Source organism: Cereibacter azotoformans, from assembly GCF_021391315.1.
Taxonomy (GTDB): Bacteria; Pseudomonadota; Alphaproteobacteria; order Rhodobacterales; family Rhodobacteraceae; genus Cereibacter_A; species Cereibacter_A azotoformans.
In genome coordinates, this window is sequence record NZ_CP090022.1 from 558,098 (window position 1) to 615,768 (window position 57,671).

At 66.6% G+C, this 57,671-nt stretch carries 48 protein-coding genes and 5 pseudogenes (1 of these 53 cut by a window edge); 26 read left to right on the forward strand and 27 right to left on the reverse strand.

All coding sequences use genetic code 11. From position 1 onward, the window contains the following. Nucleotides 1-213: 213 nt before the first annotated feature. The 5 genes from LV780_RS17810 to LV780_RS17830 form a co-directional block, all read right to left on the reverse strand. Nucleotides 214-942, reverse strand: a complete 729-nt coding sequence (locus LV780_RS17810) for an SDR family oxidoreductase (RefSeq protein ID WP_108221222.1) — start codon at nt 940-942, stop codon at nt 214-216. 13 nt (nt 943-955) lie between these two features. Next, nucleotides 956-1,720: an SDR family NAD(P)-dependent oxidoreductase gene (locus LV780_RS17815; RefSeq protein WP_108221221.1), complete on the reverse strand. Its 765-nt coding sequence runs from the start codon at nt 1,718-1,720 to the stop codon at nt 956-958. Nucleotides 1,721-1,723: 3 nt separating this feature from the next. Next, nucleotides 1,724-3,004, reverse strand: coding sequence for a D-tagatose-bisphosphate aldolase, class II, non-catalytic subunit (locus LV780_RS17820; protein ID WP_108221220.1), 1,281 nt, complete (start codon nt 3,002-3,004; stop codon nt 1,724-1,726). Beyond that, nucleotides 2,998-3,978 (reverse strand): tagatose kinase, encoded by a 981-nt coding sequence (locus LV780_RS17825; RefSeq protein ID WP_108221219.1) that lies wholly within the window; start codon nt 3,976-3,978, stop codon nt 2,998-3,000. Before LV780_RS17825 ends, LV780_RS17820 begins: the two co-directional genes overlap by 7 nt. A 90-nt stretch (nt 3,979-4,068) precedes the next feature. After that, complete coding sequence (locus LV780_RS17830; protein ID WP_233864027.1) at nt 4,069-5,022, reverse strand: sugar-binding transcriptional regulator; 954 nt, start codon at nt 5,020-5,022, stop codon at nt 4,069-4,071. A gap of 209 nt (nt 5,023-5,231) precedes the next feature. Between LV780_RS17830 and LV780_RS17835 the strand changes: the two genes are divergently transcribed. From LV780_RS17835 to LV780_RS17865, 7 genes are all read left to right on the forward strand, one after another. Continuing rightward, nucleotides 5,232-6,686: an extracellular solute-binding protein gene (locus LV780_RS17835; protein WP_108221218.1), complete on the forward strand. Its 1,455-nt coding sequence runs from the start codon at nt 5,232-5,234 to the stop codon at nt 6,684-6,686. A 98-nt stretch (nt 6,687-6,784) separates the two neighbouring features. After that, nucleotides 6,785-7,663: a carbohydrate ABC transporter permease gene (locus tag LV780_RS17840; protein ID WP_044249264.1), complete on the forward strand. Its 879-nt coding sequence runs from the start codon at nt 6,785-6,787 to the stop codon at nt 7,661-7,663. Nucleotides 7,664-7,667: 4 nt separating this feature from the next. Further along, on the forward strand, nt 7,668-8,504 hold the full coding sequence (locus LV780_RS17845; RefSeq protein ID WP_011910496.1) for a carbohydrate ABC transporter permease: 837 nt from the start codon (nt 7,668-7,670) through the stop codon (nt 8,502-8,504). A gap of 3 nt (nt 8,505-8,507) precedes the next feature. After that, the gene (locus LV780_RS17850) at nt 8,508-8,759 is read left to right on the forward strand and encodes a DUF2160 family membrane protein (RefSeq protein WP_011910495.1); all 252 of its coding nucleotides are present in this window, start codon (nt 8,508-8,510) and stop codon (nt 8,757-8,759) included. A gap of 4 nt (nt 8,760-8,763) precedes the next feature. Then, nucleotides 8,764-9,816 (forward strand): NAD(P)-dependent alcohol dehydrogenase, encoded by a 1,053-nt coding sequence (locus LV780_RS17855; RefSeq protein ID WP_108221217.1) that lies wholly within the window; start codon nt 8,764-8,766, stop codon nt 9,814-9,816. A gap of 12 nt (nt 9,817-9,828) precedes the next feature. Then, a complete protein-coding gene (locus tag LV780_RS17860; RefSeq protein ID WP_108221216.1) occupies nt 9,829-10,893 on the forward strand; it encodes an ABC transporter ATP-binding protein in 1,065 nt (354 codons plus the stop codon). 19 nt (nt 10,894-10,912) lie between these two features. Continuing rightward, entirely contained in the window at nt 10,913-11,596 is a 684-nt protein-coding gene (locus tag LV780_RS17865; RefSeq protein ID WP_108221215.1) for an HAD family hydrolase, read from the forward strand. A gap of 1 nt (nt 11,597) precedes the next feature. On the opposite strand, the gene LV780_RS17870 is transcribed toward LV780_RS17865, so the two are convergent. Continuing rightward, nucleotides 11,598-12,800, reverse strand: a complete 1,203-nt coding sequence (locus LV780_RS17870) for an MFS transporter (protein ID WP_101339802.1) — start codon at nt 12,798-12,800, stop codon at nt 11,598-11,600. Nucleotides 12,801-13,094: 294 nt separating this feature from the next. Between LV780_RS17870 and LV780_RS17875 the strand changes: the two genes are divergently transcribed. Then, on the forward strand, nt 13,095-15,485 hold the full coding sequence (locus LV780_RS17875) for a putative bifunctional diguanylate cyclase/phosphodiesterase (RefSeq protein WP_108221214.1): 2,391 nt from the start codon (nt 13,095-13,097) through the stop codon (nt 15,483-15,485). A gap of 9 nt (nt 15,486-15,494) precedes the next feature. Here the strand turns inward: LV780_RS17875 and LV780_RS17880 are convergent, their stop codons facing one another. Continuing rightward, the gene (locus LV780_RS17880; RefSeq protein ID WP_108221213.1) at nt 15,495-17,297 is read right to left on the reverse strand and encodes a flavin-containing monooxygenase; all 1,803 of its coding nucleotides are present in this window, start codon (nt 17,295-17,297) and stop codon (nt 15,495-15,497) included. A gap of 237 nt (nt 17,298-17,534) precedes the next feature. Between LV780_RS17880 and LV780_RS17885 the strand changes: the two genes are divergently transcribed. Further along, complete coding sequence (locus LV780_RS17885; RefSeq protein WP_108221212.1) at nt 17,535-19,355, forward strand: sigma-54-dependent Fis family transcriptional regulator; 1,821 nt, start codon at nt 17,535-17,537, stop codon at nt 19,353-19,355. Between the two features lie 4 nt (nt 19,356-19,359). Here LV780_RS17885 and LV780_RS17890 read toward each other — a convergent pair whose 3' ends face one another. Next, the gene (locus LV780_RS17890) at nt 19,360-20,226 is read right to left on the reverse strand and encodes a LysR family transcriptional regulator (RefSeq protein WP_108221211.1); all 867 of its coding nucleotides are present in this window, start codon (nt 20,224-20,226) and stop codon (nt 19,360-19,362) included. Between the two features lie 87 nt (nt 20,227-20,313). Between LV780_RS17890 and LV780_RS17895 the strand changes: the two genes are divergently transcribed. Further along, nucleotides 20,314-21,300, forward strand: coding sequence for a bile acid:sodium symporter family protein (locus tag LV780_RS17895; protein WP_011910486.1), 987 nt, complete (start codon nt 20,314-20,316; stop codon nt 21,298-21,300). 4 nt (nt 21,301-21,304) lie between these two features. On the opposite strand, the gene LV780_RS17900 is transcribed toward LV780_RS17895, so the two are convergent. Then, nucleotides 21,305-21,997, reverse strand: coding sequence for a GntR family transcriptional regulator (locus LV780_RS17900; protein ID WP_011910485.1), 693 nt, complete (start codon nt 21,995-21,997; stop codon nt 21,305-21,307). 104 nt (nt 21,998-22,101) lie between these two features. On the opposite strand from LV780_RS17900, the gene dctP reads away from it, so the two are divergent. The 6 genes and pseudogenes from dctP to LV780_RS17930 form a co-directional block, all read left to right on the forward strand. Then, nucleotides 22,102-23,082, forward strand: coding sequence for a TRAP transporter substrate-binding protein DctP (gene dctP / locus LV780_RS17905; RefSeq protein ID WP_108221210.1), 981 nt, complete (start codon nt 22,102-22,104; stop codon nt 23,080-23,082). Between the two features lie 69 nt (nt 23,083-23,151). Continuing rightward, the gene (locus tag LV780_RS17910; protein ID WP_011910483.1) at nt 23,152-23,700 is read left to right on the forward strand and encodes a TRAP transporter small permease; all 549 of its coding nucleotides are present in this window, start codon (nt 23,152-23,154) and stop codon (nt 23,698-23,700) included. Continuing rightward, the gene (locus LV780_RS17915; RefSeq protein WP_011910482.1) at nt 23,700-25,013 is read left to right on the forward strand and encodes a TRAP transporter large permease; all 1,314 of its coding nucleotides are present in this window, start codon (nt 23,700-23,702) and stop codon (nt 25,011-25,013) included. The genes LV780_RS17910 and LV780_RS17915 overlap by 1 nt, the downstream gene beginning before the upstream one ends. A gap of 10 nt (nt 25,014-25,023) precedes the next feature. Further along, entirely contained in the window at nt 25,024-26,331 is a 1,308-nt protein-coding gene (locus tag LV780_RS17920) for a malonyl-CoA decarboxylase domain-containing protein (RefSeq protein ID WP_181318503.1), read from the forward strand. Next, entirely contained in the window at nt 26,328-27,839 is a 1,512-nt protein-coding gene (locus LV780_RS17925; protein ID WP_108221209.1) for a malonate--CoA ligase, read from the forward strand. Before LV780_RS17920 ends, LV780_RS17925 begins: the two co-directional genes overlap by 4 nt. Nucleotides 27,840-28,461: 622 nt before the next feature. Next, nucleotides 28,462-29,196: pseudogene (locus LV780_RS17930) on the forward strand (transposase); the annotation flags it as partial. A gap of 290 nt (nt 29,197-29,486) precedes the next feature. Here the strand turns inward: LV780_RS17930 and LV780_RS22190 are convergent. Together LV780_RS22190 and LV780_RS22100 are read right to left on the reverse strand one after the other, a co-directional pair. Further along, nucleotides 29,487-29,747: pseudogene (locus tag LV780_RS22190) on the reverse strand (ATP-binding protein); the annotation flags it as partial. A gap of 266 nt (nt 29,748-30,013) precedes the next feature. Beyond that, on the reverse strand, nt 30,014-30,373 hold the full coding sequence (locus LV780_RS22100) for a hypothetical protein (protein ID WP_407647919.1): 360 nt from the start codon (nt 30,371-30,373) through the stop codon (nt 30,014-30,016). Nucleotides 30,374-30,889: 516 nt separating this feature from the next. On the opposite strand from LV780_RS22100, the gene LV780_RS17945 reads away from it, so the two are divergent. Together LV780_RS17945 and LV780_RS17950 are read left to right on the forward strand one after the other, a co-directional pair. Further along, a complete protein-coding gene (locus LV780_RS17945) occupies nt 30,890-31,084 on the forward strand; it encodes a hypothetical protein (protein ID WP_146172366.1) in 195 nt (64 codons plus the stop codon). Continuing rightward, nucleotides 31,074-33,146, forward strand: coding sequence for a recombinase family protein (locus tag LV780_RS17950; protein ID WP_108222794.1), 2,073 nt, complete (start codon nt 31,074-31,076; stop codon nt 33,144-33,146). The genes LV780_RS17945 and LV780_RS17950 overlap by 11 nt, the downstream gene beginning before the upstream one ends. A gap of 20 nt (nt 33,147-33,166) precedes the next feature. Here LV780_RS17950 and LV780_RS17955 read toward each other — a convergent pair. The 8 genes and pseudogenes from LV780_RS17955 to LV780_RS17990 form a co-directional block, all read right to left on the reverse strand. Then, a pseudogene (locus LV780_RS17955) lies at nt 33,167-33,763 on the reverse strand (IS3 family transposase); the annotation flags it as partial. A 404-nt stretch (nt 33,764-34,167) separates the two neighbouring features. Next, nucleotides 34,168-34,752, reverse strand: coding sequence for a transposase (locus tag LV780_RS17960; RefSeq protein WP_117345095.1), 585 nt, complete (start codon nt 34,750-34,752; stop codon nt 34,168-34,170). A 31-nt stretch (nt 34,753-34,783) separates the two neighbouring features. Continuing rightward, the gene (locus tag LV780_RS17965; RefSeq protein WP_108222761.1) at nt 34,784-35,584 is read right to left on the reverse strand and encodes a phosphodiesterase; all 801 of its coding nucleotides are present in this window, start codon (nt 35,582-35,584) and stop codon (nt 34,784-34,786) included. Nucleotides 35,585-35,651: 67 nt separating this feature from the next. After that, on the reverse strand, nt 35,652-36,935 hold the full coding sequence (locus tag LV780_RS17970) for an ABC transporter substrate-binding protein (RefSeq protein ID WP_108222762.1): 1,284 nt from the start codon (nt 36,933-36,935) through the stop codon (nt 35,652-35,654). 21 nt (nt 36,936-36,956) lie between these two features. Continuing rightward, nucleotides 36,957-37,769 carry a carbohydrate ABC transporter permease gene (locus LV780_RS17975; RefSeq protein WP_108222763.1) on the reverse strand — a complete coding sequence of 271 codons (813 nt, stop codon included), beginning with the start codon at nt 37,767-37,769 and terminating at the stop codon, nt 36,957-36,959. After that, nucleotides 37,769-38,674, reverse strand: coding sequence for a carbohydrate ABC transporter permease (locus LV780_RS17980; protein ID WP_011910469.1), 906 nt, complete (start codon nt 38,672-38,674; stop codon nt 37,769-37,771). The genes LV780_RS17975 and LV780_RS17980 overlap by 1 nt, the downstream gene beginning before the upstream one ends. Further along, nucleotides 38,671-39,798, reverse strand: coding sequence for an ABC transporter ATP-binding protein (locus LV780_RS17985; protein ID WP_108222764.1), 1,128 nt, complete (start codon nt 39,796-39,798; stop codon nt 38,671-38,673). The genes LV780_RS17980 and LV780_RS17985 overlap by 4 nt, the downstream gene beginning before the upstream one ends. A 188-nt stretch (nt 39,799-39,986) precedes the next feature. After that, nucleotides 39,987-40,337 (reverse strand): hypothetical protein, encoded by a 351-nt coding sequence (locus LV780_RS17990; protein ID WP_044249521.1) that lies wholly within the window; start codon nt 40,335-40,337, stop codon nt 39,987-39,989. Nucleotides 40,338-40,608: 271 nt separating this feature from the next. On the opposite strand from LV780_RS17990, the gene LV780_RS17995 reads away from it, so the two are divergent. From LV780_RS17995 to LV780_RS18025, 8 genes and pseudogenes are all read left to right on the forward strand, one after another. Continuing rightward, nucleotides 40,609-41,103 (forward strand): cupin domain-containing protein, encoded by a 495-nt coding sequence (locus tag LV780_RS17995; RefSeq protein WP_108222765.1) that lies wholly within the window; start codon nt 40,609-40,611, stop codon nt 41,101-41,103. Continuing rightward, nucleotides 41,100-41,564, forward strand: coding sequence for a nucleoside deaminase (locus LV780_RS18000; protein WP_108222766.1), 465 nt, complete (start codon nt 41,100-41,102; stop codon nt 41,562-41,564). The genes LV780_RS17995 and LV780_RS18000 overlap by 4 nt, the downstream gene beginning before the upstream one ends. Before the next feature lie 288 nt (nt 41,565-41,852). Continuing rightward, nucleotides 41,853-42,793: pseudogene (locus LV780_RS18005) on the forward strand (ISL3 family transposase); the annotation flags it as partial. A gap of 63 nt (nt 42,794-42,856) precedes the next feature. Next, a complete protein-coding gene (locus LV780_RS22110; RefSeq protein WP_181969650.1) occupies nt 42,857-44,062 on the forward strand; it encodes a DUF4200 domain-containing protein in 1,206 nt (401 codons plus the stop codon). Beyond that, nucleotides 43,975-44,442 (forward strand): M48 family metallopeptidase, encoded by a 468-nt coding sequence (locus LV780_RS22115; protein WP_108222802.1) that lies wholly within the window; start codon nt 43,975-43,977, stop codon nt 44,440-44,442. Before LV780_RS22110 ends, LV780_RS22115 begins: the two co-directional genes overlap by 88 nt. Nucleotides 44,443-44,825: 383 nt before the next feature. Continuing rightward, nucleotides 44,826-46,045 (forward strand): annotated as a pseudogene (locus LV780_RS18015) (IS1182 family transposase); the annotation flags it as partial. A 158-nt stretch (nt 46,046-46,203) separates the two neighbouring features. Beyond that, nucleotides 46,204-47,850 carry an IS1634 family transposase gene (locus LV780_RS18020; RefSeq protein ID WP_117344998.1) on the forward strand — a complete coding sequence of 549 codons (1,647 nt, stop codon included), beginning with the start codon at nt 46,204-46,206 and terminating at the stop codon, nt 47,848-47,850. Nucleotides 47,851-48,091: 241 nt separating this feature from the next. Then, nucleotides 48,092-49,179 (forward strand): IS3 family transposase gene (locus tag LV780_RS18025; RefSeq protein WP_117345046.1). Its coding sequence is split into 2 segments (ribosomal slippage): nt 48,092-48,353 and nt 48,353-49,179, totalling 1,089 coding nucleotides; the frame shifts between segments, so codons are not numbered across the junction. Nucleotides 49,180-49,182: 3 nt separating this feature from the next. Here the strand turns inward: LV780_RS18025 and LV780_RS18030 are convergent. The 8 genes from LV780_RS18030 to LV780_RS18065 all read right to left on the reverse strand — a co-directional run. Further along, the gene (locus tag LV780_RS18030) at nt 49,183-49,536 is read right to left on the reverse strand and encodes a type I restriction-modification system subunit M N-terminal domain-containing protein (protein ID WP_233864028.1); all 354 of its coding nucleotides are present in this window, start codon (nt 49,534-49,536) and stop codon (nt 49,183-49,185) included. Nucleotides 49,537-49,574: 38 nt separating this feature from the next. After that, nucleotides 49,575-51,290: a type I restriction-modification system subunit M/S gene (locus LV780_RS18035; RefSeq protein WP_108222716.1), complete on the reverse strand. Its 1,716-nt coding sequence runs from the start codon at nt 51,288-51,290 to the stop codon at nt 49,575-49,577. A 15-nt stretch (nt 51,291-51,305) separates the two neighbouring features. Beyond that, complete coding sequence (locus LV780_RS18040; protein ID WP_108222715.1) at nt 51,306-51,617, reverse strand: DUF4258 domain-containing protein; 312 nt, start codon at nt 51,615-51,617, stop codon at nt 51,306-51,308. A gap of 399 nt (nt 51,618-52,016) precedes the next feature. Then, on the reverse strand, nt 52,017-52,397 hold the full coding sequence (locus tag LV780_RS18045) for a hypothetical protein (RefSeq protein ID WP_117345093.1): 381 nt from the start codon (nt 52,395-52,397) through the stop codon (nt 52,017-52,019). Between the two features lie 31 nt (nt 52,398-52,428). Continuing rightward, nucleotides 52,429-52,758 carry a hypothetical protein gene (locus tag LV780_RS18050; protein WP_117345092.1) on the reverse strand — a complete coding sequence of 110 codons (330 nt, stop codon included), beginning with the start codon at nt 52,756-52,758 and terminating at the stop codon, nt 52,429-52,431. A gap of 237 nt (nt 52,759-52,995) precedes the next feature. Continuing rightward, nucleotides 52,996-54,852 (reverse strand): TniQ family protein, encoded by a 1,857-nt coding sequence (locus tag LV780_RS18055; RefSeq protein ID WP_117345091.1) that lies wholly within the window; start codon nt 54,850-54,852, stop codon nt 52,996-52,998. After that, nucleotides 54,849-55,841: a TniB family NTP-binding protein gene (locus LV780_RS18060; protein WP_117345090.1), complete on the reverse strand. Its 993-nt coding sequence runs from the start codon at nt 55,839-55,841 to the stop codon at nt 54,849-54,851. The genes LV780_RS18055 and LV780_RS18060 overlap by 4 nt, the downstream gene beginning before the upstream one ends. 3 nt (nt 55,842-55,844) lie before the next feature. Then, nucleotides 55,845-57,671 carry the 3' portion of a Mu transposase C-terminal domain-containing protein gene (locus LV780_RS18065; RefSeq protein ID WP_233864034.1) on the reverse strand. It continues 423 nt past the right edge of the window, so 1,827 of the gene's 2,250 nt are visible here — the last part of the coding sequence; the start codon falls outside the window, past its right edge; it ends in the stop codon at nt 55,845-55,847.

Consider the following 57,671-nt stretch of genomic DNA (forward strand, 5'->3'; position numbering starts at 1 on the left):
TCTCTACGAAAGTCGGGCATCCCCTTCCTTTCCGGCTCGGACGCGCATGACCGCATGTCGCGCGGGACGCGATGTCGCGGCCGCCCGCGCGGTGGGCAGGCGTTTCCGGCGCCAAGGAACCTCGGGTTGCAGCGGTCGAACGCCGCGCAAGGCGGCGGCGAGATCTGGCTCGCCGCCGCAGGGCCGGGCCAGCCGGCGAGGCCGGGGCATTCGTCAGATGTCGAAGTTCGAGGGCAGCACGATCATGTCGCGGATCGTGACGTTGCGCGGCCGGCTGAGCATGTAGAGGACGGCATCGGCCACCTCGGCGGGCTCGATCAGCGCGCCGTTCTCCTTGGCCTTGCGCAGGTTCTCCTCGGGCCAGTCCGCCAGCAGCGCCGAGATCACCGGCCCCGGCGAGACCTGGCCCACGCGGATGCCGTGCTTCAGCAGCTGCCGCCGCGTGGTCTGGACGAAGCAGGTGATCGCCCATTTCGAGGCGGAATAGACCGGCTCCCACGGGATCGCCGAATTGCCCGCGACCGAACAGGTCACGAGAATGTCGCCCGAGCCGCGCGCGCTCATGTGCGGGATCACGGCATGGACGTTCTTCATCACCGCGTTGACGTTCAGGTTCAGCATCCGGTCGATGGCGGCGGGGCTGGTCTCGGAGAGGTCGCCGCCGATGTAGCTGCCGGCGTTGCAATGGAGGATGTCGATCCGGCCGGTCTTTTCCAGGATCTCGGGCACCATCGCGTCGCAGCTTTCGGGGTCGAGCAGGTCGGTCACCTGCGCAACGCAGGCCGGGCCCAGCCGCGCGCCCATCGCCTCCAGCGCCGCGCGGTCGCGGTCCACCGCCACCACGGTCGCGCCCTCGGCCAGCAGCGCCTCCACCGTGGCCAGCCCGATGCCCGAGGCGCCGCCGGTGATGACGGCCACCTTGCCGTCGAATCGTCCGCTCATCTTCAGTCCTTTCTCAGTGGGTGATGTAGCCGCCGTCCGCCACCAGGGTGGCGCCGGTGACGTAGGAGGCGGCGTCCGAGGCGAGGAACAGCACGCAGGTCGCCATCTCCTCGGGCTCGCCGAAGCGGCCCATCGGGGTGTTCTCGGTCCAGACGCGGTTCATGTCTTCGTTGGCGATGCCCTTGGCGGTCATGTCGGAGACCACATAGCCGGGGGCCAGCGCATTCACGCGGATGCCGCGGTGCGCATATTCGTAGGCCATGACCGTGGTCATCTGGTGCACCGCCGCCTTCGAGGCGTTGTAGGCCACCTGCAGTTGCGGCTTGTTCGCCACGAACCCCGAGATCGAGCCGATGTTCACGATCGAGCCCGCGCCCTGCGCCAGCATTGGCCGCACCGCGGCGCGGGCGATGCGGAAGGGTGCAATGAGGTTCGTCTCCATGATCCGGGCGAGGCGCGTGTCGTCGAACTCGTGGAAGTCGCCGCCGTCGGCGACACCCGCGTTGTTCACCAGCACATCGAGCCGGCCGAAGCGGTCGAGCGTGGCCTGCACCAGCGCATCCGGCACCGCCGGGTCGGTCACGTCGCCCGCCACCCAGGCGAAGCGGTCGGGATCCGCGGCGACGAGCGCGCGCACGGCCTCGGTTTCGGTGCGGGCGGTCAGCATGATGCGCGCACCGGCCTCGGCGAAAAGCTTTGCGATCGCAAGCCCGATGCCGCGGCTTCCGCCGGTGACGAGCGCGACCTTGCCATCGAGGCGGAACGTGTCGAGGGACATGGCTTATCCTTTCCTTTCATCGGGGTGACAGGCGGCGTGATAGATGGCGAGGCTGGCGGTCACCCGCTCGATCAGCAGCGCCTCGGGGTCGAGCGGTCGATCGGCGTGATCTTCCGCGGCGGGCAGGAACTGGCGCCAGAGCGGCAGGGGCACCCGCCGGCCCGCAAGCGCGGCCGTCAGCGCATCGACCGCCTGCCGGGCCTCGGGATCGGGCCAGTAGTAGCGGATGCGGTCCGACAGCGAATAGTGCCGCAGCAGATGCTGGTCGGCCGCGCTTCCCGGATAGTGGCGCTGCCAGTCGGCGGGGCGGTCGCGCATCACCCGTTCCATCGTGGCGGCAAGCGGGCGGGTGCCGTAGCCGGGGACCAGTTCCGTTGCGATCAGATCAAGCGCATAGAGCGCCTCGCGCAGGACGAAGGTCAGCTCGGGCCCCACCTTGAGGATCGGGAAGCCGTCCTCGACCAGCGCGGCCAGCGGGCCTGGCCCCTGATAATCGGTGGAATGGGCCTCGAACACGAGGCCCGGCTCCTCCGCAAGCACCGCCGTCAGCGGGCGGGCGCGGGTGCGGTCGTAGAGGGCCACGTTCCGGTTGCCGAACTCGACCCCCGGCTGGACGACGAAGGCGAGCACCCTGTCGAAGGCGTCCTCCAACCCCTCCTGCGCAAAGGTCTCGTGGTGGATCGCGATGGTGGCGCGGGCGGCGTCGGGGGCGGTCGGCGCGACGCTGTCGAGCGCATGATCGGCGCCACCGGGAGGCGGAACCTCGGTCCCGAGGATGAAGCGCGGCGGCGCAAGGCCGTGGCTGCGGGCGGTCTCGTCGGCGATGCGGGCGAGACGGGCGGCGCGTCGGGCGGTCGTGGCATCCTCCAGCGCGGCCGGTTCGCCCGCACAGCCCATCGAGGTGTCGAGATGGATCTTGGAAAAGCCGGCCGCGACATAGGCCGCCACCATGCGGCCCGCCTCGGCCATCGCCGCCTCCGCGGGCAGGGCGCGCCAGGGGTTGGGCCCGAGATGGTCGCCCCCCAGCAGCAGCTGGCCCGGCGGGCAGCCCTCCTCGGCCGAGATCCGCCGCACCAGCGCGGCAAAGTCGGCCGGCGTCATGCCGGTGTAGCCGCCTTGATGGTTGACCTGATTGCAGGTCGCCTCGATCAGCACCGGGGCGCCGGTCCGGAGCCCGTGGCGGAGCGCCGCGCGCAGGACCAAGGGATGCGCCGAACAGACCGAGGCCATGCCGCGCGGCCGACCCTCGCGGCGCAGGCGCGCAAGATCCTCGAGCGTCAGCATGGGCGCCTCGGGGTATTGGCGATGAAGGTGTCCAGTTCGGAGCGGGTGCCGGCGCCCTCCATCGGGCCGCGGCGGGTGACATTGCGGGCCCCGGCGGCGCAGGCATAGGTCAGCGCCTCGGCCACGGGCAGGCCAAGCCGGCGGCAGGCGACATAGGCGCCGCCGAAACAGTCGCCCGCGCCGGTCGGATCGACCTCGTCCACCGCGAAGGCCGGCGCATTGACCGGGGCGGCGCCCGCAGCGACGACGCTCGCTCCGCCGGCGCCGCGCTTCAGCGCGACCTCGCGGACGCCGAGCGCGAACAGCCGCTCGAGCGCCGCGGCCTCGCCCGCAACGCCGGCCGCACGTTCCAGCTCGTCGCCCGAGGGCAGCAGCAGGTCGGCCATGGCCACCAGTGCCGCGAAGGTCCGCGCGGTGGCGGCATCCTGCGCCAGTTCCTTGCGGAGGTTCGGATCGACCGAGAGGCTCCCGCCGCGCGCCTTCACGGCTGTGGCGGCCGCCACGATCACCTCGGCCGCAGCCGGGATCGAGAGGGCGGAGCCCATGACATGCAGGTGCCCCGCCCGCGCCAGAACCTCCTCGACCGCCGGGGTCCGCGCGATGCAGGCGGCGGCGGAACGGGCGATGTTGTAGACGAAATCGCGCGCACCGTCCGCCCGGTAGCGCACGAAGGCGGTGCCGGTCGGATGGTCGGGCAGGACCGCCACCGCCCTGACATCAACCCCGTCGCGCGCCAGCCGGGCCAGCGTCATGCGGCCGAAATCGTCGTCGCCCACCGAGCCGATCAGCGCCGCCGTTCCGCCCATCCGCGCGCACTGGTCGATGAAGATGGCGGGCGCGCCGCTCGGGAACGGGCCCTCGAGCGGCTGCGGCTGGAGAAAGCCGCGACCGACCGTCGTGGCCATGATCTCGACGAGGATCTCGCCCACGCAGATCGTGGGGCCGAGCGCATCGGGTGCCAGTGGGGATGTCATCGGAACCTTTCATCTCCGGGCGGCCCGGAATCGTTCCGCCCGGAGGCGGATGTCGTGCCGGGGCGGGTCGTGCCTGCGGCGCCGGTCATGTCAGCCGGACAGGCCGGGTCGCTTGCCGAGCAGCAGCTCGGCCGTCACGTCGTCGGTGATCAGCGTATCCACCAGTCCGCGCCGCGACGCGGCCCGAATGATCCCGACCTTGTGGGGCCCGGCTGCGGCGAGGATCTTTTCGGGGGTGCGCAACACCGTCCCGAGATCGACGCCGATCGTGCGCTGGCAGATCGGATGGTCGATCTCGGCACCGTCGGCGTCGAGGAAATGTCCCAGCACGTCCCCGATCGCGCCGGCCCGGATCAGGTCCTGCGGCGCCACCTCCTTGGGCAGGCCGTTCGCAACGAGAAACGACCGCTCGGACACGTCGCTCGCGGTCAGGATCGCCGCGTCGAGCGTCTCGAACTTGGCGAAATGGTCGGCGAAGATCTCCTGCGCGAGGAAGGCCGTGCGATCGACCCCCGCCGACAGGAAGATCGGGGCCGCGAGCAGCGAATATTTCGCGCCGAGCGCCGCGGCAAAGCCCGAGACGATGCTGAACGAGTTGAAGGAGGCGCCCTGCATCGTGCCTCCCAGCATCGAGACGATCTCGAGATCGGGATGGGGTTGCGCGGGCAGGCGGCGGAAGGTCTGCTCGAGCGTCACCCCCCACGAGACGCCGATCGAGCGCCAGCCGCGGGTGCGCAATTTCTCGATCAGATAATCGGCCAACGCCGCACCGACCGCCGAATGGCAATCATAATCCTCGCGGCGGGCGGGAGCGATCTGCACGCGCGGGATGTCCAGCTCAACCCGGAGCGCCTCTTGCAGCTCGATCCGCGCGACAAAGGGAGAATCGATGCGCACCTGCACGATCCCCAGCGTCTTGGCCCGCTGGATCGCCTGATTCACCCGCAGCCGAGTCACGTCGAGCTGCTTGGCGATCTCGGCCTGAGTCATGCCGTTGACGTAGTAGTGCCAGCAGACTTCCGCGGTGAACGGATCGTCGTGCATCTCCCGAACCATCCTGAGCGCCCTCCTCCGCGCCGGTCGTCCTTCGGGGATGTGACACCACTTACAAATGTTTCGCAAGTCATACATCCGCAAATTATTCACTTGCATGTTGACGCTTACATTTGCAAAAGTTCTCATCGGGAGGAGCAGCGCGGCGGAGGACCCCCGCGCGGCCCTGCAGACCCGCAAGATCTTCAGGGAGGAGACACATGGGCTATTCGTTGAAATACGGCGCTTCGGTGCTGGCGATTGCGCTGGCGGCCGGCGGGGCCTTTGCGCAGGATCTTCAGATCGAGAACGCCGACTGGTGGCAGGAAGCCGGCGCGTCCTTCAAGGGCACGACGCTGCGCGGCGTGACCGAATCCACGCCCGCCTCCAACTTCGTGGCCGATGTGCTCGCGCCCAGGTTCGAGGAGCTGACCGGCATCCGCGTCGATGTCGAGACCACCTCGTGGGACCAGATGTACGACAAGGCCATCAAGGACATGGAGGCCGGCACCGGCATCTATGACATGGTCTATATCGAGCAGGACATCATCTACGCCTATCTGGCGCGCGACTTCCTCGTGAACCTGACGCAGGCTCTGGAAGAGAAGCCCGATCTGAAGGCGGCCGACTACGCCGAGGAGAATCTGACCTCGTTCGCCGACAACTTCCGCGGGGCCGAGGATGGCAACCTCTACGGGATGCCGATGGAGGCCTTCATCAAGGTCTATCTCTACCGGACCGACCTCTTCAACGACCCCGAGGTGCAGGCGGCCTTCAAGGAGCAGACCGGCCGCGACCTCGCCCCGGCGACCAATCACGCCGAATACGCCGAGATCGCGCAGTTCTTCACCCAGTGGGGCAAGGAGAACGGCGGCAAGCTCTGGGGCACGACGGCGCAGGCCCACACCGGCCACCCGGCCTCCTGGTACGAGTATTTCGAGTCCGTGGCGCCGACCTATGGCGTTTACGACTGGGGCATCGACGCTGCCAACAACTATGCCGCCAGCGTCGAGAACGGCGGTCGCATGAACTCGCCCGAGGCGAAGGAAGCGATGAAGTGGTGGCTGTCGATGCGCGACATCGCCCCGCCCGAGTCGGTGCAATCGACCTGGACCGAGGTCGCCACCACCTTCGCCGCCGGCCGCGTGGCGCAAGGTCTCGTCTATGGCGAGAACGTCGCCTGGATCGCCTCGGATACATCCAAGTCGCGCGTCGTGGGCAACGTGGCCGTCGCGCTGCCGCCGGTCGAGGAGGGGGTGATGGCCGCCGCCGAGGCCGGAGAGGGCTACATCGGCTACTATGACGGCGGCGCCTTCGGCCTGCCGGTCACGTCGAAGAACAAGGACGCGGCGGTGCTGTTCCTGCAGTTCATGGCGCTGCCGGAAGTGCAGGAGGAATGGGCGGCCGCAGGTTCGCGCGTGACGCTGACCTCGACCTACGAGACGCCGAAGGTGCAGGCGCTCGACGAGCAGCTCGGCGGCTATTTCTCGATGCTGCGCGATCAGGGCAAGCTGTTCAAGGGCGCGCCGGAATATCCGTTCCACGCCCAGCTGCGCGAAGCCACCGCGCCGATCTTCTACGACATCCTGACCGGCGCCGTGGGCCCGGACGAGGGTCTCGACCGGATGGCGGCCAAGGCCGAGGAAGAGCTGACGAGCCTCGGCTACCGCAAGTAGGCCCCCCGACCGCCGCCGCCCGTTCGGGCGGCGGCTCCTTCGACCGAGGGCCCGATGCGCGGCCCGCTCACTCGCAACCTTCGGCAGAGGGTAGGTCCGTGTATTCCCAGAAGCTCGCATGGCTGTTGCTGGCGCCGACGCTGGTCATCCTGTTCCTGTTCGGCGTTCTGCCGTTCCTGTATGTGCTCTATGTCTCGTTCCACGACTGGAACCCATTCGCGGCCAACCCCGAGATGGTGTTCAGCGGAGCGAACAACTTCCGCCGCGTGGTGTTCGACCAGGGCTTCCTGGCCTCGCTGGGCGTGACCGTGGCCTTCGTCTTCTTTGCCGTCCTGTCCGAACTGGTGATCGGCTATGCGCTGGCGCAGGCCTTCATGAAGGAGTTTCCCGGCAAGGCCTTCTTCCGCACCATCCATACGCTGCCGCTGATCATGGCGCCGATCATCGTCGGCTCGGTCTGGAAGCTGATGACCACGCCCTCGATCGGCATCATCCCCAGCCTTCTGGACAGCTGGTTCGGCGTCAATCTCAACATCGGCCAGTCGGCCTGGGCCGCCTTCGTGATCACGGTGATCATGGATGTCTGGCACTGGACGCCGCTGGTGACGCTGACGCTGATCGCGGCGCTGGTCTCGCTGCCGGCCGACCCGTTCGAGCAGGCCCAGATCGACGGCGCGAACAAGCGGCAGATCTTCTGGCACATCACGCTGCCGATGATCGCTCCGGCCGTCGTCGCCACCGTCTTCATCCGGCTGATGGACGCGCTGCGCACGGTGGACGAGGTGCTGATGCTGACCGGCGGCGGCCCCGGATCGGCCACCCGCTACGTCGGCGTCCACATCTTCAAGGAGGTGTTCCCGCGCACGAACTACGGCTACGGCTCGGCCGTGTCGGTGATCGTGCTCTACCTCACCATCGTCGCCTGCTGGCTGCTCTATGTGAGCATGCTCGCCCCGCGCAAATCGAGAAAGGGCTGATCCGATGCAGAGGGGCAATCCCTGGCTCTACATGCTGTTCTGGGTCTTTGTCAGCTTCCTGACTCTGTTCCCGATCTACTGGCTGTTCGTGATCTCGGTGAAGCCGGCGGTGGACCTGTTCTCGACGCCCGAGATCCTGCTGAAGGACATCTACTGGCAGAACTACATCGACGTGCTGAACGACCGCACCCTGCGCAGCTACATGGTCAATTCGCTGATCATCTCGTCGGGCAATGCCCTGCTCTGCACCACGCTCGGGTTCTTCGCCTGCTATGCCCTCTCACGCTACGACATGAGCGGGAAGGAATCGATCTTCTTCTGGACCATCACCAACCGCATGGCGCCGCCCGCGGTGTTCCTGCTGCCGCTGTTCCTCCTGATGACGCAGGTCTATCGTTTCGGCGACTTCACGCTGCTCGACACGCGGATCGGCATGATCCTTGTCTATTGCACCTTCAACCTGCCGTTCGCGATCTGGACGCTGCGCCCCACGCTCGACGGCATCCCCAAGGAGCTGGACGAGGCCGCCTATGTCGATGGCGCAAGCCCCTGGAAGGTCATCACCGAGGTCGTCTTTCCGCTCTGCCGGCCCGGCCTTGCGGTGACGCTGATCCTGACCTGGGTCTTCGCTTGGAACGAATATCTGCTGGCGGCGACGCTGACGAACTTCAACGCCCGCACGCTGACCACCGGCCTTTCGGAATATGTGACCACGACCGGCACCGAATGGGGGATCATGGCCGCCATCTCGATGTTCACGCTGATCCCGGCGCTGATCGTCTTCAGCCTGGTGCAGAAGCATATCGTGACCGGTCTGACCTTCGGCGCGGTGAAAGGATAGGCCATGAGCGAGAAGATCGAGAACATCTCCGAGCCCATCGACATCCTCGAGGACGATCCGCCGCCCCCGGCGCCTCCAAAGGCGGGCTTCCTGCCGATCGAGACCAACTGGTTCGACCGGCTGTTCATCTCGGTCGTGATCTGGGTCGCGCTGTCCCTGTTCTGGTTCCGCTTCGTGGAGCCGCTCGGGCCGTCGATCTGGATCTCCAACGCCATCGCGCTCGCGCTGGCCGTGCTCATCATCACGAAAGGCTGACAGGATGAAATCGCTCGTCCTCGAACGGAAAGACGAACTGTCGCTGCGCGACTTCCCCGACATCGACCGGCAGGAGGAGGTGCTTGGGCCCCGCGATGTGCGCATCAAGCTGCACACCGTGGGCATCTGCGGGTCGGACGTGCATTACTACACCCACGGCCGGATCGGCCCCTTCGTGGTGAACGAGCCGATGGTCCTTGGCCACGAAGCCTCGGGCACGGTGATCGAGGTGGGCGCGCAGGTCACGACAATCAAGGTCGGCGACCGCGTCTGCATGGAGCCGGGCATTCCCGACCCGAACTCGAAGGCCGCACGGATGGGGATGTACAACATCGACCCCGCGGTGCGCTTCTGGGCCACGCCGCCGATCCACGGCATCCTGCGCCCGACCTGCGTCCACCCGGAAGCCTTCACCTATCGGCTGCCGGACAATGTCAGCTTCGCCGAGGCCGCGATGGTCGAGCCGCTGGCCGTGGGCGTCCATGCCGCCACCAAGGCCCGCATCCGCCCCGGCGACATCGGCCTTGTCATGGGGGCGGGCCCCATCGGCCTCGTCACGGCACTTTCCGCCCTCGCAGGCGGCTGCGCGCGGGTCTATGTCACCGACCTCGCGCCGAAGAAGCTCGAGATCGCCGAAAGCCTCAGCCCCGCCATCACCGGCGTCAATGTCGCCAGCGACGACATCGTGGCCCGCATCAAGGCCGAAACCGACGGCTGGGGCGCGGATGTGGTCTTTGAGGCCACCGGTTCGCCCAAGGCTGCGGCCGGTGTCTTCGAGCCGCTCGCCCCGGGCGGCTGCGTGGTGATGATCGGCGGCCAGCCCGACCCGATCTCCTACGACGCGGGCGCGGCCATGGTGCGCGAGGCGCGGGTCGAGAACATTTTCCGCTACGCCCATGTCTTTCCGCGCTGCGTGGCGATGCTGGCCAGCGGCGCCATCGACGTCAAGCCGCTCATCACCCGCACCTTCGCCTTCGAGGACAGCGTCCATGCCTTCGAAGTGGCAGCCTCGGCGCCACCCGCCGACGTGAAGATGCAGATCGAGCTGCCGCAGTAGGGGGGACCAGAGGTGGCAAACGTCCAGATCAGCAACGTCGTCAAGCGTTATGGCGCAGTCCAGGTCATGCACGGCGTCAATGTCGAGATCGAGGACGGCGAGTTCGTCGTCCTCGTGGGCCCTTCCGGCTGCGGAAAATCCACGCTGCTGCGGATGCTCGCGGGGCTCGAGCCGATCAGCGGCGGCACGATCTCGATCGGCGGCCGGGTGGTCAACAACGTGATCCCCAAGGACCGGGACATCGCCATGGTGTTCCAGTCCTACGCGCTTTATCCGCACAAGACGGTTTTCGACAACATGGGCTTCCCGTTGAAGATGGCGGGGCGGCCGAAGGAGGAGATCGAGACCAAGGTGCGCAAGGCGGCCGAGATCCTCGACCTCACGAAATATCTCGACCGCTATCCCAAGGCGCTGTCGGGCGGGCAGCGCCAGCGCGTCGCCATGGGGCGCGCCATCGTGCGCGATCCGCAGGTGTTCCTCTTCGACGAGCCCCTGTCGAACCTTGACGCCAAGCTGCGCGTGACCATGCGGCTCGAGATCAAGGAGCTGCACCAGCGCCTGAAGACCACCATCGTCTATGTGACCCACGACCAGATCGAGGCCATGACCATGGCCGACAAGATCGTGGTCATGCGCGACGGGCGGGTGGAGCAGATCGGGGCCCCGCTGGACCTCTACGACCAGCCGCAGAACCTGTTCGTTGCGGGCTTCATCGGCTCGCCCTCGATGAACTTCCTGCACGGGCGGGTGGCGGTGCGCGACGGCCGCAGGCTCTTTGTCTCGGACCGCGGGCTGGAGCTGCCGCTGCCGGCCAGCGGGGCCGCGGACGGGCAGGGGGTGACGCTGGGGATCCGGCCCGAGCATATCGAGATCGGCGCGGGCGGGATTCCGGTCCGGGTGGCGGTGCTTGAGCCGACCGGCTCGGAGACGCAGATCTTTGCGCGCGCCGAGGGGGGCGACCTGATCGACGCCGTGGTGCGCGACCGGATCGCCGCGCGGCCGGGCGACGAGATCGGCTTCCTGATCGATCCGGCGCGGATGCACCTGTTCGACCGCGACAGCGGCAAGCGGCTCTGACCTCGCGCGGCCTCTCAGCATGAGCCCCGTCCGTGCGGTGATCTTCGACCTCGACGGCTGCCTCGTGGACAGCGAGCCGCATTCCCTTGCGGCACTTGCGTGCGAGATGCAGGCCATCGGCCTGCCCCGGACGACCGTGGAAGAGCTGCGCGAGCGGTTCCTCGGCGTCTCGATGGCCGATATCTGCCGCCACATCGAGCGGCGCACCGGCGGCCCGGTGCCCGCGGATTTCATCGACCGGGTCGAGGCGCGGCTGTTTCGGGCCTATGCCTTGCGGCTGCGGCCAATGACGGGGGCGGATCGGCTGCTCGACCGGCTGGAGGCGGCGGGGCTCGCGATGGCCATCGCGACCGGCGGCTCGGTCCGGCGGATGCACGAGACGCTGCGCCTCGGGGGGCTTGCCTCGCGCTTTGCCGGGCGCGCCTTCAGCGCCGACGAGGTGCCGCGCGGCAAGCCCGCGCCCGACCTGTTCCTCAAGGCCGCCGCCGTGCTGGGCGTGCCGCCCGACCGCTGCGCCGTGCTCGAGGATTCACCGCACGGGATCGCCGGCGCGTGCGCCGCGGGGATGCGCGCCGTGGGCTTCACAGGGGGCAGCCATCTCGAGGGGCTTCAGGTGGCCCATCGGGGGCTGCTGCTCGAGGCCGGCGCCTTGCAGGTGGTCGGGCGGCTCGACGAGGCCTTCGCCGCCCTCTGCGGGCCCTGAGTCAGGATCCGGCGGGCTCCAGGCGCGGAAGGAACCAGGCCAGGAGCCCCGCGAGCGGCAGGAAGGCGCAGATCTGATAGACGGTCTCGACCCCGTAGCGTTCGGCCAGAACGCCGAGGATGGCGGCCGCAATCCCGCCCAGCCCGAAGTTCAGCCCGTAGAACAGACCGCCGATCAGCCCGATCCGGTTCGGCAGAAGGTCCATCGCATAGATCAGGATCGAGGCGAAGGCGCTGGCCATGATCAGATTGATCATGATGGTCAGGACGCCGGTCCAGAACAGGTCCACATGCGGCAGGATCAGCGTGAGCGGCAGCGGCCCCAGCACCGAGATCCAGATGATGCGCTGCCGGCCGATCCGGTCGCCCAGGATGCCTCCGACCAGCACTCCCACCGCGGCCGCCACGAGGAAGATGAACAGCATCATCTGCGCCGAGGGGATCGACAGGCCGAAGCGCTCCATCAGGTAGAAAGTGTAGAAGGAGCGGAAGCTCTCATTGTAGGCGTTCTTGGCGAACATCAGGCAGGTCAGCACCACGAGGCCCACCGCGATGGTGGTGGGCGCGTGGTGGCGGGCGGCTCCGGCCTTGGCGGCGCGCGCACGGCTGGCGGCGAACTCGGCGCTGATCGCGCGCTGGCGGCTGCCGATCCAGGTCAGGAGCATCATGGCCATCAGCGCCGTGACGGCAAACCAGGCAAGGCTCGGCTGGCCCCAGGGCACGATCACCAGCGCGGCAAAGACCGGACCCAGCGCGCCCCCCGCCTGTCCACCGACCTGAAAGATCCCCTGCGCCAGACCCTGCCGCCCCCCGGCGGCGTAGCGCGCCATCCGCGTCGCCTCGGGATGGAAGATCGACGAGCCGATCCCGATCAGCGCGACCGACACGAGGATCATCGCGTAACTCTCGGCCATGGACAGGCTCACCAGCCCCGAAAGCGTGAACATCATGCCGACCACCGGCGAATAGGGCGCCGGGTGACGATCGGTGATCGTGCCCACGACGGGCTGCAGAAGCGAGCCCGCGATCTGGAACGTCATGGTGATCATGCCGATCTGCACGAAATCGAGCTGCGCCGACTCTTTCAGGATCGGGTAGGCGGCGGGGATCAGCGATTGCATCAGGTCGTTGAGCAGATGCGTCAGGCCCAGAACCACCAGCACGGCCAGATGGGTTCCGGAGCGGGTCACGGTCGCGGTTGTCATGGAGGTCTTTCGGTCAGCTCGAAGCAACCGCTCCACTAGCTCACAGCGCGCGCCGGGCTGCAAGAGGAGCCGCCCCGACCAGAGGTCGGATTTCTGCCGAAGGGCCGGTGCCGCTGAAGAGGTTTTTCAGTTGCCCGTCGGGACAAGGTCCCTGATGAGATTCGGTTGCTCAGGCGGCCCGAAGTCCCATTGGCCTCCGAATGCAGCCTTTGCGCGTCCTTCTTGCGCCGCCGCAAGCTTCGGTTGCATTATCTCTTTGGTTAATTCGTGGTGTGGCATCATCTAGGGGGACTCATGCAGATCCGGATGCCCTCGATGAAGTTCATGACCGCCCTGACGCGACGAGCGCCGGAGTTCGTCGCCGCCGTCTATGCCGTCCTCAGTGCGCTCTGGATCCTGTTCAGCGACCGGACGGTGGCGCTGCTGGCGGAGAATCCGGCCGCCCATCATGCGGTGCAGACCTACAAGGGGCTGGGGTTCATCACGGCCTCGTCGCTGGTGCTCTACCTCGTGCTGCGCAGTGCGTGGAGCGAGCTGTCCGCCTCGAACGCCCGCCTGACCGAGGCGGAACGGCGGCTGGCGGATGTGATCCGCGGCGGCGAGGTGGGAACGTGGCAGTTCGACCTCGGAACGGGGATCATCCTCATCAACGACCGCTGGGCCGAGCTGATCGGCTACAGCCGCTCCGAGATCGAGCCGGTGACGATCGAGTTCTGGAACCGGATCGTTCACCCGGAAGATCTGGCGCGAATGCGGGAAAAGCATCTCCGGCAGTTCGCCGAGGGCAATCATGTCCTCGCCAACGAGATCCGCCTCCGGCACAGGCAGGGACACTGGGTCTGGATCATGTCGCGCGGCCGCGTCACGGGATTTTCGGCGGACGGCACGCCGGTGCTGATGTCGGGCGTCCACATGGACATCTCGCGGCGCAAGGCACTCGAGGACGAGTTGCAGGTCGAGCGGAACCTGCTTCGCCGCGTGATGGAGACCAGCGTCTCGGCCGTGCTCGCCTTTGACGGGACGAACAGGGTCATCTTCGCCAACCGCGAGGCCGAAGCGGTTCTCGGGGCACCGGCCGAGCAACTTGTCGGCCGCACCGTCGACGATCCGGGCTGGGGCATCTCGGACGGCGATGGGTCCGAACTGCCGCTGGGCCGGTATCCGGTCGTGCGCGCGGCCACCGAGAACAAGGTGCTGCGCGGCCTTCGGCTGGACGTGCTGCATCCGCAAAAGGGCGCGCGGGTGCTCTCGGTCAATGTGGCGCCGGTCGAGCAGGGCGACAGCCGGGTGCGCGTCGTGGCGGCCTTCACCGACGTGACCGAACAGATCGAGGCCGAACGGACGCTCGCCGCCGCGGCCGAGGACGCCCTGTATCAGGCGCTGCACGATCCCATGACGCGGCTGCCCAACCGGGTGCTGTTTCGTGAATGCCTCGAGGCGGCGGTGCGGCACGGGGGGCGTCTGGCGCTGATCTTCATCGACCTCGACAATTTCAAGCAGATCAACGACCGTTTCGGCCACTTCGTCGGTGACCGGGTGATCCTCGACGTCGGGCGCAAGCTGGGGGCGGCCGTCCCGCCGGACAGCACCGTCGCGCGGATCGGGGGTGATGAGTTCACCGTGCTCGTCCCGCTCGCGGCGGACGACAGCATCGAGGACAGGGTGGCGTCGCTCGTCCGCGAGATCGAGCAGCCCGTCACCGTCGAGGGCAACATCTTCTACCTCACCGCCAGTTTCGGGGTCAGCCTGTTTCCCGATGATGCGACGGATGCCGACACGATGGTCCGCAACGCCGATCTGGCCATGTATGCGGCCAAGGCGAAGGGGCGCAACCAGTGCGTCCGGTTCGACGCGGCCCTGCGCGAGCAGAGTTCCCAGCTCGGCATCCTGGGTCAGGGATTGCAGCGGGCGATCAGGCAGCGGCACCTCGAGCTTTACCTCCAGCCCAAGGTCGCCCTTTCGGAGGGGCGCCCGATCGTGGGGGCCGAGGCGCTTCTGCGCTGGAACGACCCGGAGCTGGGCAGCATCAGCCCCGCGCGTTTCATCCCGGTGGCCGAAAGCTGTGGCCTGATCCGCTCGCTCGACCAGCATGTGACCGACCTGCTCTGCGAGCTGCTGGAGCGGTGGGGCGACAAGGGGATTCACCTGCCGGTCTTCGTCAACATCTCGGCCGAGACGCTCGCGTCGGAGGGCTTCGCCGACGGTTTCCTCGGCAAGCTCGAGCGGCTGGCGATCCCGCCCGCGCGCGTCGGGATCGAGATCACCGAGGGCTCGCTGCTCGAGACCAGTCACGTCACCCGAAGCAACGTCGGCCGCCTGACATCGGCCGGCATCCCGCTCTCGGTCGATGACTTCGGGACCGGCTACTCCTCGCTGGGCTACCTGCACCGGCTCGCACTGAGTGAACTCAAGATCGACCGCAGCTTCGTGGCGCAGATCGGAACCGGGCGTGACGGGGCCGAGGCCATCGTGCGCGCGGTGCTTGCGTTCGGCCGCGCCCTCGGGCTGCGGACGGTGGCCGAGGGGGTGGAGACCGGGTTTCAGTGCGACTGGCTGATCCGCGAGGGATGCGATCAGGCGCAGGGCTTCCTCTTCGCCCCGCCCGTGCCGGTGGCCGAGTTCGAACGGCTGGTCGCGGGCTGGCGGAGAGAGGTCTCTCCGCCAGCGCCGGCTCATCTCAACTGAAGCGGCGGATCACTTCAGATGATGCGGCGGCGTCAGGCCCCAGACCGGGGTCGGGATGCCCGCCTGCCGCGCCTTCAGCTGCAAGGACAGATAGCGGGAGTAGTGCCGCGACTGGTGCAGGTTGCCGCCGTGGAACCAGAGCCCCTCCTGCATGGTGGGCTTCCACATGTTGCGCTGCTCGCCCTCCCACGGGCCGGGGTCCTTCGTCGTGTCGGACCCCAGACCCCAGCACTTGCCGACCTTGTCGGCCACCTCGGGGCTGATCAGATCCGCCGCCCAGCCGTTCATCGAGCCGTAGCCGGTGGCATAGACCACCAGATCGGCCGGAAGCTCGGTCCCGTCCTGCAGCACGACCGAGCGTTCGGTCAGGTGGCTCACGTCCGAACCCGACTTCAGCTTGATCGAGCCGTCGATCACCAGATCGCAGGCGCCCACGTCGATGTAATAGCCCGAGCCGCGGCGCAGGTATTTCATGAACAGCCCCGAGCCGTCGTCGCCGAAGTCGAGCATGAAGCCCGCCTTTTCCAGCGCCGCGTAGAAGTCTGCGTCGCGGCGCTGGATCTCCTCGTATTGCGGGACGTGGAAATCAGCCATGATCCGGTAGGGAACCGAGGCGAAGATCATGTCGGCCTTCTCGTGGTCGATGCCGTTCGCCACCGCCTGTTCGGAATAGAGGCCCGAGAGGCAGACCTCCATCAGGCTGTCCGACTTCACGATATGGGTCGAGGAGCGCTGCACCATCGTGACATCCGCTCCGCCCTCCCACAGCGCGGCGCAGATGTCATGCGCCGAGTTGTTCGAGCCGATCACCACCACCTTCTTGCCCCGATAGGCGTCGGGGCCGGGGTGCTGGCTGGAATGCTGCTGTTCGCCCTTGAAGATGTCCTGCCCCGGGATCACCGGCACATTGGCCTTGCCCGACATGCCGGTGGCCAGCACCAGCTGCTTCGGGTGCAGCGTGATCTCCTCGCCGTCCCGGTCCACCACCACGGTCCATTCCTGCGCGGCCTCGTCCCAGGTCGCGGATTTCGCCGTGGTCGAGGACCAGTAGTTCAGCTCCATGACCTTGGTATACATTTCCAGCCAGTCGCCGATCTTGTCCTTGGGCGCGAAGACCGGCCAGTTGTCCGGGAAGGGGATGTAGGGCAGGTGGTCATACCAGACCGGGTCATGCAGGCAGAGCGACTTGTAGCGCCGCCGCCAGCTGTCACCGGGTCGCTCGTTCTTCTCGACGATGATCGTGGGCACGCCGAGCTGCCGCAGCCGCGCCCCGAGCGCGATGCCGCCCTGACCGCCGCCGATGATCAGCACGTAAGGCTGCTCCTCGGTGCCCAGCCGCTTCGCCTCGTCCTCGCGCTTCTCCTTCCAGGTCTTGCGGTTCGCATCATGGCCATGTTCGGCGCCCATCGGGCGACGCAGGCGGCGCGGCTCCTCGTGGCCCTTCAGCTCGTGCAGCGCGGTCAGCAGCGTCCAGACCTTGCCGTCCTTCATGCGGATATGCCCGGTGCCGCGCCCCGTCGCGGTCTCAAAGGTCAGCCAGCCCTCCGTGACCCCATCCGCCGCCGTCACCAGTTCGCCGGGGTCGAGCGCCAGCGCCTGCGGCGCGATGGCCGCAAGCTGCGCCGCGGCCATGTCGCCGATTTGCCCCTTGCCCTCGCAGGTCTTGATGTTCCAGGTGAAGGCGGCCAGATCGCGCCAGAAGCCGGTCTCGAGGAAGCACTCGGCCACCGCCTCGGCATCGTGCGCCACCAGCGCACGCTCCAGTTCCGCAACCAGCGCGGCAAGCGCCAGGTTTTCGCTGTTGTCGAGCATTCGGTTCCTCCCTTTTGTTCGATGGCACGATGATGCGGCGGCCGGGCCCTTCGCCAAACGACAAATCCCGCAGTCATGTTTTCAGGCACTTGCCCGGCGGGGGTGTTGCACCGCGTGCAACACCTGTTGCCGTGGCCGCGGGGCCCCCGCCTAAAGCCTCGGTTCGCGGACGGGGCGGGGCCTGCTACGATCCGCGCGCCGCACGCCGGGAGGGGCGAGCGGAAAGGGGAGGATGCGATGGACCTGCACCTGAACCATGTGCGCGAGATCGAGGCCGTGGCCGAGGGCCGGAGTTCGGCGCGGGATGCGGCGGTGGTCGAGAGCTGGATGCGGTGCCTGACCAAGCACCGGCTGAACCCGGCCGCCCGCTCCGAGGCCTACATCCTGCCCGAGGCGGCGCTGCGCGAACATCGCCAGCGATCCGAGGATCTGATCGCCATTGCGCGCTCGGGGATCGAGAATCTCTACGCGCTGGTGGCGGGCCAGAATTATGTGCTGTTGCTGGCGGATCGCGCCGGGGTGACGGTCGAGTATCTGGGCGACGAGGCGCAAAAGCAGGCGCTGCGCCAGAGCGGCCTGTGGCTCGGCGCGGAATGGTCCGAGGGCAGGGCGGGCACCTGCGCGCTCGGGGCCTGCATCGAGACGGGGGAGGCGCTGGTGATCCATCAGACCGACCATTTCGACAGCACGCACACAAGCCTCTCCTGCACCGCGGCCCCGATCTATGACACGGCGGGTCGGCTGACGGCGGTGCTCGACATCTCGCTTCTCTGCTCGCCGCGGGCCAAGGCCAGCCAGTCGCTGGCGCTGAACCTCGTGCAGGCCTCGGCGCGGCGGATCGAGATGGCGAACCTGATGGCCGAGAACCGCCGCGAGTGGGTGCTGCGCCTGTCGCGCTCGCCCGAGTTTCTCGATGTCGATCCCGAGGCGGCGCTGTCGCTCGATGGATCGGGCCGGGTGCTGGGCATGACGCATGGGGCGGCGCGGATATTGGCGCGGGCGACGGGGTGCGACTGGCGGCGGGCGGGCGATCTGATCGGCCGTCCGCTGCCGGATTTCCTGAACCTCACCACGGACCGGCTCGAGGCGCTCACCCGGCAGCGGCCGGCCGCCGAGAGGTTCATCGAAACCCGCGACGGCCACCGCCTCTTTGCCCACGCGATCGAACCCCGGCGCCTCCCGGTGAGGATGCCAGCGGCGAGGGGCCAGCTTTCGCCCGCACTCCGCGGGCTTGCGGGCGACGATGACCCCATGACGGCGCTGCTGCGCACGGCCGCGGCCCTGGCGGTCCGGCCGTTGCCGATCTCGATCGAGGGCGAGACGGGGGCGGGCAAGCTGACGCTCGCGCGGGCGATCCACGACGCGGGTGGCGCGGGGCCTCTCGTCGTCGTCCATTGCGCCGAGGTGGGAGATGACGAGGCGCTGCTCTTTGGCCGCGCCGCGGCGCGGCGTGCCGATCAGGGGCTGATCGCGGCGGCCGAGGGCGGGACGCTGGTGCTGCACCGGGTCGAAGAGCTTGGGCCGCGGGTGCAGGCCCGTCTCATGCGGCTGGCGGCCGAGGGAACCTACCTTCCGGTGGGGGCTGTGCGGCCGGTGCCCGCCCGGCTGCGGCTGATCGCGACCCTCGCGCGCGAGGCGCCGGCTCTGCGGGCCGATCTCGTGCATCGGCTGGGCGCCCGGCTGCGTCTGCCGGCGCTGCGCGACCGGGCCGACCGGCTGTGGCTGGCCGAACGCGCGCTGGCGGCCGAGGGGGCAGAGCTGTCCTTCTCGGCCGAGGCGCTGGCCGTGCTGGCCGCCCACGGCTGGCCCGGCAACCTGCGCGAGCTGTCGCACCTGGCGGCGACGCTGCGCGCCACGGTCGAGGGGCCGGTCGTGCGGGTGGAGGATCTGCCGCCATCATTGACCGGCGCGCCGCCGCGCCGGGCCGAGGCCGCGGGCGCCGTGCTGGCCCAGCTTCTGCGGCAGACCGGCGGGAACATCTCCGAGACGGCGCGGCGGATGGGCGTCAACCGCTCGACGGTGCACCGGCAGATCCGTCGGCTGGGCATGACGCGCTGAGGGCTCAGCGCGCCGCGGGCGCTGGCGGCTGACGCCCGGTCTGGCGCAGGATCTCGCGCGTGAGGGCGGCCATCAGCGCCCGGTCCGCGCCGCGCCGCTCGACCAGCACGAACTCCACCGTCTCGAGCGGGGGCAGCATGTCGGCCGGCACCTCGCGCAACCCCTCCGGCGTCAGCCCGCGCGGCTGCACGAAGACGCCCATGCCCGCCCGTGCCGCCGCCGTCAGCCCGCTCAGCGACGAGCAGGTGCAGCTGATCAGCCAGGGGAGCTGCGCCTGTTCCAGCGCATCGAGTGCGGCCGCGCGGGTGATGCTGGGGGCCGGGAACGAGATCAGCGGCAGCGGCCGCCGCCGCGCCACCAGATCGGGATCGCGGGCCAGCCAGACCAGCGGCTCGCGCGCGACGACGTGGCCGCGATCGTCGCCCAGCCGCCGCTTGGCCAGCACGAGATCAATCCGACCCATCTCCTGTTCGGCAAAGAGCGCGGCCGACAGCGCGACCGTCAGTTCCAGATCGACCGAGGGATTGGCCGCGGAAAAGCCGCGCAGGATCGAGGGCAGGGGGCCGTTCACCATGTCTTCCGAAAGGCCGAAGCGCAGCCGCCCGCGCAGCCGGCTCTGGAGGAACTGGGCTTCAAGCCGGTCGCTGATCTCGAGGAGGGTGCGCGCTTCGGCCAGCAGCATCTCGCCGGCCGCAGTGGGGGCCACGCGATGCGTGTCGCGGTCGAACAGGCGGCGGCCCAGATGATCCTCGAGCCGCCGCACATGCTGGCTTACCGTCGATTGCGCCAGCCCCAGCCGCGTCGCGGCAAGGCTGAAGCTGGCCGTGTCATGCACGGCAAGGAAACTCCGCAACTGGCCGAGGTCGAGCATGGGATCGTGTTTCCCGATAAGCGTTATCTTTTGTATTCGGTATGACGATAGCGCAAAAGGGAAAGCTGTCCCATCCCGGAGGTCGCCGTGCGAAGGTTCCTGCCCGACAACTTCACCCTGCTGATCGCCGCCGCGGTGGCGGTAGCCTCGCTTCTGCCCGCGCGCGGCGCCTTTGCCGAGGGATTCGGGCTGGCCACCGACCTTGCCATCGCCCTGCTGTTCTTCCTGCACGGCGCGCGGCTGGAGGCCGCGACGGTGCGCGCGGGCTTCCTGCACTGGCGGCTGCAACTGGTGATCCTCGGGCTCACCTTCCTGCTGTTTCCCGCGCTCGGGCTGGCGCTGGGGCTGGTCCCCGAGACGCTGCTGCCGCACGGGCTCTATCTCGGCCTGCTCTACCTCTGCCTGCTGCCCTCGACGGTGCAAAGCTCCATCGCCTTCACCGCCATCGCCGGAGGCAACGTGCCGGCCGCGGTCTGCGCGGCCTCGCTGTCGAACATCCTTGGCGTGGTCATCTCGCCCTTCCTTGTCGGCCTTCTCTTCACCCTGGGCGGCGGGGGCGGGATCTCGGGCGATGCCGTGGCCAAGATCCTGCTTCAGCTGCTTGCGCCCTTCCTGCTGGGGCAGCTGCTGCAACCCTGGATTGGCGGCTGGCTGCGCGCGCGCAAGAAGCTGCTGATGCCCGTGGATCGCGGTTCGATCCTGATGGTGGTCTATCTCGCCTTCAGTCACGCCATGGTCGAGGGGGTCTGGAACGACTTCTCGCTGCGCGACATCGGCGTGGTTCTGGCGCTCGATGTGCTGCTTCTGGCCTCGGCGCTGGGGATCAGCCTGATGGTGAGCCGCAAGCTCGGGTTCGCACGCGAGGACGAGATCGCCATTGTCTTCTGCGGCTCGAAGAAGAGCCTGGCCAGCGGCGTGCCCATGGCGAACGCGATCTTCCCGGCGGCGACGATCGGGGCCATCGTCCTGCCGCTCATGCTGTTCCACCAGATCCAGCTGATGGCCTGCGCGATGCTGGCGCAGCGCTACGCCGCCCGCGCGGCGGCCAGGGAGGCCACGGCCGCCCGCGCCTGAGCGATCACGCGACCCGGCGGCCGCGAGTCGCCGAGCGGTAGTTGGCAGCCAGATCGTTGAACCGGTCGCCCTGAACGGCGATGTGTTCGCGCATGACGGCCGTCACCCCCTCGGCATCGCCCGCCACCAGGGCGGCGAAGATCGCCCGGTGCTGGCGCAGGCTCTCGGCCATGCGCCCGCGCACGCGCAACTGCAACCGGCGGAAGGGCTTCAGCCGGCGGTGCAGCCGGTCGGCCTCGCCCGCAAGGAAGCGGTTTCCCGAGGCGCGGTAGATCAGATGGTGGAAGTCGTGGTTCGCGCGGTAGTAGGCCTCGATCTCCTGCCGCTCGGCCGCGGCCTCGCAGGCCAGAAGCGCCGCCTCGATCGCCGCCTGATCCTCGGGCGACATGCGCCGGGCGGCATAGCGCCCGCAGAGCGCCTCGATCTCGGCCATCACGTCGAACATCTCGACCACATCCTCGAGCGCGGGATAGCGCACGAAGGCGCCCCGGCGGTGGCGCAGTTCCACGAGGCCCGAGGCCGCCAGAGCCTGGAACGCCTCGCGCAGCGGCGTTCGCGAGACCTTGAACCGGTCGGCCAGGCTCACCTCGTCCAGCCTCGCCCCATCGGCGAAATGCCCTTCGACGATCATCTCTTCGAGCGCCTCGCGGATCTGGTCCGTCCGGCGGTCCACCGTGACATCAGCCATTAGCTGCATCCATCAAATAACGTTCTTGCATACAATACGCTTGACCTGTCATACATTCAACGACAACCTGCGTGCATATGTCCTATTTCGATGCCTTTGGGAGGAGGTTTCCGATGAAACTAGCCAAGATCGCGGCGCTGGCCGCGCTGCCGCTCTGTGTCGGCGCTGCCAGCGCCGAAGAGTTGCGCCTGTCGCACCAGTTCGCACCCGGAGACCTGCGCCACCGCGTGGCGCAGATGGTGGCCGACGACGTGGCCGCGGCCGATGTGGATCTGTCGATCCGCATCTTCCCGTCGGGATCGCTCTTCAAGGCGACGGAGCAATATGTGCCCCTGACCCGCGGTCAGCTCGACATGACGGTGCTGCCCCTGTCCTACGCGGGCGGCCAGCGGCCCGAATACAACCTCACCCTGATGCCCGGCCTGATCAAGAGCCACGACCACGCCGCGCGGGTGAACGATTCGCCCTTCATGGAGGAGATCGAGCGGCTGCTGAACGAGGATGACGCGATGACCCTCGTGCGCGGCTATCTGGCCGGCGGCTTTGCCAGCACGGGCGAATGCATCACCCGCCCCGAGCATGTGCAGGGCAAGACCGTGCGCGCCGCCGGCAAGGGCTTCGAGGAGATGCTGCAGGCCGCGGGGGCCTCGATCGCCTCCATGCCCTCGTCCGAGACCTACAACGCCATGCAGCAGAACGTGCTTCAGGCGCTGAACACCTCTTCCTCGTCCTTCGTCTCGTTCCGCCTCCAGGAACTGGCCAAGTGCTACACGCCGGCCTCGGATGTGGCGCTGTGGTTCATGTATCAGCCGATCCTGATCAACAAGACCACCTTCGAGCAGCTCTCGCCCGAGCAGCAGGAGGCGCTGCGTGCGGCCTCCGAGCGGGCCGAGGCCTATTATTTCGAAGAGGCCAAGAAGGAGGATGCGGCCTCGATCGAGGTGTTCCGCGAGGCGGGCGTCGAGATCGCCGAGATGACGCAGGAGGATTTCGACGCCTGGCGGACGCTGGCCGAAAGCTCGTCCTACCGCCTCTTTGTCGAGCAGGTGCCGGACGGGCAGACGCTGCTGGACATGGCCCTCTCGGTCGAATGATCCGCCGCGGGGCGGCCTCGCGCCGCCCCGTCCGCCGGGCCCCGGCCCCTTCTGACCCGGAGTGACTCGATGTCCGGAACCCTTGCGGCAGCGCCGGCCCGGTCGGGCGGCAATGCCTTCATCCGAACGGTCCATGCCATCTCGACCGTCTGCGGCTGGACCGCCGCGGCCTTCACGGTGATCGCGCTGTTCGTGACCTGCCACATGATCTTTGTTCGCGCGGTGCTGAACCAGTCCACGATCTGGCAGACCGAGGCGGTGATCTACCTGATGATCGCGGCCACGACCGTCGGCCTGCCCTATGTCCAGCGTCTGCGGGGGCATGTGAACGTGGATCTCGTGCCCCACATGCTGCCGCGGCGCGTGCGGCGTGTGCTGGCCTATGTCGTGCTGATCTCGACCATTGCCGTGATGGCGGTGCTGGCCTGGTATGCGTTCGACGTCTGGCATCAGGCCTTCGACCGCAACTGGAAGTCCTCGACCGTGTGGGCCGCGCCGCTGTGGGTGCCCTATCTGGCGATGCCCGTGGGCTTCGGCCTCTTCATCCTGCAACTGGTGGCGGATCTGGTGGGGCTCATCACCGGCGCCGAGCCGCCCTTCGGCATCGAGGACCATTGATGGACCCGCTTGTTCTCGGCCTTCTCGTGGCCGTCGTCACCATCATCGTCCTGTTCTCGGGCGTCTCGGTGGCCGTGGGGCTGCTGATCGTCTCGGCCGTGTTCCTGCTGATCTTCGACGGGGCGCGCTCGCTCGAGATGATGCCCGAGATCTTCTTCGCCGATCTCAACAGCTTCACCATCCTGTCGATCCCGATGTTCATCATCATGGGCGCGGCCATTGCCTCGACCCGCGCGGGGGCCGACCTCTTCGAGGCGCTGGAACGCTGGCTGACGCGCGTGCCCGGCGGGCTGGTCGTCTCGAACCTCGGGGCCTGCGCGCTCTTTGCGGCCATGTCGGGTTCGAGCCCGGCCACCTGCGCGGCCATCGGCAAGATGGGCATCCCCGAGATGCAGAAGCGCGGCTATCCCGACGGCGTGGCCGCGGGCGCCATCGCGGCGGGCGGCACGCTGGGCATCCTGATCCCGCCCTCGGTCACGCTGATCGTCTATGGCATCGCCACCGAGACCTCGATCGGCCGGCTGTTCCTGGCCGGGATCATCCCGGGGCTCCTTCTGACCCTGCTCTTCATGGCCTGGGCCATCTTCGCCACCTGGCGTTCGGGCAACACGGCCGTGCTGTCGCCGCGCCATTACAGCCTGCGCGAAAGGTTCGAGATCCTGCCCCGCGTGGTGCCCTTCCTCGTGGTGATCGCGGGCGTGCTCTATGCCATGTACGGTGGCATCGCCACGACGTCCGAGACGGCGGCGGTGGGCGCGGTGCTCTGCCTCGTGATGGCGATCGTCATCTACGGGCTCTGGAAGCCGCGGGCGATCTGGGGCGTGCTGCGCGACAGCACCCGCGAGAGCGTGATGATCCTCTTCATCATGGCCGCGGCGGGGGTCTTTGCCTACATGATGTCATCGCTCTTCATCACCCAGTCCATCGCGCAGTGGATTGCCGAGCTGGACGTCAACCGCTGGGTGCTGATGGGGCTCATCAACCTCTTCCTGCTGGTTGCCGGCTTCTTCCTGCCGCCGGTCGCGGTGATCCTGATGACGGCGCCGATCCTGCTGCCGATCCTGCAGGCCGCGCAGTTCGACCCCTACTGGTTCGCCATCATCCTGACGATCAATATGGAGATCGGGCTGATCACTCCGCCGGTGGGCCTGAACCTGTTCGTCATCAATTCCATCTCGCCCAACATCTCGCTCCGCACCATCCTGTGGGGCTCGGCACCCTTCGTCGGATGCATGATCGCGGCCATCGTGATCCTCTGTTTCGTGCCCGAGCTGGTCACATGGCTGCCGGATCTGGTGATGGGCCCGGTTTGAGGGACAGGACATGAGCCGCATCGCCTTCTTCGCCGATCTCATGGGCACGCTGTTCGAGCGGCATGCCCTCGGCGCGCCGGCGCCCAGCCGGACGCCGGTCGAGGAACTCTGCGCGGCGCTGCTTTCGGCGCCGGGCGAGGTGTCGGGCGTCCGGCTGGCGCGCGATATCCTCTCGCACTACCGCGCCATGGGGGCCGACGAGCGGGCGGACTTCTTCCGCCATCTCGCCACCGAGCTTGATCTGGATGCCGACCGGGTGATCGCCGCCGCCACGCGCTACCGTGACGGCGGCGGGCCGTCGGCGCTGGCCGACCTCTGCCGCGAGGCCGAACCCCGCCGGCAGGAGCTGCTGCGCCGGATGAACCAGGCGCCCGGTGCCACGGAAGAGCTGGTGCGGATGCGGCTCGACCTGCTGCGCCTCTTGCCCGAGGCGCCCGAGCTGGCCGCGATCGACGCCGACTTCCAGCATCTCTTTTCCAGCTGGTTCAACCGCGGTTTCCTCGTGCTGCGCCACATCGACTGGCGCACCCCGGCCAACATCCTCGAGAAGATCATCGAATACGAGGCCGTCCACGCCATCAACGACTGGGACGACCTGCAAAGGCGGCTCAGGCCCTCGGACCGGCGCTGCTTTGCCTTCTTCCACCCCGCCATGCCCGAAGAGCCGCTGATCTTTGTCGAGGTGGCCCTCTGCAAGGGCACGCCGGGCTCGGTGCAGGCGCTGCTGGCCGAAGGTCGCACGCCGCTGGCCGCCGCCGACTGCGACACGGCGGTGTTCTATTCCATCTCGAACTGCCAGGAGGGGCTGCGCGGCATCTCCTTCGGCAACTCGCTGATCAAGCAGGTGGTCGAGGAACTGCGCCGCGACCTGCCGGCGCTGCGCCGCTTCGTCACCCTCTCGCCGGTGCCGGGCCTGTCGCGCTGGCTCGCCGGGATCGCTCCCGATCGGCCCGAGGCCGCGCGGCTGCTGGCCGCCGGTGCCGCGGCCGATCCCGAGACCATGGCCCCCGAGGTCCAGACCCTGCGTCGCCTCACTGCCGAATATCTGCTGCAGGCCCGGCGGCCGGACGGGCTGCCGGTCGATCCGGTCGCGCGCTTCCATCTCGGCAACGGCGCGCTCCTGCACGAGATCCACGCGCTGGCCGATGTCTCGGCCAATGGCTTCCGCCAGTCCTGCAGCGCGATGGTCAACTATCTCTACGACCTCTCGCAGGTCGAGACCAACACCGAGGGCTTCCTGACCGGCAAGGTCGTCGCCGCCTCGAAGAAGGTTCAATCCCTGCTTGCACAGGGCTCCACGACAGGAAGAAAGTCATGACCAGTCCGCTTTACGACGCACTCGTAGCCCCTCTTGCGCGGCGCACCACGCCCGTCCTGTTCGACGTCGAGGGGCGCGGCCTGAGCGGGGCCGAACTGCACGGCAAGGCCATGGCGCTGGCCGCGGCGCTGGCCGGGCTCGGGCTGAAGCCGGGCGACCGGATGGCGGTGCAGATCGACAAGAGCCCCCGGGCGCTTGCGCTCTATCTGGCGGCGCTGTCGGCCGGCGTGGTGTTCCTGCCGCTGAACACGGCCTACACCGCGGGCGAGGTGGATTATTTCGTCGGCAATGCCGAGGCCGCACTTCTGGTGGGCGATCCATCCCGCGCCGAAAGCCTCGCCCCCGTGGCCGCCCGCCACGGCGCCCGGTTCGAGACGCTGGATGCCGCAGGCGAGGGCAGCCTGACCGAGCTGGCCCGGCTTGCGGGGCCGAGCTTCACGCCGGTCGCGCGCGACGCCGAGGATCTGGCGGCGATCCTCTACACCTCCGGCACCACCGGCCGCTCCAAGGGGGCGATGCTCAGCCAGTCGAACCTGCTCTCGAACGCCGAGGTGCTGGTGCAGGAATGGCGCTTCACCGAAAAGGACGTGCTGCTTCACGCGCTGCCGATCTTCCACACGCACGGTCTGTTCGTCGCGATCAACGTCGTCCTGCGTTCGGGCGGGTCGATGATCTTCCTGCCGGGGTTCAAGGTCGATCAGGTGATCGCGGCGCTGCCGCGGGCGACGAGCATGATGGGCGTGCCGACCTTCTACACGCGTCTGCTGGATGATCCGCGGTTCGACCGCGACCTCGTCGCGCACATGCGCCTCTTCACCTCTGGCTCGGCGCCGCTTCTGGCCGAGACCCATGTGCAGTTCGAGGAGCGCACCGGGCATCGCATCCTCGAACGTTACGGCATGACCGAAACCAACATGAGCACCTCGAACCCCTACGACGGCGCCCGCAAGCCCGGCACGGTGGGCCGCCCGCTGCCGGGGGTTGAGCTGAAGATCACCGATCCCGTCACCGGAGAGGATCTGCCGCAGGGCGAGCCCGGCATGATCGAGGTGCGGGGTCCGAACGTCTTCAAGGGCTACTGGCAGATGCCCGAGAAGACCCGCGAGGAGCTGCGCGAGGACGGGTTCTTCATCACGGGCGACATCGGCGTGATCGACCCCAACGGCTATGTGAGCATCGTCGGCCGGCAGAAGGATCTCATCATCACGGGTGGTTACAACGTCTATCCCAAGGAGATCGAGCTGGTGCTCGACGAGCAGCCGGGCGTTCTCGAGAGCGCGGTGATCGGGGTTCCCCACCCGGACTTCGGAGAGGCGGTGGTGGGGGTGATCGTGCCGCGTCCCGGGGCCGAGGTCGATGGCGCCGCCCTCGAGGCTGCGATGGCGCAGAGCCTTGCGCGGTTCAAGCAGCCCAAGCACATCGCCATCGTCCCCGAGCTGCCGCGCAACACGATGGGGAAGGTGCAGAAGAACCTGCTCCGGCAGGATTTCGCCTCCCTCTTTGCCTGAGGCCGAGGCCACCCGGCGCGCGGGCATGTCCGGCTCGGGCGCGCGCCTCCGCGAAACCCGGGGGCAGGTTCCGGTTTGCGGATCCCGCAGGCGCCTCGTCTGGCGGTGGAGCACCGCCGCCGGCACGAGGCGTAAGCGGTGGTCTACCCCATTGATGTCGATGCTTCCGGCTTGACGCCCGCTCGCGGATCCTTCGCGCGAGCGAGCGCGGAGAACGGTCATGGCTGAAGGATATGCCGGGTGTTCCGAGTCCTGGACGAGCGGATGGGACAGCGGACGTGGCCGGACGAGGAGAGGCTCCGGATCGTGATGGAGAGCTGTGTCCCGGGGACGCGGGTGGGGGAACTGTCGGCTCCTGCCGTCGCAACTCACGACCTGTGGGCGGATGACTCGGGAGGGGCGGTTCGCCGTTCCGGAGGATTACCGAGTGTCCGGATGCCAGCGAGGTCGTGCCGCTGATAGCTGATAGTGGAGGTCGAGCCGCGCATGAGCCGCCCTTCGCTGGACGAGCGGATCGAGATCGAAGCGGGCGGCGTGACGACCCGCGTGTCCGGCTCCACGCCGGCGGCCCGGAGATCGCGCCTCGAGGCCAGGGTTTTTCAGCAACGTGTTCTCTCATGATCGCTGTCAACCGACCAGTGCCAGGAACAGCGGCCTGGTCGGCTACAATGGCCAACTCGCCGTCGATGCCGAGACGCACCTGATTGTCACCCACGACATCACCAATCAAGGTTTCGACCGCGACCAGCTGAGCCCGATGGCGACGGCGGCCAGGGAGGCTCTTGGTCGCGACGAGCTGCACGCCGTCGCCGACAAGGGCTATTTCAGCGGCGCCGAGATCCTCGCCTGCCACGAGGCCGGCATCACTACGACCGTGCCGCGGCCCCTGACCTCCGGCAACGAGGCCAAGGGCATGTTCGTGAAGACGGACTTTCTCTACGACCCGGAGCGCGACATCTACACCTGCCCGGCCGGCAACGGGTTGACCTACCGCGGCACCCGCGAGGAAGGCGGCCTGCAGGTCCGCCGATACTGGGTCAACGACTGCCAGACCTGTCCCATCCAGCGCCGCTGCACGAGCGGCACGGAGCGGCGGATCACCCGTTGGGAGCACGAGCACCTGATCGACGCGATGCGGGAACGCCTCGCCCGCGATCCCGACCCGATGACGCTCCGGCGCCGCACGGTCGAGCATGTTTTCGGCACCCTCAAGGCCTGGATGGGCACGACCCATTTCCTGACACGGCGTCTGAAGAACGTACGGACGGAGATGGCGCTGAACGTCCTAGCTTACAACATGAAGCGGATGATCTCGTTGATCGGTGCCCGGCGCCTGATGGAGGCAATCCCCGGCTGATCGGCGGAAACGAGCGCCGCTATTTGCAACGACGAGCCCCACGCGGCTCCTGCCGCCGCCGAACCATCCCCCAGATCCGCTTGCCGGAAATCCCACCCTACAGGGCGCAGGGCCGTTCCTAACGAACGTCAGGCCGGGAGTTTCCATGTCAACGCTGGTCCAAAACTGGCCCACTTGGCCGAAGTAAGAGTGGTCCACCCGGGTGATGAGCAGGCCAGAGCGCGCGGGGTCGTCACATAACCCAGGCGCGATCTGGCCTGTGGCGGTTGGGTTGGGCGGTGACGGTCTCCTTCGGGGGCTGGGGCGCCGATGATGCCGGCCATGCGCTTTCCCTTCAGCCGGTAGCTGTCGCCCTGGATCTGGACGACATGGCTGTGGTGGAGCAGGCGATCCAACATTGCGACGGTGAGCACGCGGTCTCCGGCGAAGGCCTGGTCCCAGGCGCCGAAGCCGAGGTTCGAGGTCATGATCGTCGCGCCCTTCTCGTAGCGGGCGGCGATGACCTGGAAGAACAGGTGGGCCAGTTCACGGCCGAGCGGCAGATGGCCGACCACAGCTTCTCGCATCTCGACATTCCTTTCCAGCAGGAGCGGCTGCTGAAGATGCGGGCGCCAGTCGTGGGACGCGCGCACGCCCTCGACATCCTCGCGCGGCCGCTCGAGACCGGGACTGAACCTCTTGTCGAGACGCTGGCCAGGCTTGTCGTCGATGAGATCTGCGCGCCCGATCGCCGGGGCGCAGCGGTAGCCGCGCAGGCGCCGCCCCATCCGCGAGGGAACGGGCCTCCCCCGCCCGAGTGCCGCGGAGGCCCGGCGGATCAGATCCGGAAGACGGCGCTTGGCTGCGGCGATCGCGTCCTGGAAGCGGCCGCGCTGCCTGGTGAGGCGCTGCAGGGCGTGGCTCCTGGGCAGCGGGAGGTGGAGCGGATCGAGCTCTGGTCCCCCGCATGGGAGGCCGACAACTTGTTCCGGCCGCGCCGGATCGCCGTCCAGTCCGCCTGCGCCTGCCGCCCGGGCGGGGTCTCGAACTGCACGATCGGCGGCGCGGGAACGGCCGGATGCTGCTCCGCCAGCCAGTCCTTCAGGATCCGGATCCCGCCCTCATAGCCGCGTTCGCGAAGCTCGCGCAGATACACCGTCGCCGGCAGCCGCCGCGGGGCCGCCTCCGCAATCCGCATCTTCAGATAAGGCTTGAACGGGTCCAGCTTCGACTGGAGTGAACCCCGCGGGCTGGACCACGGGGGCTGTCCAAACTAAGCCGCCTTGCGGGCGAATAGGGTTTCGAATTCCTCGGGGGTTCGGTAGCGGAGGGCGGAGTGCAGTCGCTTCGAATTGTACAACTCGATCACACAACACCCACGGGACGGAGGAGCGGACGCTTCTCTATCCCTGGCATCCATGGGCAGGCTGTCGGGTCTATGTTCACGAGGCCGTCGAGAAGGCGGGCGAGGCGAGATTTCGCTGCAGTCTGACGGGTGTTGCCTCCGCTCGCGCTCTTGAGGTTCCGGCCTGGATGTTCGACCGGGCAGCCAGTCACCACTGGGTGCTGAAGACGGCCCCGATCGCATCGATCGGGGCTTTGGCGAGCTTGGCAGCTCTGCTGAACGATACGGCGGACGCGGGCGGCGGGCCATCTGGATCGCGGGATTCGGGCGCAGGATCGACCTCCTTGAATGCGATTCCGGGAGATGCCCATGCCGCGCCGAACGATACCGCAGCAACTCGACCTCTTCGATCCGCCCTGCGCCGCCGGATCGCTTCCATTGCCGGACTGGAGGAGCCTGCCCGACGAGACGCAGGCGACGCTGACCGGGCTGATGGTCCGCCTGATCCTCGACCATGCCGACGGCGCGGACGGGCAGCGGAAGGAGGCGGGACATGATGCATGAGAAGATCGGGCCGCATCACCTGGAGCGCAAGGCCATCCTCTATGTGCGGCAGTCCTCGGCCCATCAGGTTCTGCACAACCGCGAGAGCAGCACCCTGCAATATGCGATGCGCGACCGGCTGGTGGCGTTCGGCTGGAGTTCCATCGAGACCATCGACGAGGATCTCGGCCGCTCGGCCGCGGGCGGTGTCGCGCGGGCCGGCTTCGACCGGATGGTGGCCGAGGTCTGCTTGGGCAAGGTCGGTGCGGTCGCGGCGCGCGAGGTGTCGCGCTTCGCCCGCAACAGCCGCGACTGGCAGCAGCTGATCGAGATGTGCCGCGTGGTCGACACCGTGCTCGTCGACCAGGAGACGGTCTATGCTCCGCGCCAGGGCAACGACCGCCTGCTTCTCGGCCTGAAGGGCAGCCTCAACGAGTACGAACTCGATCTGCTGCGACAGCGCTCGCTCTCGGCGCGGTACGAGAAGGCCCGCCGCGGCGAGCTGATCGTCGCCGCCCCGGTCGGCTTCGTGAAGGCCGGCGACCGGCTGGAGAAGGATCCCGATCGTCGCGTGCAGGAGGCCATCAGCCTCGTCTTCGACAAAGTGGCGGAACTCGGCAGCGCCCGGCAGGCTCTGCTCTGGTTTCTCGAACATAGTCTGGAGTTGCCGGCCAGGCGCGCCAACGGCGACGTCTTCTGGCGCAGGCCGACCTACGCCTCCATCCACCGGATGATAGCTAACCCGGCCTACGGCGGCGCCTACGCCTATGGCAAAACCCGCGTGGCGCCGAGGCACGGTGCCGCCATCGCGCGCTCCGGCAGCCGCCGCAAGCCGCGCGGCGACTGGCTTGCGCTGAAGCCCGGTGCGCATGAAGGTTATGTCGGTTGGGAGCGGGCAGAGGCGATCCGCACGATGGTCAGCGACAACATCCCCGCAAGCCGTCACCATGGCGCGCCCAAGCACGGCGATGCCCTCCTCGCGGGCCTGTTGCGCTGCCGGCGCTGCGGTCGCAAGCTGACGATCCGCTACACCGGAGCCAGGCACGACATCCCGCGCTATTCCTGCTGGCGCGGGCTGCTCGACAACGGCGAGCCACGCTGCATCGCCTTCGGCGGCCTGCGAGTCGACGATGCCATCGAGGAAGCCCTGCTGCAGGTAGTCGAACCCGGCGCCATCGCTGCCGCCGCCGAGGCAGAGGCGCAGGCTGCCGACCGATGCGACCAGGTTCGCGAAGCTCTTCTGCGCGATCTCGAAGCGGCCCGCTATCATGCCGATCGGGCGTTCCGGCAGTACGATGCCGCCGATCCAGCGAACCGGCTGGTGGCGGCGGAACTGGAGACGCGCTGGAACCGCGCCCTGAAGCAGGCGGCCGACGTCGAGGCCAGAATCGCGATGCATGATGACACAGCGCCCGGACCTTCCTCGCTGGCGGTGCTCGACGCCACCAGGCTGGCCGGGAACCTTCGAGCGATATGGGCCGCCCCCACAACGGATGCACGGCTGAAGAAGCGTATCGTCCGTGCCGTCATTCATGAAGTGGTTGCCGACGTTGATAACGGCGCGTCCGAGATCGTCCTGCTGATCCATTGGATCGGCGGCGCGCACACGGAGCTTCGATTGCCGAAGCGGCGGCGGGGACAGCGCAACAGCACCGCCCCCGAGATCATCGTCGCGGTGCGCCACCTAGCGCTCATCGCCTCCGATGATCTGATTGCCAGCATCCTCAATCGAAACGGTCTGCTGACCGGCCATGGCAATCGCTGGACGCGTGAGCGCGTCACCGCATTGCGCTCGCATCACAGGATCCCGGTGTTCCGCCTGGCCCCTGACGGCATCGAGCCGTGGCTCAACCTGACCGACGCAGCGCGCTTGCTCGGTGTATCGCCGAAGACCCTGAGGATTGCGGCCGAAGCCGGAGTGGTAGAGGGGAACCACCCCCTGTCCGACGGCCCGTGGCTCTTCCGGCGGTCCGAACTCGCCACACCACAGGCACAGCAAGTCGCGGAGCAAGCCAAGCGGAAGGCAAAACACCCCGCAGGACCGCATCATGACCAGAAAAACCTATTCCCCTCAACGACATAGAGAGATGGGTGTTATGCAACAGCGTTGTAATGCTGGCGCCAGGACCCGATCACGATCCGGGCTTCGGCGAGGCTGTAGAAGATCTCTCCGTTCAACAGCTCGTCTCGGAGCTTCGAGTTGAAGCTCTCGCAGTAGCCGTTCTCCCAGGGGCTGCCGGGCTCGATGAAGGCGCATCGGGCGCCGACCGCGGCGATCCAGGTTCTGACCGCAGTCGCGATGAACTCCGGCCCGTTGTCGGACCGTATGTGGCCGGGCACACCGCGGAGGATGAACAACTCGGACAGCACGTCGATGACGTCGGTCGAGTTGAGCTTGCGGGAGACGCGGATGGACAGACATTCGCGGGTGAACTCGTCGAGGACATTGAGCATGCGGAACTTTCTCCCGTCGTGGGTCCGGCTTTCGACGAAGTCGTAGGACCAGACGTGGTTGGGGCGTTCGGGCCGCAGCCGGGTACAGGATCCGTCGTTCAGCCACAGGCGCCGCTTCTTCGGCTGCTTGTGCGGGACCTTCAGCCCCTCCCTTCGCCAGATCCGCTCGACCCGCTTCACGTTCACCGCCCAGCCCGCCTCGCGGAGCAGCGCGGTGATCCGGCGATAGCCGTAGCGGCCGTACCGGTGGAACTGCAGAGGCTGTACGATTGCCCCTTTGACGCTTCTTGGGTATCGGCGCCACGATGCGCAGTCAATCGTTTTTCGATTATTTTTCCGATGGTCTGAACCTATCCGACGGTATGGATTGGCGCGCAGGCTTTCGGATAGGTCCGCTTGAGTTGCACAGTCACCGGCGGTCTGGAAACTGACGATCCGCTGGGCGCATGTCCGCACACGACCCGCGGCAGAGACATTCGCCATACCAGCCGTTTCACGCCGATCCGGCCGGATATCTTTGCTTCGCCTTGAGCCGCCGACATCCTTGCGACCGCGCGCCTCTTCGGGGGCAGGCTGTCGCTGCTCGCCATCCGTCATGGTGCGAACGTTCCCGCTCATGTCGGTGCCCCCGACCTGATCCGACCGCGCCGTCACCACCGAAGGGCGAGGCCTCGATCACCTCGCGGATCGCCGCCAGCAGGTCGGTGCCGCCGGCAACACCCAGAGGACCACGGCGAATGCCCCCCGCAATGCGGGCACGGGCGTTCCGCGCCGACGGCGTCGATCTCGACAATGGCTTCCGCACGCCGACGGGCGGTCGAGAGGGCAGCCTCGGCCTTCATGATCTGCGCCGGGGGCAGATCAGCGATGGACTTCAGCAGGGCATCGAACAGGCTGGCTGGCGTGGCATGTTGCATCGGGCGTCTCCGGCAGGGGCGGGACAGCCGATATTGGCCGTCCTGGGCGAAACGAAGGCGCGCCAACACGACCTGCTGACATTCCCCATTCGATCCACTGGATCGAATGATCCGCTTGCGCGACCGGCCTCGAAGCCTCCGCTCGGCCAGAGGGCTACCCGCCTCCAGCTTGTCGATCCCCGCGTAGAGAAGCTCGTTGGCCATGGTGATCTCGCCGACCTTCGCCTTCAGGCGGGCGATCTCGTCGTCGCGCTCGAGCCCCCGGGGTTCCAGCGAGTTCCCAGGACGGAACCAGTCGGCACAAGTACATGAACCCATTCTGTCCTAATGTTCATTTTCAGCCCGTGGATCATGGTCCCACGCAAAGCGGTGCGCGGACCGTCGGAACCTGCCCGACCTCGACCGTGAAGGCGCGGAAGCCAAGTTCGTCGATCATCAGGATGCGATAGGTCGGGTTGCCGTCGGTCCACCAGGGATCCGGCAGGTCAAGGTCGGTAATGAGACGATGCGTGCAGGACTGACCCGAGCTGTAGGCGATGCCTTGCGGAGTGGTGCCCGACAGGGGCATGTGGATATGGCCGAAGACGATGTGGCGCACTCCCGCCGGATGGAGAGCCAGGCGCGCCAGAAGGGCACCGTCGTCATGCAGGCTGATGTCGCGAAAGTGGCGAATGCCGTCCACGATCGGGGGATGATGGACGAAGACCGTCACTGGGGCCTCGCCGGCACCGGCCAGCGCTGCGTCCAGCCAGTCCAGACGGTCGGCGCCGTAGGCGCCGCCGATCAACCCCGCCTCGTGCGTGTCGAGAAAGAGCAGCCGGCCGTGATCCGTATCCAGGACCGACTGGATGTAACCGTTGTCGTCGCAGGGCTGCTCGGGGAAGGCGGCGATAAATTCGGGGCGGCAGTCATGATTTCCCAACAGCAGCCGCACCGGGAATGGCGCAGGGACCAGGATCTCGCGCAGAAGCGCGTAGGCCTCGGCATCGCCGTGGTTGCAAAGATCCCCCGTAATCACCAGAAGGTCCGCGTCCACGTGCCGCTTCAGGATGTCGGACATCGCCGCGCGCAACCGCGCCTCGGGATCGACCCCGTTGGCCGACATGCCCGGCGGCATCAAATGCGTGTCAGTCAGCTGGATGATCTTCATCTCCGCCCCCGCGCAAGAAAGGATGCGAGGCCGCGTGCCTCGCATCCGCTGCAGTCTGAAACGGGCCTTACTGCATCAGCGCGTTCGTCTGCTCGACCATCCGGGCCAGCCCGTCCTCAGGTGAGACCTCGCCGCGCATGACCGTGCCGATGATGTCGCGCTGCGTGCGCCAGACGCGGACCGAGTCGCCGCCCGGATAACCAACCCAGGGCAGCGAGCGGTCGGCCTGGCGCGCTGCGGTCGCGACATTCGGATGCTCGGCGTAGTAGGGCGCCAGATAGTTCTCGCCGGTCGCGCGCTTGTTGGTGGGCAGATAGCCGGTGATGCGCACGATGATGTCCTGCGCCTCCGGGCCGGTCACCCACTTGATGTAGTTCCAGGCCGCCTGCTGCTTGGCCTTGTCCTGGGTCAGCATCACGGCCGAGTTGCCGCCGGTCGGCACGCCGCCGTTTTCGGGATCGTCCAGCGGGAAGGTGGTCGTGACCAGCTCGAACCGGTCGCCGACCAGCCCCTCAATTGTCTGGACATGGGCGGGGGTCGAGAACAGGAACCCGGTCATGCCGGCGCCGAACTGTTGACGGGCCTGATCCCAGTCAAAGGTCGGCGCACCGGCCTCGGCGGCCATCCGACGGATCATGGTCAGCCCGTTCAGGCCGATCTCGTTGTCGAAGGCAACCTGGTTCGTTTCGGGATCAATGAGCCGGCCGCCCTGCTGGTAGACCATCGCCTGCCACAGCCAGTCATCCGGCCAACCCGCGATGTCATAGGACATGCCGGCCACGCGCGGATCGGCCTCGTGGATGATCTTGGCCCGCTCGATCAGATCGGGGAAGGTCGTCGGCATGTTCTCGGGATCGCCGCCCGCCGCGCGCACCAGATCGGCGTTCACGTACATGATGGGCGAGGAGGCGTTGACCGGCAGCCCGTATTGCTTGCCATTGACCATGCCGAGCGCCAGCATGCCGGGCGCGAAGTTCTCGTCGAGGAAGGCCTGCCCGCCCTCAGCCTCGATGAAGGGGGCCAGATCGACGATCTGGTCGCGCGGGGCCAGCGTCTCGACCAGCTCGGCCGTGAGGTTATAGCCCGAGAAGTAGACGTCCGGCAGGTTCCCGGTGACGGCCGAGCGAAGGACCTGTTGCTGCCCTTCGTTGTAGCCGACAGCAGGGGCCAGAAAGTTGATGGTCACGTTCGGGTTGTTTTTCATGAACTCATCGGCCAACGGCTGATGGAAGCGCGTGAAGCCCGGCAGGTTGTAGAGCACGTTCAGCGTGACCTGCTCGGCGTGCGCAAGGCTCGGCAGCGCCAGCGCGCAGACGGCGGCGCCCAGGGTGAAACGACGGGTGAAGGTCATCTTTGCTCTCCGTTAGGGGTCCTACTTGACCCCGGTCATGGTGATGCCCGTGATGAAGCTGCGCCTGGCCAGCAGGAAGCAGAGGATCATCGGAGCGGTGATCATGGCCGCGCCCGCCATCAGCGCGCCGTAGTTCGCGCCCGACTCGACATCGGAAAAGAACAGCATGCCCAGGGGCGGCGGGGCGATCGCCATGTCGGACACGACGATCAGCGGCCAGTAGAGGTCGTTCCAATGCGCCACGACCGAGAAGACCGTGAAGGCCGCCAGCGAGGGCAGAGAGCCGCGCAGGACGAGGCGCCAGCAGATCTCCATCTCGGTGAAGCCGTCCATGCGGGCGGCCTCGATGATCTCGTCGGGGTAGGATCGGAACGATTGGCGGAACAGGAAGATCGCGAAGACCGACAGGAAGAACGGCATCATCTGCGCGAAATAGGTGTTCAGAAGGTTGGCGCGCGCGAGCCCGACGAAGAGCGGCAGCGCCAGGGCCTGCATCGGGATGCAGAGCGCGCCGATGACCAGCGCCATCAAGAGGCGCCGGCCCGGAAACCGCAGTTTTGCGAGAGCATAGGCGGCCGGAACCGCCGTCAGGATCTGCACGATCAGGATGCCGCCGCAGACGATGATGCCATTCAGCATGAACTGCGCCATCGGCACCGTGTTCGCCGCTTGGCCGTAGTTCTGCGCGGCGCTGAAATCCTGTGGGATCGGCCAGAGCGAAATATCGAAGATCTCGGCTGGAGAGCGGATCGAGGTCAGCACCATCCAGTAGAACGGCAGCAGTATCAGCGCCGCGCCGAGCCCGAGGATCATGTGGGGAAGAATGCGCAGCATCAGTAATGCACCCTGCGGTCCATGCGCAGCGTCTGGCCGATGGACAGGACGAGAACGATCGCAAGGAAGATCAGCGTCAGCGCCGCCGCATAGCCCGTGTTGGAGTATTCGAAACCTTCGAGATACAGCGCATAGAGCAGCGTCTCGGACCCCGAGCGGCCCTTGGTCAGCACGGCCACGGTTTCGAATACCTTGAAGGCCGAAATCGAAGTGGTGACGATCACGAACATCGTCGTCGGGCCCAGCATCGGCCAGGTCACGGTCAGGAAGCGGTCGATCGGGCTGCGCGCGCCGTCCATGCGTGCGGCGTCGAGCAGATCGTTCGGGATCGCGGTCAGCCCCGCCAGGAACAGGACCATGTTGAAGCCCAGCACCTGCCAGATGCCGATCAGCGCCAGCGTCGGGATCAGCAGCGCCGGGTTGCCAAGGAAGGACACAGGATCGAAGCCCGCCCAAGTGATCGCCGCGTTGACCGGCCCCAGGGTCGGGTGCAGCAGGAACTGCCAGACGGTCGCCATCGCGACCAGCGTCGCGGTGACGGGCAGGAAATAGGCCGTCTCCCACAGCGCGCGCGAGCGACGGCGGTCATGCACCAGAAGCGCGATGCCCAGGGCCAGGAAGACCCCCGTCGGGATCACCAGGACGGCATAGAGGGCGGTGTTCGCCAGCGCGCGGGTGAAGACCAGGTCCTGGAAGGCGGCGCGGAAGTTCTGGAGGCCCACGAATTCCCATCGCAGGGCGCCGAGCCGGTAATCCGTCATCGAGAAGCCGGTCAGCGCGACGACCGGCAGGATGTAGATCGCCACCATCAAAAGGACCGCGGGCGCGACGAAGAACAGCCCACGAGGGATGCCGATGGCGCGGCGAGCCGGCGCGGCCGTGGCGTGAAGAGCTGCGTTGGTCATGCCGCCACCCGACCGGCGATCTGCGCGGCCACCCGCTGTCCGTCCGCCCCGAACAGGTGCGCCCGCTCGGGTCGGAAGCGCAGGTTCAGCATGTCCCCCCGCGCCGGCCGGGCGCTGGCACACTGCCGCAACACGACCGCGCCGTGATCGGCCAGCAGCTCGCAGGTCAGGAAACGGTCGGGGCCATGCGTCTCGACCCGGACGACCCTGGCGGCCAGCCCCTCCGTACCCACCTCGACATCCTCGGGGCGGATGCCGATGGTCAGGGGGCCAGGCCGCGCCAGAAGGCCCGTCGCCTCCCCGGCCACGGTGATGCGACCCTCGCCATCCCCCTCGGCTGCCAGAAGGTTGATGGTCGGCGAGCCGATGAACCGCGCCACCGCCAGCGTTGCGGGCTGCTGATAAAGTTCCTCGGGCGTGCCCAGCTGCTCGATCCGGCCGTCGATCATCAGCGCGATACGGTCCGACATCGTCATCGCCTCGGTTTGGTCATGCGTGACGTAGATGAAGGTCGCCCCGAGGCGGCGATGCAGGGCCGCCAGCTCGTCGCGCATATGCACCCGCAGCTTGGCGTCCAGGTTCGAGAGCGGCTCGTCCATCAGGAAGGCCGCCGGCTGACGCACCAGCGCCCGTGCCAGTGCGACCCGCTGTCGCTGCCCGCCCGACAGCTGCCCCGGCTTGCGGTTCAGAAGATGGGTAATCTGCAGCGTCTCGGCCGCCTTGGCGACGGCCGCGTCGATCTGGTCGAGCACCGCCCGCGGCGCCAGCAGCCGGCCCAGCAGCGGCAGCCGGGCAGGCAGGGTCAGCAGCCGCATCCGCAGAGGCGTCGCGATATTCTGCCGCACGCTCATATGCGGATAGAGCGCGTAGGACTGGAACACCATCGCAAGGTTGCGGTCGGACGGATCGCAGGAGGTCACATCCTCGGCGCCGATGAAGACCGAGCCGCAGTCGGGAGCTTCGAGACCCGCAATGATGCGCAGCAGCGTTGATTTCCCGCAGCCGGACATTCCGACCAAGGACAGAAACTCGCCCTCTTTCACCGACAGGTCTATCCCCGCCAGTACCTGCGTCCGGTCAAAGTGTTTTCCGATGCCGCGGAGATCGATGGATTTTTGCGACATGCACGCTCCTTTTTTCAAAGGAGCGTGTTCCATACAATGATGTCTGGTGGGCCACAGAACAGTTAAAGTTTTCTGACAAGAGCTTCGCCCTTCTGCCGCCGGTTCACGCGGCAGCCGCGGTGCTACTGGTGCCTGAGTGCCAGAGGTCAGCCGGCGGTCATCGCGGCGCGTTCGGGCCGCCTCGTCGGCTACCCGGCCAGCAGCTGGTTGGCGCGGAGGCTGTCGGCCTCCGGGTCCGACGGGCGCAAGGATGCTGCCGCGTCGTGCAGGATTACCAGTTGCAGCACGTCGAAGTCCTGCAGTGACTGTTCCCTGAGTTCATCCGCGACAAGGTCGCAAAGCCCCGGCGACGCCGCGATCAGTTGGGCGAAGTGTCCGCGCAGGGTGGCATCGCCCGCGAGCTCCATGCCGGTTGCCGTGACGAAGAACTGGTTCTCCTCGGGCTCGATCCGGTCGGCAAGGCATCGGTCGGCAAGGCGCAGGGCCGCCCAAGCCGTGCGGGAGGGAAGGGCAATCCGGATCGTGATCATGCGGCTCATGGCAATGAGTATCCGGACCCTGCCGCCATTGCACAAAAGGACCATTGGCCGCAGCCGCGCGGCAACAGGACCTCGGGACTGCCTCGGCGTCGGGCATCTGGCGGCACCTGTGTCGCGCAGAGACAGGGTCCACTCAAGTCCTCCCTCGCTCCTCCCGTTTCGCGCGCCGGACCGACGATGCGCCACGAGGAGGGGCGTGCCGTCCGGAGCGGGGGCATCCGCTTTGTGATCGAGTGGAACCCATTCGGGTCGCTGGATCGTTGGATACATCATGACAGCCTCTCCCGAACTCCTGCGACCTGCGACAACCGGATGGAGCCACCCGCGCCTGCCGGTGCTGCTCTACCGCGCTGCCCTGCCGGACGATGCCGCGGCCGCCGAGGATCTGTTCCGGCGGCATGGCTGGTGGCCCGCATGGCGGAACGGCATCTTCCGGTACGACCATCACCACTCGACCGCCCACGAGGCACTGGGGGTGCTGCAAGGCAGCGCCGTGGTGCGGATCGGCGGCCCCGAGGGCGAGCCGGTTTGCCTGTCGCGGGGCGATGCCGTCGTCCTTCCGGCCGGGACCGGGCATTGTCTGATCGAGGCGAGCGACGCCTTTCAGGTCTTCGGGGCCTACCCGCCCGGGCAGGACTGGGACATCTGCCGCGACCCGGCGGACGCGGAGACGCGGCGGCGCATCGAGCGGGTAACGGTTCCGGACCGCGATCCCTTCGGCGGCCCGCTGGCCGATGGCACCTGGCGCCTTGAGGAGCGCTCATGACGGGGCAGAACGAGATCGACAGCCACCTGATGCGGAAACTGATCTCCAGGGCCCGCGTCGCTTCCGGCGACGCCGGAAAAGCCGGGATCGCGGCCGCGTTGATACGCGACGGGCAGATCCTTGCGGAAGGAGTCAACCACGTCCACCTCGCCCCCGATCCCACGCAGCACGCCGAGATCGTGGCCATCGGTCGGGCCGCCGCCGCGCTCGGCCGGGCAGACCTTTCCCACTGCGTCCTGATGAGCACGCTCCAGCCCTGCGAGATGTGTCTGGCCGCTGCGCGTTTCGCCGGAATTCGCCGCATCGTCTTCGCGGCCCGCCAGGAGAACGTGGCGGCGAAATACTTTGCCTTCCCGCATCTGACCCTCGACGACTTCCAGCGCGCGGGCCCCGACTTCGAGGCCGTGGGTGGCATCTGCGAAGCCGAGGTGCTGGATCTCTATTTCGACGGCCAGGAATGATGTGATGTCGGCCCGGCAAACACTTTCGTGGCGTTGTCCGCGAGCTCCTGGCGCGAAAGCTCGCGCAGCCCCTTGGTCTCGTTACCCATTTCTGCGCCTGGTCCAGGTCGGCTGCACACCTTATGTCCTGTTCCCTGACCATACTCTCTGTACGGACAACACCGGCGACATTGGGCGCTCGGGGACGCGGGGACCCTTCGAGAACCGTAGACACGCTCCTGGACACCTGCCGCTCAGCCCAGCAGGCGGCGGATCTCGGCATCTGTAAGCACTGCGAGCTATGGCGGGGTGCTGCCGCCGGGTCTTCGGCTTCGTGACGTGCGACTTGACGGGGACGAGGTGCTGATCCGTGCGCAGGTCGCGAACGTCGGCTCCCACTGCCCGAGTTGCGGCACGGCCTCGACCCGGCTCCACAGCCGATACGCTCGCCGTCTGTCGGACCTGCCCGCGCATGGGCGTCGCGTCCGGATCGTGCTGACCGTGCGGCGCTTTCGGTGCCCGAGCCGGACGTGCCGAACCCGGATCTTCGGCGAGCGTCTCGACGAAGGGATCGGCCAGCGCCATGGTCGCCGAACCGCGCGGCTGCAAGGGCTCGTCCACTGTCTTGGACTGGCCTTGGGCGGCCGGCCCGGGCAGGCGCTGGCCCATCGACTGCTGCTGCGCGTGAGCAAGGACACCTTGCTTCGCGCCGTGAAGAATGGCCTGGCTTCGGAAGCGCCACCGCCCCGCGTCATCGGCATCGACGACTGGGCCTGGAGGAAGGGGCACCGCTACGGCTCGATCCTCTGCGACCTCGAGCGGCGCAAGGTGATCGACCTTTTGCCGGACCGGGAGCCGGCGACCGTCGAGGCTTGGCTAGCCGAGCACCCCAGCGTGGAGATCGTCTCCCGCGACCGCGGCGGCGGGTATGGACTGGCCGTGGCGAACGGACGACCTGAGGCCGTCCAGGTGGCCGATCGCTGGCACCTGCTCGAGAATGCGAGCCGCGCGTTCCTTGATGCGGTCCGCAAGGCGATGCGTGGTGTCGCCCTTCATCGTGGCGCTGACGGTGGTGGCCGAGGTCGGCGACTTCAACCGCTTCGACAACCCGCGGCAGCTGATGGCTTATCTCGGGCTGACGCCTTCTGAGCACTCCAGCGGCGCCAACGTCCGCCGTGGCGGCATTACCAAGGCCGGCAGCGGTCTTGCACGCCGGGTCCTGATCGAGGGCGCCTGGAGCTACCGGATGCAGGCCCGCGTCAGCCGGAAGCTGCTCGACCGGGTCGAGGCCCTGCCGCAGGTCGTGCGCGACATTGGCCGCCCTGCGCGCCGAGCTTTCCGAGTGTGTCGAGGCTTTGCGGCAGGTGACCGCTGCGCAGGAGGCCGAGCAGGCGCAGACTCCCGAGTTGCGGGCCGCCCTGACGGGTGAGAAAGAGGCGCGCGTGACCGCCGAGCTGGTCGCCGAGGCGAACGCGGCCGAGCGCGAGGCCGCTCTGGCCGCGCAGTTGGAAGAGCGCGACGTAAGGCTGCGCAGCGCCGAGCAGGCCCTGGCCGAACGTCATCGCGAATTTGCGCAGTTGGCGCAGCTTGTCGTTATACGCGAAACCGAGCGCGACGACGAGGCGCGGCAGGGCGCGCAGCGCCGTGCCGAGATCGACACCCTGAAGCACCAGATTGCCGCGCTGCAGGCCGAGCGCGATGCGCAGGGAAGCTATATCGCTGAACTCTTGGCCAGCCGGTCGTGGAACGTAACCAAGCCCCTACGCGGCGTCACCACCGTCGTACGCCGCGTGCTCGGGTATGCCGATCCGCTGGTCGCGCCCGATCAGGTGCGCGCCACCATCCGCCATCACCCGGATTTCGTCGCCTTCCGGGCGCAGGTCACGAATATCCTGAACGGCTGGACCGCTGCCAACACTCCGCGGCTCATGGCCATCAAGCTGGGCGACCATCCCCGCGACCTGATCTACACCATCGCCGAAGACATGCTGACCCGGTTCGACCCCGCGCCGCTGGTCGACAAGTACGAGGCCTATCAGCGCCTGATGTCCTACTGGGCGGCCACCATGCAGGACGACGTGTTCATCATCGCGGGCGGCGGCTGGCTGACGGCGCGCGATCTGCGGGAGGCGCGCAAGGAAACCAGCGACGACGGCAAGGTGAAATGGCTGGAAGAGGGCGACTTGACGGTGAACAAGGTGCGCCTTGTGGCCGATGTCATCCCGCCCGCGCTGATCACCGCGCGCTTCTTCCCCGACCTGAAGGCCAAGCTGGATCAGGCCGCCGCCCGGGCCGAGGAACTGGGCCGCGAGATCGAGGAACTGGCCGAGGAACACGGAGCCGAAGGGGGCTTGCTGGAACTCGCCCTGTCCGACACGGGTAGGCCCGGGAAACGGAGCGGCGATGCGTTTCCGGAGAAACCCACTACTTCCTGGGCAAGCCACTCCGGTTGTCCGTCCGCTTCACAGGCACCCGAGGTTGCAAGATCAGTATGGGGGGCTCCGACCGCGTGGTTATGACCGTGGCTGAAGGCGCAACGTCGGAGGACCGTGTGAGGTGGCTAACGGACTGGTACCGTAACCAGTTGAAGTTGCGAGTGGCGCCACGTGTAGGGGATTGGTCAGAGCGACTGGATGTCCAGGTGCCGCAATGGGGGGTTCGCCAGATGCGGACTAAATGGGGCAGTTGCAATCCAGACAAGCACCTGATCTGGGTAAACTTGGAACTTGCAAAAAAACCCTTGCAATGCCTTGATTATGTAATCTTACACGAGATGGCGCATTTCCTGTCGCGGCGGCACAACGACCTCTTCATTGCCACTCTCGACCGACATATGCCCGGTTGGCGTCAGGTTCGGGCTGATCTGAATGCCCTGCCGTTAATAGCGGATGCCGGATGAAACTCGAGCAGGCAGACGCAGTTCCGCCTGATTACAAGGTCGGCCCCGAGCCGCCATTCGACGCTCCTAGCAAAGGCCCCGGAAGCCGTCAGTCGAGCGCATCGCAGCGATGGGCCCGACCAGCCCTGAGCTGCCGGACGTGCTCAGCGCAGCATGACGGCATGCCGATCAGGAAGGGCGGTGAGCGGCCTGGTGCGCCCGCGGCAGTGCGCCCGCAGGATCTTGGGATAGCGGTCGTTCACGGCCGCAGGCCGTGGGGCAGCGAAGCGCAGATCGCGACCACCAGCCTCGACGCCGGCATGCGGAGCAGTTCTGCAAGGTCGGCCGAGGCTGTGTGAAAACCCCTACCTGTGGTAGACTTTCTGAGGTCGGAGGGGTTCGGGATGGCAGGTTTCATCGAGGGCGCCGAGCGCAGCCAGACGGTGCTGTTTCCGGATCGGCTTGAGGATTGGATCAGCGAGGATGCCCTTGTGCGCGTCGTCGATCTCTTCGTTGACGAACTGGATCTGGCGGAACTCGGCTTCGTCCGATCGGCTGCGGCACGCACGGGTCGGCCGGGGTATCACCCGGCCGTGCTGCTCAAGCTGTTCATCTACGGGTACCTGAACCGCATCCCGTCGAGCCGCCGACTGGCCGGGAGGCCGGCCGCAACGTCGAGGTGATGTGGCTGACCGGCAAGCTGGTGCCCGACCACAAGACCATCGCCGACTTCCGGCGCGACAATGCAGCTGCCATCCGCAAGACCTGCGCGCAATTCGTCGAACTCTGCCGCCGGATCGGCGTGCTGAAGGGCGACTGCGTCGCCATCGACGGGAGCAAGTTCAAGGCGGTCAACAACCGCGACAGGAACTTCACCAAGGGCAAGATCGCCAGCCGGCTGACCCATCTCGAAGCGGATGTCGCGCGCTGCATCAATGAGATGGTCCGGATCGACCGGCAGGAGGAGGGAGAGGCGCGGGCGGAGAAGGTTGCCCATCTCGCCCGCCGCTACGGCCGCATCCGGCGGGAAATCGAGCGGCTGAAGGCGATGGACAAGGCCTTGGCCGACGCACCGGACGGGCAGATCTCGCTGACTGATCCTGATGCCCGTGCGATGGCGACCAGTGCCAGGAACAGCGGCCTGGTCGGATACAACGCGCAGTGCGCGGTCGATGCCGAGACGCACCTGATTGTCACCCATGATGTCACCAACCACGGCTTCGACCGCGACCAGCTGAGCCCGATGGCGACGGCGGCCAGGGAGGCTCTTGGTCACGACGACCTGCACGCAATCGCCGACAAGGGCTATTTCAGCGGCACCGAGATCCTCGCCTGCCATGAGGCCGGCATCACCACGACCGTGCCGCGGCCCATGACCTCCGGCAACGAGGCCAAGGGCATGTTCGTGAAGACGGACTTTCTCTACGACCCGGCGCGCGACATCTACACCTGCCCGGCTGGCAACGGGTTGACCTACCGCGGCACCCGCGAGGAAGGCGGCCTGCAGGTCCGCCGATACTGGATCAACGACTGCCAGACCTGTCCCATCCAGCGCCGCTGCACGAGCGGCACGGAGCGGCGGATCACCCGTTGGGAGCACGAGCACCTGATCGACGCGATGCGCCCAAGTTCGACAAAATCCACCCGGGACTGGCGCGATTCCGGCGGGCTGTTCGAGTCGTTTCAATGGGTTGGCCGTCAGCACGCCGAGGTTTCATGTAGTTACATGGAGCGCAGCTAAAAGTTCTTGCTTAGAAGGCGCAATGCTGCGATTTCGTAGGGATGTTCATTCGCATCACCGAAAATGGCGGCCGGCGCTACCTCCAGATCATGGAGTCCTACCGTAACGACGCCGGCAAGCCGCGCAGCCGCGTGATCGCGAACCTCGGGCGCATCGACGACAGACCGGACGGCCATCTCGACTCCCTGATCCGGGGGCTGTGCAAGGTCACGGGGCGCGATGCGCCGGAGGCCCTCAGGATCGAGCAGGAGCCCGGCCGCGCCTTCGGCGACGTCTTCGCCCTCCACGAGCTGTGGAAGGACCTCGGCTTCGACCGCGCGCTGGCGCGGGCACTGCGGTCGGGCAAGCGGCAGCTTGATGTGGAGGCGCTCGTCAGGGCCATGGTTTTCAATCGGTTGTGCGAACCGGACTCGAAGCTCGGCTGCCTGCGCTGGCTGGAGACGGTGGCGATGCCGGCCATGCCCGAAACGGTGACGCATCAGCATCTGCTGCGCGCGATGGACGCGCTGATGGACCATGCGGAGCGGGTCGAGATCGAGTTGGCGAAACAGATCCGGCCGCTGGTCGACCGGGATCTGGCGGTGGTGTTCTACGACCTGACCACCGTGCGCATCCACGGCGAGGCGGAGATAGAGGATGATCTCCGCGCGTACGGCATGAACAAGGAGAAGGGCGGCATTGCCCGCCAGTTCGTGCTGGGCGTCGTGCAGACGGCGGAAGGCCTTCCGCTCATGCACACCGTCCACCCCGGCAACGTCGCGGAGACCAAGACGCTGCAGGCCATGCTGACCACCGTCCTGCAGCGTTTCCCGGTCGAGCGGGTCGTGCTGGTCGCCGACCGTGGGCTCCTGAGCCTCGACAACATCGACACGCTGACCACGCTCGCCGATCAAGGAGGGCGGAAGCTCGAGTTCATCCTGGCCGTCCCCGCCCGCCGCTACGGCGAGCTCGTCGAGACTTTCCGCGGCCTTGCCTTCGACAAGACGGGCCTCTCCGAGGCTCGCTTCGCGGGTCACCGGCTGATCGTGGCCCACGATCCGCTGCGCGCGGCCGAGCAGTCCGAGAAGCGCCGAGCCCGCATCGCCGAACTTGAGGTCATGGCCGAGCGCATGGTCGGCAAGCTGAATGCACAAGACGCGGGGCAAAGCGACCGGGGCCGGCGGGCCTCCGACCGTGGTGCCTACAGCCGCTTCACCCGCGCGGTCGCCGAGGCCGAACTCACCCGCTTCCTCAGGGCCGACTTCACCGCCGACCGCTTCAGCTGGTCGCTGGACGAGACCGCCATCCACGAGGCCGAGCTCTTCGACGGCAAGCTCGCGCTGCTGACGAATGCTCCCGACCTGACGCCGGCCGAGGCCGTCGCGCGCTACAAGGCGCTGGCCGACATCGAGCGCGGCTTCCGGGTGCTGAAGTCCGACATCGAGATCGCCCCGGTCCACCACCGCCTGCCCGATCGCATCCGCGCCCACGCGCTGATCTGCTTCCTGGCGCTCGTGCTCTATCGCGTCATGCGCATGCGCCTGAAGGCCAAGGGCCACACGGCCAGCCCCCGCACCGCGCTCGATCTCCTCGCTCGCATCCAGCGCCACCGCGCGAAAATCGGTGAGCGCACGGTCAATGGGCTCTCTGTGACAACGCCTCAACAGATGGAACTCTTCGACACCCTGAACCTGCCAAAACCCCTCTGACGAACGCCGTGTAGTCACATAATGGCTCATTCCGCCATAATGACATCAATTGCTTAGCGGTTTTGCTGTCGAACTTGGGGATGCGGGAACGCCTCGCCCGCGATCCCCGACCCGATGACGCTCCGGCGCCGCACGGTCGAGCATGTCTTCGGCACCCTCAAGGCCTGGATGGGTAATCCTCCCCAAGGTTAGAGGGATGCGGAAGTAGAATTTTCTCGGCAGGATGGACGAGGAGATTCCGATGAAGAAGAGCCGTTTCACCGAAGCCCAGATCATGGGCGTGCTGCGTCAGGCGGAGGGCGGTTTGGCCGTGGCCGAACTGTGCCGCGAGCATGGGATCAGCACTGCGACGTTCTACAAGTGGCGGGCGAAGTATGGCGGCATGGACGCGTCCATGATGAGCCAGATGAAGGCCCTCGAGGACGAGAACCGGCGGCTGAAGCGCATGTTCGCCGACCTGAGTATGCAGGCCGACCTGCTTCGCGAGGCCCTTGGAAAAAAGTGACGCGGCCAGCTCAGCGCCGCGAGCTGGCCGAGAAGGCGGTGGCGACGAAGGGTGTGAGCATCGCGCTGGCCTGCCGGGCGTTTGGCGTCAGCGAGACCTGTTTCCGCTACAGCCCGAAGCGCGACGAAGAGAACGAGATGATCGCAGACCTGCTGGTCGGGCTGACCAATGTCCACAAGACCTGGGGGTTCGGGCTGTGTTTCCTGCACCTGCGGAACGTCAAAGGGCACGTCTGGAACCACAAGCGGGTCCATCGGATCTACTGCGAACTGGAACTGAACCTGCGCATCAAGCCGCGGCGACGGCTGAAGCGGGAGAAGCCCGAGGAACTGGCCGTGCCCGAGGCGCCGAACCTGGTCTGGTCGATGGATTTCATGGCCGATCGGCTGGCGGATGGGCGGCAGTTCCGGCTGTTGAACGTGCTGGACGACTTCAACCGCGAAGGTCTGGGTATCGAGGTCGACTTCTCGCTGCCCGCCGAGCGGGTCGTCCGGTCGCTGAACCAGATCATCGAGTGGCGCGGCAAGCCCTTGGCGATCAGGGTGGACAACGGCCCGGAATACGTCAGTTCCACGCTGATGACCTGGGCTTCGAAGCAGGGCATCGCCCTGACCTACATCCAGCCCGGCAAGCCGCAGCAGAACGCTTACGTCGAGCGCTACAACCGGACGGTCCGGCATGAATGGCTGGACCTCTACATCTTTGAAACCATCGAGGAAGTGCAGCAGATCGCCACCGAATGGCTCTGGAACTACAACAACGAACGCCCCAACATGGGCATCGGCGGGGTCACACCTGCCATGAAGCTGAAGATGGCCGCGTGAATTCTACGGCCGGATCCCGCTAAAACCGGGAGGATTACCCTGCAGCGTCGGGTTGGCCTTCTCGATCTCGCGCATCGCGTCATCGACCTGAACGCCGATGTCGTGCGCTTTGGCGTTGGCGGCAAGGCCGTTCCAGCGCGCTTTCTCGGGCACCCAGAACACGCTCTCGGCCTGGTATTCCTCAGGGTCTTCGAGGTCGATCAGCTCGTCCTTGGCGAATTCGAGCCGCTTTGCCTCGAAAGCAGCCGAAACATAGCGCAGGAAAAGCAGACCCAAGGCCACATGCTTGTATTCGCCCGGGTCCATGGCGCCGCGCATTTTATCGGCGGCTGAAAACAGTGTCTTCTCGATGCTCACAATGTGCTCCCTTCAATCGTGAATTGCATTATGGACGATCAAATCCGATGAGGCCACGAATTTCGCGCGTTTTCCATAGCTTCACGCAAAGCTCTAATCTGCGCATAGAGGTTTTGCCGTGCCCAGAACGCTTCCTCGACCTGCGATTGATCCGACAGTGAGGGAACGGGAATCTTCAAGGCCTTCACGTCCTTGATTGACAGAGTCTGAACTGCGGTTCCGGTCGCCAGAGATTTGATGTAGTCCCTCATCACGTCGCTGGACAGGAACTCGAAAAGGGTCACAGGCTTCAATTGGACGCCTTTCCGGAGTCGAAGAGCAACCAGAGATTGACCGGGCACCCAGATCTCTCCGGAAGCCGCGGCTGGCGCATCCTCCGGAACCAGTCCGACGGCCCCGATCGTTCCTTTTACGGCGAGGACCACGTCGCCTGGTGCAAGGCGCTGGTCTACCGCCTTGGAAAGCCCTCCTTGCCCAAGCTTCGAAGCTCTCGAGGGCTGCACCACGAAGCCACTCTCATCGATCTCGGCAGCCGCCGCCTCGCGTGCAACGAACTCCCCATCTTCGTCCTTGAGAAGCGGCGCCGGACGAATGATCTCCGCAAGGTCGGACAAAGCGAATGTCTCCATTCCCGCACAGAGCTTCGAGACCTCATCTTCCGTGTCGGCTGCGAAGAAACGGTCGGGAGTAAGCACGCCGCCTCGTTCTTCGATCTCAGAAATGGAGACATCGCGAGCCCAGGCTTCGCCCGCGACAGTTGCTGCATCGACAGCTTCAACCCACGACGCCTCCGGACGCACTTCATACCGCCCGCGCTCCCGGGCGTTCGAGAAGTGAGGATCTTGCAGATCAACGAACCTGACTGGCGACAGGGAGGCGGTTCCTCCGTGCTGGTCGTCCAGCATCAGTAGGTTGGACGTGATCGATGTTCCTTCGAAGGCCATGCCACTTGGAATTCGCAGAACAGAACGAAGTCGACCGGAGAAGAGGAGGTCTCCCCGAGCCATCTTCTCCACCCCTACGTTTCGGAAAAGCGTTCCGGGGGCCACCAGCACGGCTTGGCGACGAGCCTTGTTCTCAAGTGCGTCTTCGAGGGCCAGGACTTCGGCTGTGACACGGGCCTTGGCCTTGTCCAGCCCAAGCCGTCGCAGGATCTGTTGCGGAACATCATGCAGGTCTTGGTAAAGCATGCTGAACGGGGGCATACTCAATTCGAAGTCTGCCGGGGACCCATCGTCGCGCAGAAACGGATCTTGCTCGATGATCTCAACATTCAAGTCAAAGACCATGTCCATCATAGCCATCAAATCGGTTTCGGACTTGTGTTTTGAGATGAAACGCACCTTCCTGGTGCCTCGCGCCAAGGAAATAACCACTGCCGGAAGCAATGCAGGCCCGAAAGAGCAGCGCACATCACGGGCTCCTTCTGCAAATTCAGAGACCTTGCGTGCAGCATCAAGCCGCATCCAGAGATCAAATTCCCTCGACCCAATCTGGCTGAAGAGCCTGTCAACCAGCTCCAGTAGCCGCTCCTCAGAAAGTTCACAAAGCGGGGTGACGATCCGTGAGAGTTCCTTCAAAGGCTCTTGAAATTCAGGCCGGCGGAATTGGTCCGACACCACTGGAAGCAGTTCTCGAGGTGTGCCGGTTTTTTGATGTGCAAGCTCTGCAATTACCCCCAGAACACGTTGATATGGATAGATATGCCCTCGGATCCTGTCGAAGTCTGCAAAGAACCTCTCAACGATGATCATTCTCTTGGACTCCAGTCACATGCTGGTTTGCTGGGATACCGCCGCCCTTACGTGCGCTTGGCGTGCCTGACTCCTGGAGTAACTGTCAGCCCAAAAGGTTGTGATTGCCGCGTCACCTTCCAAGGCGACCACGACACCGCCCTTCTGGGCGGCCTCCATGAGGAGCTTCCGGCGGCGGTTCAGCTCAGCCAGCTCGTTGTCGATCTGGTTGCGGCCAAGAACGTAACGGTCGCCATCAATCTCTCCGCACTCGATCGCAAGTTCCACCAATTGCCTGCGGATCCCGCGCTGGTTCATCCGAACGTCCATGTGGTGAGTGATGTGCATGCCGACCTCCATCTCTGAAGGTCAATATGGGGACCTGATATTAAAAAGCAAGCCTGATTTTTTGCCTTCGGTCAGCAAATGATCCGTTCGTTAAGCTCGCTTCGGGACCTCGGACGGGCGCGTCATAACCTCCTGAACGAAAGCGGGCCCTCCGAAGAGGGCCCGTTTGTCGTTTTCTGCCCATTTCATGCCGTTTTCCGGAAAAGTGGACGATTTATCTGAACCGCGAGACTCTTCTCAGTGCTCAAAGAATATGTCCACTGGGCTTCCGTCCAAGTATCTAATTCTAAATCCTTTCGAGGAATCCGGGAAACGCCCGTTTTGTCCACTACGGGTCAAGGTTCGTGTCCACAATTCTCCGAGCCCTGAGCACCGTATCCTGTTCCGTCGGGAGTCTTGCTAGAAGGGGATCTCGCGATCGCTAGAGCTTGTTCGACTCATCTCGTCCATCAAGCTTTTGATCCTGTCCCGCTGCGCTTCGTACTCCTCAAGTAGGACGGACGTACCGCCACCGGCGGCCCGTGAGAGGTAAATCTGGTAGACTTGGCCATCGATGACCGTCTTCGCGGAAGCTGAGTCTCCACGGGTAGGAGGCGCACCCTTGGCTACCGCATATGCTCTGGCAGCTTCGAAATACAGGTCGTTGAATACCGCGTGATTCTGGCCGGCGGCCGCCATCCTTCGCAGCCGGTTCTCTACAGCTGAGTCCCGCCTGCTGGTCCTGGTCAGTATCAGGAAAACCACGATCAACACCGCTGCAATGACAAAAATCACGAACATGAAGTTCTCCAGTAGGGCATGGGGTCGGCACTCACGCGTGTTCCGCAAGTCGCCGGAGCGTTTGGAGCATCACCATCTCCTCCTCCGTCGACAATTCGGCACCGGCCAAGCTCTCGTAGCCTTTGAACCCGAAGCCGAATGTTGTCTTGATCTTCAAGCTCGTCACGTGGCGACCCGTCCTTGGGCACACCACCAGCACCTTCCAGAATCCGTCGCCGATGATATCGATACGATGCTCATCGAACCAATGGCTCTCACCGCAGGCGCACTCAAAGCTGCCGGTATACATCGACATGTTCATTCGATGTCTTGTCAGTTTGCCGAAATCGCCAAGGAACGCCTCGAAATTAAGGTGCTTCATCCCAGTATCGTCCTTCCACCGGTTGCAGCCGCGTCTTTTCTCGCGGTGTGACCGTGGAAGAGCCGCTCGCCTTTCGCAAGCGTTGACTGGACTTCGTGACGGTTCGGGGGTGCGACTTACCGCGCGGTGGCTTATGCAGGGATCAGGCTGAAATCGAACGCGCCGCGCCCGCAGGTTCACGCAATGTTACGGATGATGAGACCGCCTCGATGACGGTCTCGATGCAACAGGCATAGTTCAGGCGGCCCAGCCCTCCGGCAGATCCGCCCGCCGATAGACCCGGGTCCCGATCTCCCCGGGATCAACCGCCGTCGGCACCCCCAGCCGCTGCAGGCGTCGGGTGACCTCCTGGTGATGAAGGCCTGTCTCCGAGCACAGATTGCCGTGCGTGGCATACTCGGTACGGAACGCCTCGACATCCTCCGGCATCAGCCAGATGCCAGTCAGCGACCAGGCGGACGCGGGCACCCGGTGCGACCGCAGCAGCGCACCACCAGGACGATCCGCCATTAGCGCCTGCCCGATCCTGAAGGGCAGCTTCAGAAGCCGGAAGGCATCGGTGTGGGAGCAACCCCGCGGTCTCTTCTGCGCGAATGGCGTCAGTTCGTCTGGATCGAGACGCACCGCGGCGAGCCCGTCCACAGCAGGAACGCGGCCAACCCTTCTCAGGGTGCCGTCGAGCAGCTTGGGCAGGATGACATCGACAGACACCCGGGAGTGTTCGGCGGCCCGGGCAATTCCATGCATCCCCTCCCGCTCGCCCTCCATGACCGGCAAACGCCGCTCGAGGTCCGCCAGCAGCGTCTCCACGTCGCGCCGGTCGATGGCGCAGCGCATCCGGCCAATTTCGACCTCACCTCCGCCGATTGGCTTCAGCAGCCCGGAGTCGATGAGAGCCTTAGCCTGCGGACGCGAGGTGTTCAGCATTTCCGGCAGGTCGATGACGGAGACCGAGTTCTTCACGCTGATTGCGAGACGCTCGCCTTCGGCCGCCTCCACCGTCACCAGACTGTCGGGCCGATTGGCCAGATCCATTCCGATGGCACCACGGGCCTGCAGCAGGTTGCGCATGGTCTTCGGGTGAATCGCGAACTCTCGCGCGAGAGAGTACACGCTGTGACGCCGACGTACCGGCAGCACCTCGCCGAGGATCTCCTGTCCAGGCTTCACCTCCATCGTGTCGAAGATGTGCTCCCGCAGAACCTCCCGGATCGGCCCGAAGTCCTTCCGGTTCTTGTTGAAAGCCAGCCACTTGTAGAGATGGCCGAACACGTTCTGGGGGCCGGAGCTACCTTGCCGGTCCTCGAAACCGTCCTGCACCATCTTCAGCGCCTCCCGGATGCCGCCCACGCCCCGGCTCGTCCATGCCCAGCCCGACCGGCCAGCGCGGTCCCAGTCGTCCGAGGTGAGATCGCGCAGGCTCCGCTTCGGACCGAACTCGATGAGCGCGCCGAGCATCTCGGTCGCCCGGGCGGCCTGCTCGATACTCTGTCCGTCGAGCCAGTCGGGTCCGGACTTGCCGGCCAGCCGCGCAACGAGGTAGTCCTGAAGGCCAGATGGCGCACGGACCTCGAGCCCCGCGGTCAGCGCCGGAAGCGCGTTCCCGGTCTCCGGCACCAGCACGGGCAGTTCGTGGCAGAGGTCATCCCAGACGTCCCGGCACCGCTCGATGAGGGGCAGCCCATGGTCCGGGCAGGTGCGAACGGGGCGGAGCATCCAGGTCAGCCGCCCCCGTCGCCGGGCGTGGGGGACGCCACCCCCCTCCTCGTCCTCCGCGAGGCAGGCCGGGCAGAACGCGGTCATGCGTCCTTTCATGAACTCGACGCCGAACGTCTCGCCACGGAGTTCGAACTGCCGCGGCCCACGTCGGTGCAGCAGGTTCGGCTGCAGGACCACCGGGTCCTCGTCGGTCATCTCGCAGAGCCGGGCCACCGCGTCGGCACTGTTGGTTACGAAGGCCTGCGGGTCGATGGCGAGGTCGCGCAGGAAGGGGATGAGCCGGCTGCCGGTGTGAAGCGCCGCGAGACGCGTGCCCCAGGACAACAGCGTCTCGGCGCTGTCGAATGGCAGGCGGGGGGTCAGGATGCTGTTCATTTCTTTTTCCGCTTTTCGCTCTTGCTCGCTTTGCCTACGTGGTTGTCCTCCGGCTTGGCGTCCGGCTGGATGCTCCCCCAGTTCGGGCTGAGGAACACGTTCCGATCGGGATCACAGCCCTCTTCCCGGGCCCAGACTTCCGCGAAATGCTGCATGGTCAGCCGGGTCGTCCCTTCCAGGGCAAGGGCGGCTTCGACCGCCAGCGTCGCCGTCTCGAGCGTACGGCCGAACCGGTGGCGGCTGGCATGCATGAGGCGCGGGATGAGATCCGGTTCGACCGGGGGCTCGAGGCCGGCCTTGCGGCAGTAGTGTTCGATCACCATCGCCACGTTGCCGCCGTGCGTCGCCGGAAAAACCGGCGGCAGGGTCAGGGTGGAGAAGCGGCGCTGGACCTGGGGATCGCTGCGGATCAGGGTAGGAAGCTCGTCGGTCCCGCAAATGACCAGAACCAGGGCGTTGTCACCCTGCATGAGCGATTTCAGGCCGCGCAGGATCAGCTTCCGATCCGTGCAGAACAGGTCGTGCGCCTCGTCGATGCAGAGGACGGTGATTCCCAGCGACGCGAGCCGGTGGCGCACGAGGTTCCAGATGCTCCATGCCTCCCGCCGCTCGGAGACCTCCGGGTAGCCGCTGGCACGGAGAACTTCGAGGCCGAGACTCTTGAAGGTGGCGGGGCTCGGGAAATCGATGTGAAGGTAATGGTCCTGCGCCGCCCCGGCGGCGGAGCTCAGGGCGGGATGTTCCCTCAGGTTGCGCCTGACCAGGCTGGACTTGCCAGCGCCGGATCCGCCCACGACCATGATGCTGCGCGTTTCCGCGTTGTCGCTCCAGCGGACGGCCTGCGGGAGCAGGTTTCCATCCGCATCTTCCTCGAGGAGCCGATCGAGGTAGTTCCGGAAAAGGTCATCGCTTTCGGTGCCGATGTGGATGTTCCGGAGTTCTTTTCCCAGCGCCTTGATCTCAGCGCGGGTGCGGGTCGGTCGGGTCATGGGTTACTCCTTGATGGTCCAGGTGCGTGCCTGGGCGACGGGCGCGGGCGACTGATTGGTGGGGATGGCGTTCGGCGTGGGTGCGGGTTCGACAGGGGTACGGGGTGCCGGCGTCGTTGCGTCGGCCACCTGCGGCTCGTCCACCTCGGCTGCCGGCTCTTCCCGCGGCGCCTGCGCGCCGGGAAGAGCGAGCGGAACGGCCGGGATGGACATGCCCAGCCGGCCACCCGGCTCGGGCGACCGCGGCGGGGCGTCGACGAAGGCGACATGACGGAAGAGGGTGTTCTCGTGGTACTGCCCGCGGTCCTCGGTCCATTCGTCCACGATGAGGTTGGCAGTGAGCATGGCCGTCTGGACGCGGTCCCGGATGGCCTCCACGGCAGCGAGCATCACGTCCCAGGCGTGCGCCCTTGCGTGCGGATCGGCTGCCCGAACGCGGCGGCAGGCCGCAGTCCAGACCTGCACGCTCACCCCGTTGAGGCCGCCGCGTTTCGCCGTGGCTTCCACCCAGTCGTCGCCGATGCGGACCATGATGGCCCCCATGTCTTCGGGCAACCAGCGGATCTCCATCGTCCGCTCGTGCTGGTCGCAGTAGAGCTTGGCGAGTTCACGGTTGTGGTAGTGGATCCCCATGAGGCGGACGCCCTCCTTCGAGAGGACGCGCGTGGTCTCGGTCCCGAAGACGAGGCGGCGGGTTGGCATGTCCTGCATGTCACGCGTGCCCCACAGTTCGTTCAGCTCGAGCCAGGCCTCGCGGGGGCTACGGCCACCCAGGCCCTCGTGCGGGGCGTTGTGGTAGTAATCCACGGTCCAGCGGACCAGCGCGAACAGCAGGTCATCGAGCGTCAGCGCCGCCGTCTCCCTCGGATCGTTGTCGGCCTTCTCGACGATGGAACCGAAGGTCCGCCCGGTCAGACGGGCGGTCAGCGACAGGGACATCGTGAGAAACAGGCGCTCGATGTGCGACCGCAGCTCCGGAACGCCGCCCGGGCCGCGTTCGGTCGTGATGCCGAGGTCGGCGCAGGCATGACGGAAGGTGGCGGCCTTGAAGGCGGGGCCCCCGTCGGTGACGATGTGCTCCGGGACGCCGCACATGTCCCAGAACGACAGACAGCCTACCGCATCCGCCCAGCCGCCCTTGTCGCGGGTAATCATGTGAAGAACCTGGATGGCCGCGCTGGCCTTGGCTTCCGCCGAGATGGCAAAGCCGACGATGCACCGCGTCGTGCAGCACATGGCAACGGTCACCTTCCAGCGCCCGAGACCGCCGGTTAGCCCGAGCGCAGCCTTCTCATCGTCGCTCAGGACGTCCCAGACCCCGGATGAGGTCAGGATGGTCAGCACATCGACCGTCCATTCGTCCATCTCCACGCGCTGGAGGGGCCGCGTCAGGTCGAGCGCTCCGGTGACGGGGCGGAATTTCTTGCGCGCCGCGCTCTCGCCGAAACGCGCGGCCATGACCACGAATGGACCGAAGCTGCGGATCGTCCGGCGGAGCGTTGCCTTGGAAGGGACGGTCAGCCGGCTGAGGCCGGCAACGTCACGCTCGGCATTCTTTTTCGCGAATGCGAGGAGCATCTCCTCGTAGACGACCTGCAGCGTGGGCCGGTTGCGGTCGAGGTACTTGCGTGCCGCCGCTTTCAGCAGGGCCTGCACGTTGATGTCGAACGAGCATCCGCGGTGTCCGCGTTGCGCCTGCCTGTCAACGAGACCGCCCAGGCCGCCGTCCTCGAAGCTCGTGAGCCAGCGCCGCGGGCTACGGGCTGAGGGCGGGGCAATTGTGATCTGCTCGTCGCCGAACCGCGCGCGCTTCTTCTCGGATCCATCCGT

Coding starts and splice junctions, on each gene's coding strand:
- LV780_RS22100 (WP_407647919.1), bottom strand. CDS start 30,373: ATGCGGATTGCGGAGGCGGCCCCGCGGCGGCTGCCGGCGACGGTGTAT.
- LV780_RS17980 (WP_011910469.1), bottom strand. CDS start 38,674: ATGACCAACGCAGCTCTTCACGCCACGGCCGCGCCGGCTCGCCGCGCC.
- LV780_RS17985 (WP_108222764.1), bottom strand. CDS start 39,798: ATGTCGCAAAAATCCATCGATCTCCGCGGCATCGGAAAACACTTTGAC.
- LV780_RS17850 (WP_011910495.1), top strand. CDS start 8,508: ATGAGCGAGAAGATCGAGAACATCTCCGAGCCCATCGACATCCTCGAG.
- LV780_RS17995 (WP_108222765.1), top strand. CDS start 40,609: ATGACAGCCTCTCCCGAACTCCTGCGACCTGCGACAACCGGATGGAGC.
- LV780_RS17865 (WP_108221215.1), top strand. CDS start 10,913: ATGAGCCCCGTCCGTGCGGTGATCTTCGACCTCGACGGCTGCCTCGTG.
- LV780_RS17950 (WP_108222794.1), top strand. CDS start 31,074: ATGATGCATGAGAAGATCGGGCCGCATCACCTGGAGCGCAAGGCCATC.
- LV780_RS18050 (WP_117345092.1), bottom strand. CDS start 52,758: ATGAAGCACCTTAATTTCGAGGCGTTCCTTGGCGATTTCGGCAAACTG.
- LV780_RS17825 (WP_108221219.1), bottom strand. CDS start 3,978: ATGACATCCCCACTGGCACCCGATGCGCTCGGCCCCACGATCTGCGTG.
- LV780_RS17925 (WP_108221209.1), top strand. CDS start 26,328: ATGACCAGTCCGCTTTACGACGCACTCGTAGCCCCTCTTGCGCGGCGC.
- LV780_RS18045 (WP_117345093.1), bottom strand. CDS start 52,397: ATGTTCGTGATTTTTGTCATTGCAGCGGTGTTGATCGTGGTTTTCCTG.
- LV780_RS17915 (WP_011910482.1), top strand. CDS start 23,700: ATGGACCCGCTTGTTCTCGGCCTTCTCGTGGCCGTCGTCACCATCATC.
- LV780_RS17855 (WP_108221217.1), top strand. CDS start 8,764: ATGAAATCGCTCGTCCTCGAACGGAAAGACGAACTGTCGCTGCGCGAC.
- LV780_RS17910 (WP_011910483.1), top strand. CDS start 23,152: ATGTCCGGAACCCTTGCGGCAGCGCCGGCCCGGTCGGGCGGCAATGCC.
- LV780_RS17830 (WP_233864027.1), bottom strand. CDS start 5,022: ATGCACGACGATCCGTTCACCGCGGAAGTCTGCTGGCACTACTACGTC.
- LV780_RS17845 (WP_011910496.1), top strand. CDS start 7,668: ATGCAGAGGGGCAATCCCTGGCTCTACATGCTGTTCTGGGTCTTTGTC.
- LV780_RS17945 (WP_146172366.1), top strand. CDS start 30,890: ATGCCGCGCCGAACGATACCGCAGCAACTCGACCTCTTCGATCCGCCC.
- LV780_RS17970 (WP_108222762.1), bottom strand. CDS start 36,935: ATGACCTTCACCCGTCGTTTCACCCTGGGCGCCGCCGTCTGCGCGCTG.
- LV780_RS17875 (WP_108221214.1), top strand. CDS start 13,095: ATGCAGATCCGGATGCCCTCGATGAAGTTCATGACCGCCCTGACGCGA.
- LV780_RS17975 (WP_108222763.1), bottom strand. CDS start 37,769: ATGCTGCGCATTCTTCCCCACATGATCCTCGGGCTCGGCGCGGCGCTG.
- LV780_RS17900 (WP_011910485.1), bottom strand. CDS start 21,997: ATGCAGCTAATGGCTGATGTCACGGTGGACCGCCGGACGGACCAGATC.
- LV780_RS17815 (WP_108221221.1), bottom strand. CDS start 1,720: ATGTCCCTCGACACGTTCCGCCTCGATGGCAAGGTCGCGCTCGTCACC.
- LV780_RS18035 (WP_108222716.1), bottom strand. CDS start 51,290: ATGATCATCGTTGAGAGGTTCTTTGCAGACTTCGACAGGATCCGAGGG.
- LV780_RS17835 (WP_108221218.1), top strand. CDS start 5,232: ATGGGCTATTCGTTGAAATACGGCGCTTCGGTGCTGGCGATTGCGCTG.
- LV780_RS18040 (WP_108222715.1), bottom strand. CDS start 51,617: ATGCACATCACTCACCACATGGACGTTCGGATGAACCAGCGCGGGATC.
- LV780_RS17810 (WP_108221222.1), bottom strand. CDS start 942: ATGAGCGGACGATTCGACGGCAAGGTGGCCGTCATCACCGGCGGCGCC.
- LV780_RS17920 (WP_181318503.1), top strand. CDS start 25,024: ATGAGCCGCATCGCCTTCTTCGCCGATCTCATGGGCACGCTGTTCGAG.
- LV780_RS17820 (WP_108221220.1), bottom strand. CDS start 3,004: ATGCTGACGCTCGAGGATCTTGCGCGCCTGCGCCGCGAGGGTCGGCCG.
- LV780_RS17885 (WP_108221212.1), top strand. CDS start 17,535: ATGGACCTGCACCTGAACCATGTGCGCGAGATCGAGGCCGTGGCCGAG.
- LV780_RS18055 (WP_117345091.1), bottom strand. CDS start 54,852: ATGAACAGCATCCTGACCCCCCGCCTGCCATTCGACAGCGCCGAGACG.
- LV780_RS18000 (WP_108222766.1), top strand. CDS start 41,100: ATGACGGGGCAGAACGAGATCGACAGCCACCTGATGCGGAAACTGATC.
- LV780_RS17965 (WP_108222761.1), bottom strand. CDS start 35,584: ATGAAGATCATCCAGCTGACTGACACGCATTTGATGCCGCCGGGCATG.
- LV780_RS17990 (WP_044249521.1), bottom strand. CDS start 40,337: ATGAGCCGCATGATCACGATCCGGATTGCCCTTCCCTCCCGCACGGCT.
- LV780_RS18060 (WP_117345090.1), bottom strand. CDS start 55,841: ATGACCCGACCGACCCGCACCCGCGCTGAGATCAAGGCGCTGGGAAAA.
- LV780_RS17960 (WP_117345095.1), bottom strand. CDS start 34,752: ATGGGTTCATGTACTTGTGCCGACTGGTTCCGTCCTGGGAACTCGCTG.
- LV780_RS18020 (WP_117344998.1), top strand. CDS start 46,204: ATGTTCATTCGCATCACCGAAAATGGCGGCCGGCGCTACCTCCAGATC.
- dctP (WP_108221210.1), top strand. CDS start 22,102: ATGAAACTAGCCAAGATCGCGGCGCTGGCCGCGCTGCCGCTCTGTGTC.
- LV780_RS17880 (WP_108221213.1), bottom strand. CDS start 17,297: ATGCTCGACAACAGCGAAAACCTGGCGCTTGCCGCGCTGGTTGCGGAA.
- LV780_RS17890 (WP_108221211.1), bottom strand. CDS start 20,226: ATGCTCGACCTCGGCCAGTTGCGGAGTTTCCTTGCCGTGCATGACACG.
- LV780_RS17870 (WP_101339802.1), bottom strand. CDS start 12,800: ATGACAACCGCGACCGTGACCCGCTCCGGAACCCATCTGGCCGTGCTG.